The 57,671-nt window shown below is 38.0% G+C and carries 53 protein-coding genes; 25 read left to right on the top strand and 28 right to left on the bottom strand.

Going from position 1 to position 57,671, the window contains the following annotated elements:
* The first annotated feature begins 171 nt into the window (after nt 1-171).
* The 7 genes from J8L85_RS13845 to J8L85_RS13875 all read left to right on the top strand — a co-directional run bounded on the left by J8L85_RS13845 (nt 172) and on the right by J8L85_RS13875 (nt 8,122).
* Nucleotides 172-1,638 (top strand): circularly permuted type 2 ATP-grasp protein, encoded by a 1,467-nt coding sequence (locus J8L85_RS13845; RefSeq protein WP_211018114.1) that lies wholly within the window; start codon nt 172-174, stop codon nt 1,636-1,638.
* Between the two features lie 4 nt (nt 1,639-1,642).
* The gene (locus tag J8L85_RS13850) at nt 1,643-2,590 is read left to right on the top strand and encodes an alpha-E domain-containing protein (RefSeq protein ID WP_211018116.1); all 948 of its coding nucleotides are present in this window, start codon (nt 1,643-1,645) and stop codon (nt 2,588-2,590) included.
* 44 nt (nt 2,591-2,634) lie between these two features.
* Complete coding sequence (locus J8L85_RS13855) at nt 2,635-3,501, top strand: transglutaminase family protein (protein WP_211018118.1); 867 nt, start codon at nt 2,635-2,637, stop codon at nt 3,499-3,501.
* A 63-nt stretch (nt 3,502-3,564) separates the two neighbouring features.
* Nucleotides 3,565-4,663, top strand: a protein-coding gene (prfB, locus tag J8L85_RS13860) for a peptide chain release factor 2 (RefSeq protein ID WP_211018120.1) whose coding sequence is annotated in 2 segments (ribosomal slippage) — nt 3,565-3,630 and nt 3,632-4,663 — 1,098 coding nt in all. Because the reading frame shifts where the segments join, the coding sequence is not laid out codon by codon here.
* Between the two features lie 24 nt (nt 4,664-4,687).
* Nucleotides 4,688-5,032, top strand: a complete 345-nt coding sequence (gene arsC, locus J8L85_RS13865) for an arsenate reductase (glutaredoxin) (protein WP_211018122.1) — start codon at nt 4,688-4,690, stop codon at nt 5,030-5,032.
* A gap of 83 nt (nt 5,033-5,115) precedes the next feature.
* A complete protein-coding gene (locus tag J8L85_RS13870; RefSeq protein WP_211018123.1) occupies nt 5,116-5,622 on the top strand; it encodes a hypothetical protein in 507 nt (168 codons plus the stop codon).
* A 4-nt stretch (nt 5,623-5,626) separates the two neighbouring features.
* Nucleotides 5,627-8,122, top strand: a complete 2,496-nt coding sequence (locus tag J8L85_RS13875) for an outer membrane beta-barrel family protein (protein ID WP_211018124.1) — start codon at nt 5,627-5,629, stop codon at nt 8,120-8,122.
* Nucleotides 8,123-8,363: 241 nt separating this feature from the next.
* Here the strand turns inward: J8L85_RS13875 and J8L85_RS13880 are convergent, their stop codons facing one another.
* Nucleotides 8,364-8,540 carry a hypothetical protein gene (locus J8L85_RS13880; protein WP_211018125.1) on the bottom strand — a complete coding sequence of 59 codons (177 nt, stop codon included), beginning with the start codon at nt 8,538-8,540 and terminating at the stop codon, nt 8,364-8,366.
* A 136-nt stretch (nt 8,541-8,676) separates the two neighbouring features.
* Between J8L85_RS13880 and fumC the strand changes: the two genes are divergently transcribed.
* Nucleotides 8,677-10,074, top strand: coding sequence for a class II fumarate hydratase (gene fumC / locus J8L85_RS13885; RefSeq protein WP_211018126.1), 1,398 nt, complete (start codon nt 8,677-8,679; stop codon nt 10,072-10,074).
* An 81-nt stretch (nt 10,075-10,155) separates the two neighbouring features.
* On the opposite strand, the gene J8L85_RS13890 is transcribed toward fumC, so the two are convergent.
* The gene (locus J8L85_RS13890; protein WP_211018127.1) at nt 10,156-11,043 is read right to left on the bottom strand and encodes a hypothetical protein; all 888 of its coding nucleotides are present in this window, start codon (nt 11,041-11,043) and stop codon (nt 10,156-10,158) included.
* Between the two features lie 169 nt (nt 11,044-11,212).
* On the opposite strand from J8L85_RS13890, the gene J8L85_RS13895 reads away from it, so the two are divergent.
* A complete protein-coding gene (locus J8L85_RS13895) occupies nt 11,213-11,671 on the top strand; it encodes a GNAT family N-acetyltransferase (protein ID WP_211018129.1) in 459 nt (152 codons plus the stop codon).
* Between the two features lie 17 nt (nt 11,672-11,688).
* Nucleotides 11,689-12,504 carry an MBL fold metallo-hydrolase gene (locus J8L85_RS13900; RefSeq protein ID WP_211018131.1) on the top strand — a complete coding sequence of 272 codons (816 nt, stop codon included), beginning with the start codon at nt 11,689-11,691 and terminating at the stop codon, nt 12,502-12,504.
* Nucleotides 12,505-12,565: 61 nt separating this feature from the next.
* On the opposite strand, the gene ettA is transcribed toward J8L85_RS13900, so the two are convergent.
* The 3 genes from ettA to J8L85_RS13915 form a co-directional block, all read right to left on the bottom strand.
* Nucleotides 12,566-14,257, bottom strand: coding sequence for an energy-dependent translational throttle protein EttA (gene ettA / locus J8L85_RS13905; protein ID WP_211018133.1), 1,692 nt, complete (start codon nt 14,255-14,257; stop codon nt 12,566-12,568).
* Nucleotides 14,258-14,324: 67 nt separating this feature from the next.
* Nucleotides 14,325-14,507: a CAL67264 family membrane protein gene (locus J8L85_RS13910; RefSeq protein ID WP_072994856.1), complete on the bottom strand. Its 183-nt coding sequence runs from the start codon at nt 14,505-14,507 to the stop codon at nt 14,325-14,327.
* Between the two features lie 69 nt (nt 14,508-14,576).
* Complete coding sequence (locus J8L85_RS13915; protein WP_211018134.1) at nt 14,577-15,551, bottom strand: Gfo/Idh/MocA family oxidoreductase; 975 nt, start codon at nt 15,549-15,551, stop codon at nt 14,577-14,579.
* Nucleotides 15,552-15,625: 74 nt separating this feature from the next.
* Between J8L85_RS13915 and J8L85_RS13920 the strand changes: the two genes are divergently transcribed.
* A complete protein-coding gene (locus J8L85_RS13920) occupies nt 15,626-17,254 on the top strand; it encodes a carboxyl transferase domain-containing protein (protein WP_211018135.1) in 1,629 nt (542 codons plus the stop codon).
* A gap of 11 nt (nt 17,255-17,265) precedes the next feature.
* Here J8L85_RS13920 and J8L85_RS13925 read toward each other — a convergent pair whose 3' ends face one another.
* From J8L85_RS13925 to J8L85_RS13945, 5 genes are all read right to left on the bottom strand, one after another.
* On the bottom strand, nt 17,266-19,878 hold the full coding sequence (locus J8L85_RS13925; protein WP_211018136.1) for a carboxypeptidase-like regulatory domain-containing protein: 2,613 nt from the start codon (nt 19,876-19,878) through the stop codon (nt 17,266-17,268).
* 70 nt (nt 19,879-19,948) lie between these two features.
* Nucleotides 19,949-21,295: a M24 family metallopeptidase gene (locus J8L85_RS13930; protein ID WP_211018137.1), complete on the bottom strand. Its 1,347-nt coding sequence runs from the start codon at nt 21,293-21,295 to the stop codon at nt 19,949-19,951.
* 37 nt (nt 21,296-21,332) lie between these two features.
* Entirely contained in the window at nt 21,333-22,406 is a 1,074-nt protein-coding gene (locus J8L85_RS13935; RefSeq protein ID WP_211018138.1) for an AMP-binding protein, read from the bottom strand.
* Between the two features lies 1 nt (nt 22,407).
* Nucleotides 22,408-23,361, bottom strand: a complete 954-nt coding sequence (locus tag J8L85_RS13940; RefSeq protein ID WP_211018139.1) for a CPBP family intramembrane glutamic endopeptidase — start codon at nt 23,359-23,361, stop codon at nt 22,408-22,410.
* Nucleotides 23,352-24,404, bottom strand: coding sequence for an o-succinylbenzoate synthase (locus J8L85_RS13945; RefSeq protein ID WP_211018140.1), 1,053 nt, complete (start codon nt 24,402-24,404; stop codon nt 23,352-23,354). Before J8L85_RS13945 ends, J8L85_RS13940 begins: the two co-directional genes overlap by 10 nt.
* A gap of 45 nt (nt 24,405-24,449) precedes the next feature.
* Between J8L85_RS13945 and J8L85_RS13950 the strand changes: the two genes are divergently transcribed.
* On the top strand, nt 24,450-25,244 hold the full coding sequence (locus J8L85_RS13950) for an SDR family oxidoreductase (protein WP_211018142.1): 795 nt from the start codon (nt 24,450-24,452) through the stop codon (nt 25,242-25,244).
* A gap of 2 nt (nt 25,245-25,246) precedes the next feature.
* Here the strand turns inward: J8L85_RS13950 and J8L85_RS13955 are convergent, their stop codons facing one another.
* The 9 genes from J8L85_RS13955 to J8L85_RS13995 form a co-directional block, all read right to left on the bottom strand.
* Nucleotides 25,247-27,157 carry a histidine kinase dimerization/phosphoacceptor domain -containing protein gene (locus tag J8L85_RS13955; protein WP_247656662.1) on the bottom strand — a complete coding sequence of 637 codons (1,911 nt, stop codon included), beginning with the start codon at nt 27,155-27,157 and terminating at the stop codon, nt 25,247-25,249.
* Nucleotides 27,158-27,614: 457 nt separating this feature from the next.
* Nucleotides 27,615-28,373, bottom strand: a complete 759-nt coding sequence (locus J8L85_RS13960; RefSeq protein WP_211018146.1) for a response regulator — start codon at nt 28,371-28,373, stop codon at nt 27,615-27,617.
* A 34-nt stretch (nt 28,374-28,407) separates the two neighbouring features.
* Nucleotides 28,408-29,316 carry a 1,4-dihydroxy-2-naphthoate octaprenyltransferase gene (gene menA / locus J8L85_RS13965; RefSeq protein WP_211018148.1) on the bottom strand — a complete coding sequence of 303 codons (909 nt, stop codon included), beginning with the start codon at nt 29,314-29,316 and terminating at the stop codon, nt 28,408-28,410.
* A gap of 2 nt (nt 29,317-29,318) precedes the next feature.
* A complete protein-coding gene (locus tag J8L85_RS13970) occupies nt 29,319-29,921 on the bottom strand; it encodes an SPOR domain-containing protein (RefSeq protein WP_211018149.1) in 603 nt (200 codons plus the stop codon).
* A 183-nt stretch (nt 29,922-30,104) separates the two neighbouring features.
* Complete coding sequence (locus J8L85_RS13975) at nt 30,105-30,941, bottom strand: S1-like domain-containing RNA-binding protein (protein WP_211018151.1); 837 nt, start codon at nt 30,939-30,941, stop codon at nt 30,105-30,107.
* Between the two features lie 104 nt (nt 30,942-31,045).
* A complete protein-coding gene (locus J8L85_RS13980) occupies nt 31,046-31,384 on the bottom strand; it encodes a DUF2853 family protein (protein WP_211018153.1) in 339 nt (112 codons plus the stop codon).
* Nucleotides 31,385-31,424: 40 nt separating this feature from the next.
* Complete coding sequence (locus J8L85_RS13985; protein WP_211018155.1) at nt 31,425-33,176, bottom strand: 2-succinyl-5-enolpyruvyl-6-hydroxy-3-cyclohexene-1-carboxylate synthase; 1,752 nt, start codon at nt 33,174-33,176, stop codon at nt 31,425-31,427.
* A gap of 49 nt (nt 33,177-33,225) precedes the next feature.
* A complete protein-coding gene (locus J8L85_RS13990) occupies nt 33,226-34,335 on the bottom strand; it encodes a chorismate-binding protein (protein ID WP_348771758.1) in 1,110 nt (369 codons plus the stop codon).
* Nucleotides 34,336-34,339: 4 nt separating this feature from the next.
* Entirely contained in the window at nt 34,340-34,762 is a 423-nt protein-coding gene (locus J8L85_RS13995; RefSeq protein WP_211018158.1) for a hotdog fold thioesterase, read from the bottom strand.
* Nucleotides 34,763-34,826: 64 nt separating this feature from the next.
* On the opposite strand from J8L85_RS13995, the gene J8L85_RS14000 reads away from it, so the two are divergent.
* Nucleotides 34,827-35,474: an esterase gene (locus tag J8L85_RS14000; RefSeq protein WP_211018160.1), complete on the top strand. Its 648-nt coding sequence runs from the start codon at nt 34,827-34,829 to the stop codon at nt 35,472-35,474.
* Nucleotide 35,475: 1 nt separating this feature from the next.
* Nucleotides 35,476-36,075 (top strand): GNAT family protein, encoded by a 600-nt coding sequence (locus J8L85_RS14005; RefSeq protein ID WP_211018162.1) that lies wholly within the window; start codon nt 35,476-35,478, stop codon nt 36,073-36,075.
* Here J8L85_RS14005 and J8L85_RS14010 read toward each other — a convergent pair.
* Together J8L85_RS14010 and dnaK are read right to left on the bottom strand one after the other, a co-directional pair.
* Nucleotides 36,039-36,968 (bottom strand): hypothetical protein, encoded by a 930-nt coding sequence (locus J8L85_RS14010; protein WP_211018164.1) that lies wholly within the window; start codon nt 36,966-36,968, stop codon nt 36,039-36,041. The two genes, J8L85_RS14005 and J8L85_RS14010, sit on opposite strands and share 37 nt — an antisense overlap.
* Before the next feature lie 116 nt (nt 36,969-37,084).
* Nucleotides 37,085-38,995 (bottom strand): molecular chaperone DnaK, encoded by a 1,911-nt coding sequence (dnaK, locus tag J8L85_RS14015; RefSeq protein ID WP_211018166.1) that lies wholly within the window; start codon nt 38,993-38,995, stop codon nt 37,085-37,087.
* A 200-nt stretch (nt 38,996-39,195) separates the two neighbouring features.
* On the opposite strand from dnaK, the gene J8L85_RS14020 reads away from it, so the two are divergent.
* Genes J8L85_RS14020 through J8L85_RS14030 form a run of 3 tightly spaced genes read left to right on the top strand, consistent with a single transcriptional unit; the run spans nt 39,196 to nt 43,253 of the window.
* Entirely contained in the window at nt 39,196-40,629 is a 1,434-nt protein-coding gene (locus tag J8L85_RS14020) for an L-serine ammonia-lyase (RefSeq protein ID WP_247656664.1), read from the top strand.
* 54 nt (nt 40,630-40,683) lie between these two features.
* Nucleotides 40,684-42,603, top strand: coding sequence for a DUF294 nucleotidyltransferase-like domain-containing protein (locus J8L85_RS14025; protein ID WP_211018168.1), 1,920 nt, complete (start codon nt 40,684-40,686; stop codon nt 42,601-42,603).
* Nucleotides 42,603-43,253 (top strand): 3'-5' exonuclease, encoded by a 651-nt coding sequence (locus J8L85_RS14030; protein WP_211018171.1) that lies wholly within the window; start codon nt 42,603-42,605, stop codon nt 43,251-43,253. The genes J8L85_RS14025 and J8L85_RS14030 overlap by 1 nt, the downstream gene beginning before the upstream one ends.
* Here J8L85_RS14030 and J8L85_RS14035 read toward each other — a convergent pair whose 3' ends face one another.
* Complete coding sequence (locus tag J8L85_RS14035) at nt 43,254-44,207, bottom strand: phosphoribosylaminoimidazolesuccinocarboxamide synthase (protein ID WP_211018173.1); 954 nt, start codon at nt 44,205-44,207, stop codon at nt 43,254-43,256.
* 4 nt (nt 44,208-44,211) lie between these two features.
* Nucleotides 44,212-45,165 (bottom strand): PhoH family protein, encoded by a 954-nt coding sequence (locus J8L85_RS14040; protein WP_047245711.1) that lies wholly within the window; start codon nt 45,163-45,165, stop codon nt 44,212-44,214.
* Between the two features lie 128 nt (nt 45,166-45,293).
* Here J8L85_RS14040 and J8L85_RS14045 point away from each other — a divergent pair, with 128 nt between their 5' ends.
* On the top strand, nt 45,294-46,124 hold the full coding sequence (locus J8L85_RS14045; protein ID WP_211018175.1) for an SAM-dependent chlorinase/fluorinase: 831 nt from the start codon (nt 45,294-45,296) through the stop codon (nt 46,122-46,124).
* Between the two features lie 306 nt (nt 46,125-46,430).
* Entirely contained in the window at nt 46,431-47,549 is a 1,119-nt protein-coding gene (gene dnaN / locus J8L85_RS14050) for a DNA polymerase III subunit beta (RefSeq protein WP_211018176.1), read from the top strand.
* A gap of 132 nt (nt 47,550-47,681) precedes the next feature.
* Here the strand turns inward: dnaN and argE are convergent, their stop codons facing one another.
* The 4 genes from argE to J8L85_RS14070 all read right to left on the bottom strand — a co-directional run bounded on the left by argE (nt 47,682) and on the right by J8L85_RS14070 (nt 51,423).
* Nucleotides 47,682-48,848 (bottom strand): acetylornithine deacetylase, encoded by a 1,167-nt coding sequence (argE, locus tag J8L85_RS14055; RefSeq protein WP_211018178.1) that lies wholly within the window; start codon nt 48,846-48,848, stop codon nt 47,682-47,684.
* Between the two features lie 2 nt (nt 48,849-48,850).
* Nucleotides 48,851-50,254, bottom strand: coding sequence for an AbgT family transporter (locus J8L85_RS14060; RefSeq protein ID WP_211018179.1), 1,404 nt, complete (start codon nt 50,252-50,254; stop codon nt 48,851-48,853).
* 238 nt (nt 50,255-50,492) lie between these two features.
* The gene (locus J8L85_RS14065; protein ID WP_211018180.1) at nt 50,493-50,858 is read right to left on the bottom strand and encodes a DUF4870 domain-containing protein; all 366 of its coding nucleotides are present in this window, start codon (nt 50,856-50,858) and stop codon (nt 50,493-50,495) included.
* A gap of 124 nt (nt 50,859-50,982) precedes the next feature.
* Nucleotides 50,983-51,423: a hypothetical protein gene (locus J8L85_RS14070; protein ID WP_211018181.1), complete on the bottom strand. Its 441-nt coding sequence runs from the start codon at nt 51,421-51,423 to the stop codon at nt 50,983-50,985.
* Between the two features lie 137 nt (nt 51,424-51,560).
* On the opposite strand from J8L85_RS14070, the gene mnmE reads away from it, so the two are divergent.
* Nucleotides 51,561-52,958 carry a tRNA uridine-5-carboxymethylaminomethyl(34) synthesis GTPase MnmE gene (gene mnmE, locus J8L85_RS14075; protein WP_211018182.1) on the top strand — a complete coding sequence of 466 codons (1,398 nt, stop codon included), beginning with the start codon at nt 51,561-51,563 and terminating at the stop codon, nt 52,956-52,958.
* Nucleotides 52,959-53,404: 446 nt separating this feature from the next.
* Entirely contained in the window at nt 53,405-54,259 is an 855-nt protein-coding gene (locus J8L85_RS14080; protein WP_247656665.1) for a type II CAAX endopeptidase family protein, read from the top strand.
* Between the two features lie 138 nt (nt 54,260-54,397).
* Here J8L85_RS14080 and J8L85_RS14085 read toward each other — a convergent pair whose 3' ends face one another.
* The gene (locus J8L85_RS14085; RefSeq protein WP_211018183.1) at nt 54,398-54,607 is read right to left on the bottom strand and encodes a hypothetical protein; all 210 of its coding nucleotides are present in this window, start codon (nt 54,605-54,607) and stop codon (nt 54,398-54,400) included.
* A gap of 136 nt (nt 54,608-54,743) precedes the next feature.
* Between J8L85_RS14085 and J8L85_RS14090 the strand changes: the two genes are divergently transcribed.
* From J8L85_RS14090 to J8L85_RS14105, 4 genes are all read left to right on the top strand, one after another.
* Nucleotides 54,744-55,175, top strand: coding sequence for a hypothetical protein (locus J8L85_RS14090; RefSeq protein ID WP_211018184.1), 432 nt, complete (start codon nt 54,744-54,746; stop codon nt 55,173-55,175).
* A 156-nt stretch (nt 55,176-55,331) separates the two neighbouring features.
* A complete protein-coding gene (locus J8L85_RS14095; protein ID WP_211018186.1) occupies nt 55,332-55,805 on the top strand; it encodes a hypothetical protein in 474 nt (157 codons plus the stop codon).
* A gap of 164 nt (nt 55,806-55,969) precedes the next feature.
* Nucleotides 55,970-56,515: a hypothetical protein gene (locus tag J8L85_RS14100; protein ID WP_211018188.1), complete on the top strand. Its 546-nt coding sequence runs from the start codon at nt 55,970-55,972 to the stop codon at nt 56,513-56,515.
* A 45-nt stretch (nt 56,516-56,560) separates the two neighbouring features.
* A complete protein-coding gene (locus J8L85_RS14105) occupies nt 56,561-57,538 on the top strand; it encodes an RES domain-containing protein (RefSeq protein ID WP_211018190.1) in 978 nt (325 codons plus the stop codon).
* Nucleotides 57,539-57,671: the final 133 nt, after the last annotated feature.

The following is a 57,671-nucleotide window of genomic DNA, read 5'->3' on the forward strand; positions in this document are numbered from 1 at the left end:
TGCAAATTCTAGTTAATACATTTTATAGGAACCCTAGCAAAATCCAAAAACGAGATTTTAACAAAAAATCATTCTTTTATTATTGAAAATAAAATATTTACAAGCAATTAATATGAAAATACCATATGTTTTTAAAAGAATAAAAATTACCTTTTATGAAAACTATATTGTATGACAAACATCAAAAATCAAATTTTTTCTTCTTACCAAAAAAATTCCGATTTATATGATGAAATATATGATAGCGAAGGAAAAATAAAACCTGTTTATAAAAAATTGTTCGATATTTATGGAGGTCATTCCATTCAAGATTATGTAAATCTTAATTCAAAGGCCAAATCCTCTTTTTTTAACCAGGGCATAACGTTTCAAGTTTATGGGGAAGACAATGTACAAGAAAAGATTTTCCCTTTTGACCTTTTTCCCCGCATCATAGATTCCGATGAATGGGAAATCATAGAAAAAGGTTCGATACAAAGAAGCAAGGCCTTAAATTTATTTTTATGGGACATTTACCACGAAAAGAACATTCTTCGTGAAAATATTGTTCCCCTAGACCTTATTACTTCTTCCGCAAACTACCTCGACCAAATGAATGGCGTAAATCCTCCCGGGGGGATTTACAACCATATTTCAGGAATCGATATCATTAAACATAAAGACGGTAAATATTATGTTTTAGAGGATAATATAAGATGTCCTTCGGGCGTGAGCTATGTAATATGTAACAGAACAGCCCTTAAAAGGGCCCTTTTTGGGGTGTTCAATCATTATAAAACACACACGGTTACAAATTATGCCGAAAACCTATTGGATTTATTGGAATCGGTAAAACCTAAAGGAGTAGATGTACCTAATTGCGTAGTTATTACACCAGGTATGTTCAATTCCGCCTTTTATGAACATTCTTATTTAGCAAAGACCATGGGTGTAGAACTGGTGGAAGGCAGAGACCTTTTTGTTGAAAACGATTTCGTTTATATGAAAACAATAAAAGGGCCAGAAAAAGTAGATGTCATATATCGTCGTATCGACGATATTTTTTTAGACCCTTTAGAGTTTAGGCCAGATTCGGCTTTGGGGGTCCCTGGACTCTTCGCTGCGTATAAAAAAGGCAATGTAACCCTAGCAAATGCTCCAGGCACAGGTGTAGCGGATGATAAGGCGGTATATACGTATATGCCAGAGATCATAAAATATTATTTAGGGGAAGAACCTATTTTAAACAATGTACACACCTACCATTGCAGTAGACCGTCAGAATTGGAATATGTTTTGGAAAATATAAAAGACCTGGTCATTAAACCCGTTGACGAGGCCGGTGGTTACGGTATTTCTATTGGCGATCGTCTAACCCAAAAAGAAATAGAACAGGTTAGAAAACAAATAAAGGAGCACCCAAGAAAATATGTCGCCCAACCCATCATGTCCTTATCCGTACACCCTACCTATATAGACAAAAGCGAATCTTTTGAACAGCGCCATGTAGATTTGAGAACCTTTACCATTTTGGGAAAAGACAAAGAATTTGTACTAAAAGGTGGATTGACAAGGGTTGCTCTCGAAAAAGGAAATTTAATAGTAAACTCGTCGCAAGGAGGCGGATCCAAAGATACTTGGGTACTAAAAAAACAATAAACATATGCTAGCAAGAGTAGCCAATAATCTTTTCTGGATGGGTCGTTATATTGAGCGTTCCGAACATATAGCGCGGTATATGAACGTAAACTATTTTTCCTCGTTAGATGCCCCGAACCAAGTATCACAAAATCGCCAGTTCGTATTAAGGTCTATGTTGTTCATGGTAGGAGCTCCGGAACAAGACCCAAACAAAATATTAAAGGAAGAGGATGTTCTATTTAAAATAGGACTTGATCCGAATTTTGAGTTTTCAATTTTGAACAATGTAAAACAGGCCAGGGAAAATGCCAATAGTGCCCGAGATTTAATTTCAACAGAACTTTACGAGGCCATCAATAAATTTTACCACTTTGTTTTGAAGTACCCCAAAGAAATCTTCGTTAAAAGTGGATTGTACGATTTTACCATCAATGTTTCTGAAATGAGTGCCATTTTAAGGGGTAAAATAAGGGGAACCCTTCTGCACGATTCCATTTATGCCATTATTTTGATGGGCGTTAATATCGAAAGGGCCACCCAGGTTACCCGTATGATAAACACAAAATACAACGATGCCCTATTGACCCAAGGAAACCATGATATAATGTTCAGCAAAAGTGCGGAATGGGCCACCTTGCTAAAGTGTGCGGAGTCATATGACATGATGCGTAGATTCTATAAAAAAACACCCACCAGTATTTCTACTTTAGAGTTTTTAATCTTAAACCCGAACTGTCCAAGATCTGTAATGAACGCCCTTAACCAAGTCTACAAAAATGTGAAAATTTTAAACCCAGAAAAAAGGTACAATAAAAACTCCACCGCTTTTTTAATTGGAAGAGTACGAGCAGAATATCAATACAAATATATTGAGGAAATAGAACAAGATATTAAATCCTTTATTGAAAATATACTCAAAAGTCTTGATGATATAAGCAATAAGATAAATGAAGAGTTCTTTAATTATTAGAGATTTTAAATAATGTATTTTTACAACAATAATGAAGAAAGTTTATGTCGAAAGAATATACGGTTACCTATATAGCTGAAAATACATATGAAAATTGGGTGGATAATGCTTTTTGGCAATTTTTGATTATTCCCGAAGAGAATGAAACGCAAGATTTGGTTTCCATCGATTTTTCAAATTCCATACACGCGATAAACCAGTTTTCCATTAATGGCTATGGTTTCAATACTATAAGGCTACATAGTCGGAAAAAATTCAAACAAATATCTTTTGAAGCTACCTTTAAACTGCTAAAATCCTTTCAAGAACCAACACATTTACTATCTAGCCCAACAATGGAAGATTATTATGATTTGGCTTCCTCTATCGATTTCAAAGTAGATTTTGAAAAATATTTAAGAGCTACCCGGCTTACTTCTATCCCCCATTCAAAAGCAGATCTTTTTCAATTTGACCCAAATCTGTCCATTTATGAAAATCTGATGTCCCTGAACAATTGGGTCTACATCTACATACATTATACGACCGGGGTCACAGATGTACATACCACCCTTGATGAAATCATCGAAAAAAGACGAGGGGTATGCCAAGATTTTACACATTTATTCTGTGCAATATCAAAACAAAACGGAATACCCGCCAGGTATGTTTCTGGTTATTTAAATCATGAAAGTGGTTTTTTTGGAGATTCTCAAATGCACGCATGGGCCGAAACATATATTCCTACTTTAGGGTGGATCGGGTTTGACCCTACAAACAATATTCTTGCCAACAAAAACCATATTAAGGTTTGTCACGGAAAGGACTATGATGATTGCTCCCCTCTTAAAGGAGTTATATACACTCAGGGATCCAATAAAACTTCGCATTCCGTAACGGTAGTAGGCCAACAAAAGGCAGTACAACAATAAAACAGATATCACAATTCCTATTTGGTAAAAAAGAATACTATTTTTACCAGAAATTTTATCTAAATGAGTATAACAACAGACCACTACAAAGGTCTCATTGATCGCCTTGGTGCGTTAAGGAGGTATCTTTGACATTGATGCCAAACTTATAGAAATTGAGAACGAGCAAGAGAAAACCCTAGCTCCGGATTTTTGGGACAATCCCCAAGAAGCACAGGCACATATGAAATTTATTCAGTCCAAAAAAAAGTGGGTCGATGACTATAATGCGGCCAGCACTTTAGTTAATGACCTAGAGGTACTGATAGAATTTCAACAAGAAGGCGAGGTTTCTGAAGAAGAGGTAGACCTACAATATAAAAAGGCCTTGGACGCCTTAGAAAAAATGGAGTTCAAGAACATGCTCTCGGAAGAAGGCGATGAGCTACCCGCAGTTTTGCAGATTACGGCAGGTGCCGGGGGTACAGAAAGTTGTGATTGGGCAGCTATGTTGATGCGCATGTACATGATGTGGGCCGAAAAAAATGGGTATAAGGTAAAAGAGCTCAATTTTCAAGAAGGAGACGTTGCCGGTATTAAAACGGTCACCTTAGAAATAGACGGAGAGTTTGCCTTCGGATGGTTAAAAGGTGAAAATGGCGTACACCGTTTGGTACGTATCTCGCCTTTTGACAGCAATGCTAAACGGCATACCTCTTTTGTATCAGTGTATGTGTACCCATTGGTGGACGATAGTATAGAAATTGATGTAAACCCAGCGGATATAACCATTACAACTGCCAGATCAAGTGGGGCCGGTGGGCAGAATGTAAACAAAGTGGAAACAAAAGTACAATTGGTACACCACCCTACAGGAATTCAAATTTCATGTTCCGATTCCAGAAGCCAACACGATAACAGAGCTACGGCCATGAAAATGTTGAAATCCCAACTCTATGAAATAGAGTTACGAAAAAAAATGGAAGCGAGACAAGAAATTGAGTCTTCAAAAATGAAAATAGAATGGGGTTCACAGATCCGTAATTATGTAATGCACCCCTACAAACTGGTTAAAGATGTTAGAACCGGGGAAGAAACAGGTAATGTAGATGCCGTACTGGATGGCGACATAGACGCGTTCTTAAAATCTTACCTTATGATGATGGGACAAAAAGAAGAATAAACTGTTTACTTAAACTATAGAACAATGATTAAAATATACCACAACCCAAGATGTAGAAAATCTAGGGAAGGATTAGAACTACTGGAAAAGTCTGGCAAGAAATTTGAAGTTAAGAGATATCTGGAAGATATACCCTCTAAAGAAGAATTAAGGGAAGTTTTAAAATGTCTTGGAATCACTGCGGAAAATTTGGTAAGGAAAAACGAAGCGATTTGGAAAGAAAATTATAGAAACAGACTTTTATCGGATGAAGACATATTGGATGCCATGATAAAGCACCCAAAATTAATAGAGAGACCTATCGTAGTAAAAGACGGCCGGGCAGTTATTGGCAGGCCTTCCACAAACATAGAGGAACTTATCTCATAGTCTTATCGTTTTGGGGTCTCAACAATTAACAAATAATTAACCAATCATACTTAAACCATAGTATAATTTCACAATCTAACATTATGAAAAATATTTTAATATTTAGTCGTTTTAATGTTCTTGCCGTAGTAATGCTGTTATTTGCCGGCAATGAAATATATGGCCAATATGGCTACGGAGGTTATGGTTATGGAAGAGGAGGTTATGGTTATGGAAGACAAAGATCTGGTATTCCACAAGCCCAAGAGACCCGTAAAGAAGAGACCCCAAAAACAGCTGAAGAAATTGTTGATGCCGAAATGCCCTCTATTACAGAGGCGTTACAATTAAACGATTTTGAAAGCGCGGTATTAAGTTCAGTACTAAAAAAATATGTTCAGGAAAGAATCGAAGCTCAAATTTTAAAGCTTCCTCCTGAAAAAATGAGAGAAGTTTATGAAAACATAACTAAAAAGCAAGATGAAGAATTAAGGGCCGGACTGCCTGCCGATAAGTATGAAGCTTTTGTTGAACTCCAAAAAAAGGGCGTTGCAAAAGCATTGAAAGAGAAGAAAAAACAAAAAAAGAAACGAAAGAAAAACAAAAACTAAACTAATGAAAAAACTTTTCCCTTTACTCCTGCTATTACTTACTTTAAACCCAATTTTAAGTCAAAGACCAGGAGGAGGCCGGGAAAATGGCCCAACATCAATCAAAATCACCGGTACAGTACTAGACCAAGAAACAGGTGAACCTTTAGAATATGCAACCTTAGTTCTACAAGATGCACAAAATCCTCAAAAAATTACTGGAGGCATCACAGATATGGACGGTAAATTTAACGTCGAAACCACTCCAGGAAAGTATAACATAAGAATAGAATACATTTCATATAAAACTTATTCCCTTCCTAACCAAACCCTAACCAGATCAAAGGATTTAGGTGTTGTAAAATTAGCTTTGGACGTAGCTCAATTGGAAGGTGTGGAAGTTGTTGGCGAAAAGACCACGGTAGAAGTACGTTTGGATAAAAAAATATACAATATCGGTAAAGACCTTACCAACAGTGGGGCCACTATTACAGATGCCCTTAATAATGTACCTTCTGTAGATGTAGATGTAGAAGGGGCCATCAGTTTAAGGGGTAACGAGAATGTTAGAATATTGATAAACGGCAAGCCATCTGCCTTAGCAGGTTTTGGCTCTACGGATGCCCTAACACAATTACCTGCAGATGCCATAGAAAAAGTAGAGGTAATCACCAGTCCATCTGCACGTTATGATGCAGAGGGTACCGCTGGCATACTGAACATTGTCTTAAAGAAAGAAAAGACACTGGGTTTCAACGGGTCGGTAAATACTACGATCGGATACCCCGTAAATAGTGGTATTTCTGCAAACGTAAATTTAAGAACCGATAAGTTCAATATCTTCAATACCACAGGATACAGCTACAGAGACGCACCCGGTAATGCCTTTTATGACAACACCTATACTTCTGGAAGCTATGACAGGATAATAGAAGACAGGGAATATAACAGGTTAAGAAAAGGTTTCAATACCAACTTAGGCCTAGAATACTTTTTAACCGAAACATCCTCTATTACAGGTAGTGTTTTTTATAGAACATCGGATAGTGAGGATGATACGGAAAATACCAATATGAGATATATTGGTAGCGCCCTTAGTAACGAAACATACAGAACCGAAGACGAAAATGAAGACGATGAAAACTATCAGTTTTCATTAAACTATGTAAACGATTTGGACGAAGATGGTCAAAAACTGACAGTTGACCTTCAGTACTCAAAAGGAGAAGAGACCAAAGTTTCTATTATAGAGGAAAACAACACACTGCCCAATCAAAATCTAATTGTATTGGAAAATGTCTATGAAACAGAGTCGGAAGACGAGTATCTAGTACAGGCAGATTATGTACTTCCACTGGGGGATGCACAGTTTGAAGCTGGTTATAGGGGAACGTTCGAAAAAGATGCTACAAATTACCGCTTAGATTCTTTAAACCAAGGTACCGGTCTGTTTGATATCAACAAAGATTTGACCAATTTGTTCACCTATACAGAAAATGTAAATGCCCTATACACCCAATACGGTAATAAGTTCGGAAAGTTTTCTTTCTTATTAGGGTTACGATTAGAAAACACACAACTTAAAGGAGAACTGGATTCTGAATATGACACTAGTGAACTGGAAGATCAATTGGGAGTTGATGTCGATGTAAATTTCGACAAAAACTACTTGGGACTTTTCCCTACCGTTAATTTAATATTTGAATTGGCGGACAATGAAAATATATCGCTTGGTTACAATAGAAGAATCAATAGACCCAGAGGATGGTTTGTAAACCCCTTCCCTTCCCGCTCCAGTAGAACTAATATTTTTCAAGGAAATCCAGACCTAAACCCAGCGTTTTCCAATGCTTTTGACGTGGGATACCTAAAAAGGTGGGATAAGTTAACTTTCACTTCTTCTGTCTATTACCAAAGGGAAACAGATTCTTTTGAACGTGTACAAGAAGAGACAGGACAAACAACTACCGATGGTATAGAAATAATCAGATCCATACCTATAAACCTTTCTACGAACGACAGAATTGGCGTAGAGGCCGGAATGCTATACAATCCGGCCAAATGGTTGCGCTTAAACTCTAGTTTCAATTTTTTCCGTTTTTCCACCGAAGGTGATTTTAATGGTGTAGATTATGGTACGACCAACACCAGTTGGTTTGCAAGGTTTAGCTCTAAGGTCTCTTTACCTGCAAAGATAGATTGGCAGACCAATGCATTCTACAGAGGGCCTTCACAAACGGCACAGAGCGAATACAAAGGAATATTTTCGTTGAACCTGGCCTTTAGTAAAGATATTTTAAATGACAACGGGACCCTCTCTATGAACGTTAGCGATTTATTGAACTCGAGAAAGAGAAGATCCTATACCGAAACCGAATTCTTTACCTCCGACAGTGAATTCCAATGGAGGAAAAGACAAATAACCCTAGGGTTCGTATATAGGTTCAATCAACCAAAAGAGCGTAATAGAGGTAACAATAGAGGAGGAAATGAAGATATGGAGGAAGAAATAGAAGGTTAACAGTAAAAACCTCCATAAAAAAACGGGAAGCTATTAGCTTCCCGTTTTTTTTATTATATACAATTTGATTTTGGTTCTTTTCTTTCTATAAATAAAAATCTACCGCATAAACCTATAACTTATCAAAAAGTTCTTATATGAGGTAAGAAACCGTAAAGAGAGAACATAACCAATTAAAGACAAGAAGGAGGAAAATAAATTTGGTGGCAACAAAAAAGGGAAGCAATAGCTTCCCTTTTCATTATATATTATCGGCGGCGGCTCTTTTTTTGTCGCGCCTTTCTTTCAACAATTCTTTTATATTACCAAATAACCAATATGGAACTACGAATGTCAATAAAAATATCATCAACCAAAAACCAATGGTCAATATGGTTAAAAATGCTAAAAATCCTAAATATTGGTCAAATTCAAACATAATCATAAGTTTTACGCTTCAAAGATACTTTGAAATACCTAAATTTTGCAAATCAAATTTAAAAAATATTTAATTCTCAATGATCCGCAAATAATTCGCTAAACTGCTAACTTTGTTATTCTAAAAATTTATCATCATGAGTTACAGAATAGAAAAAGACACCATGGGCGAAGTTAAGGTTCCCAAAGACAAATATTGGGGTGCCCAAACAGAGCGTTCGCGAAATAACTTTAAAATTGGACCAAGGGCCTCTATGCCTTTGGATATAATATATGGTTTTGCCTATTTAAAGAAATCAGCCGCTTTTGCGAATTGCGAGTTAGGGGTCTTGAGCGAAACAAAAAGAGATTTGATCGCTACGGTATGTGATGAAATTTTACAAGGCAAACATGACGACCAATTTCCCCTTGTTATATGGCAGACCGGTTCGGGTACCCAAAGTAACATGAACGTTAACGAGGTAATTGCCAACAGGGCACATGAATTGGCGGGCAACGTTATTGGTGAGGGAGAAAAAACCATACAGCCCAATGATGATGTCAACAAATCACAATCTTCAAACGACACCTTTCCTACGGGGATGCATATTGCAGCGTACAAAAAGATTGTTGAAGTAACCATACCGGGAATCACAAAATTAAGGGATACCTTAGATAAAAAAGCGAAAGAATTTAAAAATGTAGTGAAGATCGGTAGAACCCATCTTATGGATGCTACACCTTTAACCTTGGGCCAAGAGTTTTCCGGATACGTTTCTCAACTGGACCATGGATTGGCGGCATTAAAAAACACCTTAGACCATTTAAGCGAATTGGCCTTAGGAGGCACCGCAGTAGGCACAGGATTGAATACCCCTGCCGGTTATGATGTGTTGGTCGCCAAGTACATTTCAGATTTTACCGGCCTTCCTTTTAAGACCGCCGAGAATAAATTTGAAGCACTGGCAGCACACGACGCCATTGTAGAAAGTCATGGGGCCTTAAAGCAACTTGCCGTTTCTTTGAACAAAATTGCAAACGATATTAGAATGATGGCTTCTGGTCCACGTTCAGGTATCGGTGAAATAATTATTCCCGCGAACGAACCAGGAAGCTCTATAATGCCGGGTAAAGTGAACCCTACCCAATGTGAAGCATTAACAATGGTGTGCGCACAAGTAATGGGCAACGATGTTGCTATAACCGTTGGTGGTACCCAAGGACATTATGAACTTAATGTTTTTAAACCGGTTATGGCCGCCAATATTTTACAGTCCGCACAATTATTAGGTGATGCCTGCACTAGCTTTGAAGAACACTGTGCCAATGGCATAGAGCCCAACCATGAGGTTATTAAACAACTTTTGAACAATTCTTTAATGCTGGTTACGGCACTGAATACCAAAATAGGATATTACAAAGCCGCCGAAATAGCAAATACGGCGCATAAAAACGGTACTACCCTGAAAGAAGAAGCTATTAACCTAGGTTACGTTTCTGCAGAAGATTATGACGAATGGGTAAAACCCGAAGACATGGTAGGCAGTTTAAAATAGACCTAACTAAATAATATAAAATGAAAATGGCGGTCTGTAACAGACCGCCATTTTTTATTTAATGGATAGTGTATGTGTTTATTATTTCAGGGTAAATTGAGATGTACCCAATAATTTAAGTTTATCGTCATATACATTTACCATGTATTTTCCACTTTTGAAATCACCTGCAGGCTTGTTCAAATAATCACAGATGTCCAAGCTTTTATTTTCATAGTAGAAGCTAGTTGACTTAGAATAAGTAATAGAAGCACCTTCATCGTTCGTCTTAGAGAAGCTCTCTCCCATTACATTTCCTTGAGGATCTAAAGCCTCTATATAAAATTCTCTATCACCCGCTTGTGCAATAACGTTATCGGCAATTGTAAAACAGATCTTAAATTTGTCGGTAGCCCTGGCTCTTTGTGTAGAAACCAATTTACCACTGTTACGTTCTTTTACTGCATCTACGTTGATTTTAGACAAGTTTAAAGCAGAACCTTTTTCAACTGCATCTGCCAATTGAGTGTTTTGAACAACCAATGAATCGTTGAAAACAGTTTGTTTTTCCAACTCTACATAAGTGCTATCTCTCTGCATAGCGATCATAGTGTTAGATCTTGTTAAAGAATCAACTTGTTTCAACAATTGCTCTCTTTCCGCCTTTAAGACACTTACTTGTCTTCTATATCTAGAAAGTGTAGAAATGTCGGCTTTCATTGTTTTTACAGAGTCAATATACTTCGCAATGTTATCTCTTGCAGAAACCAATTCCTCATTGGTGGCATTGCTCTCCAAAATTGCCTTGTCATACTCTGATTTTAGACTATTTAAATCCTCGACCACAAGTTCCTTTTCCTTGGTAAGAACGCTCTCTGTCTTTTTCTTATCTTGATAAAGACTAACGGTGTATATAATAGTACCTAAAAGTACCACACCTAACAAAGCGGCCAAGACCTTCAATCCATTGTTACTTTTTGTTTCAGTCATAATGTAATTTTTAATTAATCGCGTTGGTTTTAAGCTAAAATAATTGTTTGTATCAATACTATATACGCAAAGAACTAATTTTTAGATTTTTTATTGTTAATTTATTTTCTTAACGGCTTCCTCATAAACAATAATCTAATTTTATATTGTCACCAATGTAGACCCTGCCATGCAAAAAATAATTCCGTACGAACCTAAATACGCAAAAGCTTTCAGAGACTTGAACCTGTTATGGCTAAACAAATATTTTAAAGTTGAAAACAAGGACACCGAGTTGCTAAACAATTGCCAAGAGAATATAATTGACAAAGGAGGGTATATCTTTATAGCCCTATTAAATGAGATTCCCGTAGGGTGTTTCGCTCTGATAAAGAAAAACGAAACGTCGTATGAATTGGGCAAAATGGCCGTAAGCGAAAAATATCAAGGTTTAAAAATTGGGCAAAAAATGTTAGCATACGCTATTGATTTTGCCAAACAGAAAGATTGCAAAAAAATCGAATTATATTCTAGCACCAAACTAGACACCGCCCTGCACATCTATAAAAAATTCGGGTTCAAAGAAATAGAATTAGAAGAACCCCTACCCTACGCCCGAAGCGATGTTAAAATGGAATTAATAATATAAACCCTAAAACCAGTCGTATGAAAAAAATAAAATTATTTGCGCCTATCCTTATAGCGCTCTTCGTTTTTTCTTGCAAAAACGAAAAAAAATCGGATTCTAAGGTTAATGAAACAGCACAAAACCAAAATGCCGTTTCAGAACAATCGAAAGAAGAAACGAACAATACCGTATCCATAATTCCCATAGAACATGCTACCGCCGTAGTACAATGGAACGATATTACGGTTTATATTGACCCTGTGGGAGGTGCAAAAGCTTTTGAGGAACAAGAGCTACCCGATTTAATATTGATTACGGATATTCATGGAGACCACCTAAGTGTTGAGACCCTACGGGAACTAAACACTTCCAGAGCCAAAATAATTGCCCCCAAGGCCGTCGCCGATAAATTACCGGAAGAGTTTACGACACAGTTGGATATTTTGGCCAATGGAGAATCAAAAGAGCGATATGGTATTACCATAGAAGCCGTACCTATGTACAATCTGCGGGAAGAGGCCAAGAAATTTCATGAAAAAGGAAGGGGCAACGGTTATATATTGAACCTGGGCGATCAACGAATCTATTTTTCTGGCGATACGGAGGATATTCCAGAAATGCGAAGTCTAGAAAATATCGACAAAGCTTTTGTTTGCATGAACTTACCATATACTATGACCGTTGAAAATGCGGCCGAAGGAGTACTTGCCTTTAAACCAGAACAAGTATACCCCTATCATTATAGAGGTAAACCAGATGTTAGCGATGTAGCAAAGTTTAAGGAATTGGTAAATGCCGGCAATCCTGATATTGAAGTGGTACAACTAGATTGGTATCCGAACAACGAATATTAACCCATAAAAAAGCCCCTTCTGGTTACCATGAAGGGGCTTTTTGGTTTATGTCATCTGTTCGTTATCGAATCAACTTTTTATATTTAATACGTTTCGGCATTAAATCACCTCCTAGGCGTTTCTTTTTGTTCTCTTCATATTCTGAGAAAGACCCTTCAAAGAAATATACTTGAGAATCCCCTTCGAACGCAAGTATATGGGTACAGATACGATCCAAGAACCATCTGTCGTGGGAAATAACGACCGCACATCCGGCAAAGTTCTCCAAACCTTCTTCCAATGCTCGCAGCGTATTAACATCCAGATCGTTCGTTGGCTCATCTAAAAGCAATACGTTGCCCTCTTCCTTTAATGTCATTGCCAAATGCAAACGGTTACGCTCACCACCGGAAAGCATGTTCACTTTTTTATTCTGCTCGCTACCAGAGAAATTAAATCGGCTTAGATAGGCTCTAGAATTCACCTGCCTTCCCCCCATCATTATAAGCTCTTGCTCATCACTGAAGTTTTGCCAAATGGTTTTTTCCGGATCAATATTACTATGGCTTTGGTCTACGTAGGCTATTTTGGCAGTTTCACCAACAATGAACTCCCCTTTATCCGGAGTTTCTTCTCCCATGATCATTTTAAAGATAGTGGTTTTACCGGCACCGTTCGGACCGATAATACCAACTATACCCGCTTGGGGCAATTTAAAGTTAAGATCCTCGTATAGCAATTTATCCCCAAAAGCCTTACTTACACCTTTGGCCTCGATAACGTTGGTGCCCAATCGTGGTCCATTCGGTATATAGATTTCCAACTTTTCGTCCAACTGCTTTTGGTCTTGGCTCATCAACTTATCATAGTTTTTAAGACGTGCCTTTTGTTTGGTCTGTCTACCCTTGGCTCCTTGACGCACCCATTCCAACTCACGCTCCAATGTTTTTTGTCTTTTGGAGGCGGATTTGCTTTCATCGGCCATTCTTTTTGACTTCTGATCTAGCCATGACGAATAGTTTCCTTTCCAAGGTATGCCTTCTCCCCTATCCAATTCTAAAATCCAACCTGCCACATTATCCAAGAAATATCTATCGTGGGTAACCGCTATGACCGTACCCTTATATTGGGCCAAGTGATGCTCTAACCAATGTACCGACTCTGCATCTAAGTGGTTGGTAGGCTCATCCAACAATAATATTTCCGGTTCTTGCAAAAGTAGGCGACAAAGGGCTACCCTTCTTCGTTCACCTCCGGACAAAACAGCTATTTTCTTATCGGCCTCGGGGGTTCTAAGGGCATCCATGGCAATTTCTAGCTTGGTATCCAATTCCCAAGCGTTTGATGCATCTATTTTATCTTGCAAAGCAGCTTGCTTGTCCATCAACTTTTGCATCTTATCAGCATCTTCGTAAACCTCTGGCAGACCGAACATATCGTTGATCTTATTATACTCGTCCAAAATTGCAACGGTTTCCGCTACCCCTTCCTTTACGACCTCCAATACCGTTTTATCTTCATCCAACTTTGGTTCCTGTTCCAAATAACCAACATTGTAACCCGGTGAAAACACCACGTCTCCCTGAAAGTTTTTATCTACCCCAGCGATTATTTTTAACAATGTGGACTTACCCGATCCATTAAGACCCAGGATTCCGATTTTGGCACCGTAGAAAAAACTCAGGTATATATCTTTAAGTACCGGTGTGTTTGCCGTTTTAAAGGTTTTTGTAACCCCGGACATAGAAAAAATGACTTTCTTATCGTCAGACATAATAATTAAAAATTAGGTATTGTGTTTTAAAGAAAAGCGTACGACGCATGTGTTTTTTAGAAGGAAACTAAACCCTTCCCTTAAGTGCATTAAATACCCAAGCAATAGCAAAAAATCCTATACCTACCGAGGCAAATCCCCATCCTGCTACGTCATCATATCTAAATGCTCCAAGGGCTATGAGCCCCAAACCGACCAAAATCATAATAAATGTGGCCCATGCCAAAACCGTGTTCTTGTTCATTCCCATCTTATCTATAATTTTTAGCGAACTTCAAATATCGCAATTTTTAAAATGTCTTTTTAATTTTATTATGGATTATTCCTCAAAAGGAAACCTGATCTTCGTCTTTTCACGTACTTTATCCATTAAGGAAATTAGATCGAGACTGTTTTTATGACTCCATAAATTGCTCTGCAACTTACCGGCACCAAGACATTGGTGCACCTCCTCGATCTCATGGGTATACCCTTTTCCTGTTTTTGGGACCTCGACCGTTACAGTTTTCCCATCTTTAACAATGGTATAACTGGTAGCCTCATGCCACCTGGGGTTAATATAGATACTCCCTTTACTTCCCGAAATCTCACTTTTCATTTCAGAATTTGAAGTTAACCCACTATACAATAACGCATGGGCATCGGGGTAACCGAACACCATACTACACTGTTTTTCTACACCGGTAGAATGAAAATTGGCCTTGGCCATAATATCTGTAGGCATCCCCAACATTAGATAGGATAAAAAAATAGGGTAAATACCTATATCCAACAAAGATCCCCCAGCAAGATCAGGGTTCAAAATTCTTCCTCCCTCATCCCTATCCAAAGCATAAAAAGCAAAATCAGAATACAAATATCCTACTTTGCCAATTTCCCCGGCATCTACTAATTCTTTAACTTTTTTTATCGTGGGGTTAAACCTAGACCAAAGGGCTTCCATTAGAAAAACCCCATTTTCTTGCGCTACTTTTACAATAGCCGCTACTTCTTTCTTGTTTACCCCTAAAGGTTTTTCGCACAACACATTTTTGCCGGCTTTCATAGCGGCTATGGCCAATGCGGCATGACCGGTATGGGGAGTCGCTATGTAGACCACATCTACCGTATCACTTTCAAACAGTTCCTTATAACTCCCAAAAGAATGGGATGCCCCATATTCGGAAGCAAATTCCCGGGCCTTATTTAAACTTCTAGAAGCGACCGCCGTCAGCTGCCCTCCCTTCACCAATGTCAAATCTTTTGAAAACGTATGAGCTATTTTACCAGCTCCTGCGATACCCCATCTAACCATACTTTTGTTTTTAGTATTGTATTTACCCAAATTTAACTCCTTATCTTTAGCCTAGAAAAAAGAAATTGTAAAGAATGGATTTAAAATTCAATCGAAACGAAGATACCAACAAGTTATTACTGTCCACACTTAGGCAAAAATTGGCAAAAGTACAGCTAGGTGGTGGAAAAGCTAAAATAGCAAAGCAGCACGAACAAGGAAAAATGACTGCTAGAGAGCGTATTGATTATTTGCTAGACCCAAATTCAGAACAATTGGAAATAGGTGCATTTGTAGGAGAAGGAATGTACGAAGAACATGGTGGATGCCCTTCTGGAGGTGTGGTCGTAAAAATTGGGTACGTAAAAGGAAAACAATGTATCGTAGTCGCCAATGATGCTACGGTAAAAGCCGGGGCATGGTTTCCCATAACGGCCAAGAAAAATCTTAGGGCCCAAGAAATTGCCATAGAAAACAAACTACCCATTATTTATTTAGTAGATAGCGCAGGAGTTTATCTGCCGTTACAAGATGAAATTTTTCCCGATAAAGAGCATTTTGGCCGTATTTTCAGGAACAATGCCATTATGAGCAGTATGGGCATTACACAAATATCGGCCGTTATGGGAAGTTGCGTTGCCGGTGGCGCCTATTTACCTATTATGAGCGATGAAGCTTTGATCGTAGATAAAACAGGAAGTATATTTTTGGCAGGAAGCTACCTTGTAAAAGCCGCTATCGGTGAGAGTATAGACAATGAAACCCTTGGTGGCGCCACTACCCATTGCGAAATTAGCGGGGTAACCGACTATAAGTCCAAAGACGATAAAGACGCCTTGGATACCATTAAAAATATTATGGACAAAATAGGGGATTTTCCCAAGGCCGGATATAATCGTAGCGAACCTTTGGCCCCAAAAGAAAAACAAGAGGACATATATGGTATTCTGCCCAGCTCAAGAGCAGAACAGTACGATATGATGGAAATCATCAAAAGGTTAGTGGACAATTCCGAATTTGAACCTTATAAAGATGGTTATGGAAAAACCATCATCACCGGTTATGCAAGAATTGATGGCTGGGCCGTGGGCATTGTGGCAAACCAACGAAAGGTCGTGAAGACAAAAAAAGGGGAAATGCAGTTTGGAGGGGTCATATATTCGGATTCTGCCGACAAGGCCACACGCTTCATTGCCAATTGCAACCAAAAGAAAATTCCGTTGGTATTCTTACAGGATGTTACCGGTTTTATGGTCGGTAGCAAAAGTGAGCATGGCGGTATTATAAAAGACGGTGCCAAAATGGTAAATGCCGTCAGTAATTCGGTAGTGCCAAAATTTACTGTGGTTATAGGAAATAGTTACGGGGCAGGTAATTATGCCATGTGCGGAAAAGCCTATGACCCTAGACTAATAGTTGCATGGCCAAGTGCAGAACTTGCTGTAATGAGCGGTAATTCTGCGGCCAAGGTCTTATTGCAGATCGAAAAGGCTTCCCTAAAAAAGAAAGGAGAAACCATTACAGAAAAGAAAGAGACCGAACTCTACGATAAAATCAAAAAAAGGTACGATAATCAGGTTTCCCCCTATTATGCGGCATCAAGATTATGGACAGATGCCATTATAGATCCTTTGGAAACCCGTAAATGGATCTCTATGGGAATTGAAGCTGCCGACCATTCCCCTATCGAAAAACCGTTTAACATGGGAGTTTTACAGGTTTAGGATAGGTATGCTTATGGAATTTTAACGAGTTCTCTGTAAACATCCTTGATATCGGCCCTAAAGAACATTGTACGGTTCTTTTGATCTGCAGTACCATAATCGGTACTGATGGTAATTTTCAAATAGGTGGCCAACCCTGATTTGTTACCCCTATAATTGGAGTTTATTTGCCAAGATCCCTCATTACCATATATAAAGAAATCTTTACTGGTGAAGCCTCTAGAAACAAGGCTTTCTTTGGCTTCGCCATCCCTTTCGTTGGACCAATCGCTTACATAGCCATCGGAAGACACGAACTGAAAATCCAATACTGCGGAATCGTCGTTCCATTCCAATAAAATTCTTGTTTTGCGTTCATCTTCCATCAAATTGGCTAAAGAAGAGGTTATTTTCTCCTCAGGAATATCGAGCAATACTTTCACCTCAGAATTCATAACATTCTGAAGGGCTTCGGGCGGTTCAGAAAAATAACCTTCTTCTAAAAGGTTAAAACACCGACCGTACAACCCCATTCCTTTTTCCTCTTGCTTGTTAAGAACATAGGCATAGGCGAGATCTCTATATGACTCTATCGAATTTGATTTCTGCCTCAAGATTCGTTTATAAAGATCGACCGATAGTCCATACTTTTCATTCTTGTCCAAAACAAAGGCCAATGCCTTAAGGTAGTCGACATCTTTAGTAGAACGTTCTAGATTACGCTCCACTAAACCTTCGGTAAAAGTTTCACCTGCCCAAAATTCAAGAAAATAGTTAATGGCATCTATATTAAAATTAGGATTGGAGCCATATTTGGGTTCGTAGGTATTATAAACCTCTTGTGCTTGGGCAAAATTTGTGGAACTATATAGCTCTTGCAAAAAATCCGGCCAATTACGTCGTGCCTCTTCTTCCGTTATCGTTTTTGATGCCACTGTTCGGGCATTACCTATGCCCGCCCCACGCTTTTGCCCATTACTGGACGACGCACTGGCCTTAGTATTGATTATGATAACGCCACCAGCTCCTATAGAACCATACTTGGCTACCGCCGAAAGCCCCGATAAAACAGCAATACGCTTAATCTGTGATATGTCGAGGAAAGTGGGAAACCCCTCTACAATAAGACCATCAATTTCATATGCTGCAGGAATAGGATTGCTAGTACCCCCCTGTCTTAAAAAAATTTGTGTAGAACCATCTAGCTTGTCCGTGGATAACATACTTAAACCAGAAACCTTGCCCCTTAACAAATTGCCCAATGTAGTGGCACCACTGGTAAAATCCGACTCATCCATAATTTTTAAAGAAACCCCAGAAGTTTCTTTGTCAAAAATGCCGAAAGAAGTCTTTATAATCCCCTTATCTTCATTATACTGTGCCAACAGTTCTTCTTGTGTTCTTTTTCCTTTGGTCGATGCCGTAACCGTCACCTCCTCTAGGTTCACCACTTTTTCTTGCAAAGAAACATTAACGGCATATGATGTTTCCAGTACTTTTCTTTTTTCCTTTTCTAAAAAGGAATGGCTAAACTCTAGCTCATCGTTCACTTTGGCGTTTATGGTATACCTGCCCTTCTCATCGGTAAATGCAACTTCACCTGTGGTAAGATTCTGAATCTGTGCTTTGACAATGGGTTCCCCTTCTTTAAAAACAAAGCCTCCGACCTGTTTTTTGTTCTTACCCATGGTATTTAGCAGTTGTTCTTCCGAGTAATCGAGGACCAAAGTTTCATCCATGTCCGCATCATCTTCATCATCGTCCAACAACGTAGTACTTACAAAATAGGTCAGGGCATCCTTAGAATACCTTTTCCACTCCCCTTGACTCGCATACCTCCTGTAGGAAACCCCCGGAGTATCGTCACCGGCCAACATAAGACCGATCTGCGAACCATATACCTTTAAAAGCTCTACACCTATACTAAAATCGTTTTCTACTATAATATTATAAGGTTCAAGGTCTACTCCTACTTTACCTACCTTGGTTTTAAGGGTATAAAGAATGTTCTTATTGGTAATCTTTTTTTCTGGATATTTAGTGGTTCCGTCATATACATTAATCCGTATCAAAAGACTGTCGGAGGTATTCTCTAGAACATAAAAATAAAAGGCCTTTAGCTGCCTACTTTTCTTGTTCACATTAATTTTGGTCACCAATTCACCACCTAAGGCCCCATCACCTTCCCACGAACCATTTTTTAATTTACCAACATAAGAATAGCCCACAATTTTATCATTTTTGCTCCTACGTTTTCTTTTGCGGCTACTTAAAACAACTTCATTAAGGCTTACAACCTCTGGTTCTAATTTTATTTGGAGAGGTTTGGCACCTTGCCCTTGTACCTCTAAAAATGGCAACCTATAATCTTTATAGGCCAAAGAAGAAACCTTCAAAGTATCGGAAGATGATAATTTAGATGCGTCAAAAGAAAAATTAAAAGTACCGTCCTCTTCCGAAACCGTACCCAATCCTTTATTCACGAAACCTATATTTACATAAGGTAAGGGAAGACCCGTATCGGCATCTAAAACCACCCCTTTAAAAATTGTTTGTGAAAACAAGTCCTGGGACAGCAAAAAGAAACAAAACCATGCACAAACAACGAGGGTTCTTTTAAAAACAAAATTAAAATCCCTCATCATAGAAGCAGTTTTATTAATGGTTAGAATGTTTTTTTATAAAACCGTTGACCCTATACTATCGGGTATCGGTTTAATTACCTTGGTGGTCTTTCACCCTTGGTATCAGCAAAAGTTCCGTTTGCCTACCATTTACGTATCTAAAGCCGTCTTCACCATAAAAACCGGCCTCTTCCAGCATAATACGAATATCTCTTTTCCATTCTGGAATATTGATGGTAGTATTCAATTCTATGGCGTAAACGGTATTGGGGTTTAGCGGGTAGTTTTCCCCATCATCTTTCATTACACCGCCTTGCGAATCCCACATACCAATAGTAGTACCTGCAGAATGTCCGTACATTCCCAACGGATGCGTATATATTGCAGGCCTTAGTCCGGCCGCTTTTGCCTCTTTCAACGATTTTGCCAAAATTTCATTTCCCGTTCTACCCTTGATCATATTGGAAGTAAGAAAATCTTGTACCCTATTACCATCCTTAAGTCCGTTGACCAAAAAATCAGGAGCCGACCTTTCTTCTGGTCTTAACACGTAGGCCAATTCTTGACAGTCGGTATTAAGTCGCAAATAGGTAATACCGAAATCGCAATGTAACAGATCCCCCGGCAGAATGACCGTATCCTCTGGCCTTCCGGAAAAAGAATATAAATGCCCTACCAACTCTTCTTTAGAACGCTGAACGTCCACTGTAGGATGAAACCAGGTCTCTAAACCTAAATCTGTTACTTTTTGACGCATCCACCATTCAACATCGGATGTAGTGGTTACACCGGGAGTTATCACTTTTTCAGAAAAAGCCTCCGCAATGATATCGTGGGTAATATCCACCAACTGATTATAAATAACCATTTCGCGTGCTGTTCTGGTCTCTATCCACCGAACGGCCAATTGCTCTGCAGAAACAACCTTATTGCTATATTTTTTTGGAAGGTACCTCATAAACTCATCATAATCGGTCTTATCCAGGCCATCGGCTATATTATGGTCTTTAGAAAAGTTTAATCCTATTTTCTTCGGATTTCTTTCGGTTATCAATTGCATTAAGCGCTTCCATTGATCGGGCTCTTTCTCTTTATCCCAAGCAGATATAATATTCTTACCCACATTGTAACGGGCCACAGCCAGTTTTTCGATACTGTTCTTCTCTTTGTTTCTGTAAAAAAGCAAGATGGTTCTTCTACGGGCATTCAGCCATGTAGCGGGCAGCATAGTGCGTATTACCGGATCCTCGTTATATTCCCTTGAAATTACGACCCACATATCTATATCGGCCGCATCCATCAAATCTGGCAACAGATTATTAAAACGGTCATCCAATATCTCATCTACTACCGTCGCCCTTTCCCGTTCATCTAAAATATACTGGGCATTGACACTTAAACAAGACAACAAAACCAAAAGAAAAACCGCTTTTTTCATACACCTGAATATTTAATTTAAATAAGATTACTGCTTTTTAAGGTTTATCCAAAACCATTTGCAAACAATTTTTCCTTTGTACTTTCCCGTTTTTGGTTTTTGCAAACCTTCTTAGGGAATAAACTTCTTTTGGACGCTCGTATTTACCCAATTCTTTCATGGAAGAAAAATCGTAATTATGCGTCGCTTCGCCTTCAATGATCAAAACCAGTTTTTGACCCAAAACGGCATCGGGAACTCCCGTTACAAAAAAAGGCTTTTGAATATATAGTCCTAACTTTTTTTCTATAGTTTCCGGATGTAATTTGACCCCTCCAGAATTGATAACATTATCATACCTTCCCAACCACCTAAATTGCGTATCCGAAATAAGATCAACCACATCGTTCGTAACAATTGTTTCTTTCGAAACCTTTGGAGCCCGGATTACCAAACAACCTCTTTTGTCCTGTGATAGGCATATCTCTGGCAATGCTTGAAAAAATTCATTGACATTATCCTCTTTATAACGGTTCAGGCGCCTTACCGCTATGTGGGTAATGGTCTCGGTCATACCATAGGTTTCAAAAACACCTGTATTTATGTTATCTAGCCTTTTAATAAGTTCTTGCGAAACAGCCGCCCCACCAACGATAAGTGTTTTTATTGCTGATAATTTATTGATGGATTTTTCGACCTGAAGCGGGATCATGGCACAAAAATCAAAAGTCTTGTCCAATTTCCCTAAAGGGTCCGAACCGGGTGGTACCATATAAATATTAAGCCCTAGTACCATGGCCCTGACCAACATCATTTTTCCGGCTATATAATCGCACGGCAAACAAAGTAAAGCGGTATCACCCTGTTTAATTTTAAAATAAGCACCCGTAGCAAGAGCACTATTGACCATATGTTCTTTTAAGAGTGTTATTACTTTAGGTACTCCTGTAGAACCAGAAGTTTGCACATTAAGACGTTCACTACCGTCTATCCAATTTAAAAGAAAATCACCAATACTTTTTTGATACTCTTCACCTTCTTTGATAAAACTATAGGCTATTTCGGTTAAATCGCCCACAGAAACCTTTTTACCATCGATGCGAAATTCTGGGTGTACAGATGCAACAAACATGCTATTGATCGTTAACGCCATTTAAATAGGCCTCTTTTGACAAAACTTTTCCTGTTAACCTCTCTTTCCAATTAGTCCATTTATATTTTTTAGAAAAGAAAAATAGCAATAATGGAAAGACAACGAATACAGGAACCAAGACATCCCATCCTAGCACTGGGTCTGAAACATCGGTATAGAGAGAGTTTGTTTGAAAAGCCGTCCAATCGGCGGTTACCAATAAAGCGGCCGTTAAGTTATTGGCTGCGTGAAAGCCCAAAGCCAATTCCAGGCCTTCATCCATCAACGTGAGTATTCCAAGAAAAAAACCGGTACCCACATAAAAGATCAAGATACCATAGCCTAGTTTTTGAACCTCTGGATTAAAAATATGCATCATACCAAAAAGAACGGAAGTAAAAACCAGTGGAAACCATCTGTTTTTAGTCAAAATACCCAAGCCCTGCATCATATATCCCCTCATAAAATATTCTTCCATACTTGTTTGGATAGGAATCATAAGAATCGCTACCACTGCCAATGTTAGAAATGGCACCAGATTAAATTGAAAAACATAATCATCGGGAGATAGAAAAATATCTATAAAAATGAATATTATCGAGATAACGGCCCATAAAGAAAAGGAGAAGGCAATTCGACCCCAATCTACCTTTTTTCTGGAGGTGGTCAACGATCTTATGGATTGTTTGTGTACGAATTTCACATAAAGAAACAAAAAGACGAGTCCTATAGCGAAGGTCAACAACATAAAAAACAAAAAAGTATTGGAACCTAAAACTTCTGACATTGCCCCCATATCACCACTGGCCATAACCGACATGGCGTCACCTTTCATTATTAAGGCCACTAATAACGGGATGGCACCAAAAACCTGCCATGCACCAAAAACAATGAAGACACCCAGAACATACCTCCAACTATCACTTAAACCTTTGTACGCCTGCTCTATATACATAAACTATCTATTAAATTTTTATTCCACTCTTTAGAGCTATTGTAATACAGCCCCCCATTATTCACCTCTAAAGGGCTGTCAAAATTGTTCGTGAACAACGACCCCGTTCCCAGGCCCTGAGGCATCTTATTGCCAAGTGTGGCCGTCCATTGCGCTATGGCGTTTAAACCTATATTGCTTTCTAGGGCACTCGTAATCCACCATCCTGTACCATATTTTTCAGCCAAAGCTATCCACTCCCCACTTCCTTTAAAACCACCGACCAGACTAGGTTTTAAAATAATATACTGTGGTTTAATCGTTAGTAGCAATTCCTCCTTTTTAGTTACATCTACCACACCAATTAATTCCTCGTCCAAAGCAATAGGCAACGGCGTTTCTTCACATAATCGTTGCATTGCCGTCCAATTTCCTTGTTTTATGGGTTGTTCGATAGAATGTAAATCAAATTCCGCCAAAGCCTTTAATTTATCCAATGCCTCGTCATGCTTAAAGGCCCCATTGGCATCTACCCTTAATTCGATTTCACTTTTCGAAAACTCTTTTCTGATCGCTTCCAAAAGCTTTAGCTCATCGTTAAAATTAATGGCCCCTATTTTCATTTTTATACAAGAAAAGCCTTGATCGATCTTCTCCCTTATCTGAGACCTCATAAAATCGTAGCTCCCCATCCAAATAAGTCCGTTAATAGAAATTGGTTCTTTTGAGGTTAAAAAAGGGGAAGAAAAAAGCTGAAAAGGGTCTTGGGCACTTAAAGACAAAAATGCTTGTTCCAATCCAAATTGTATACTCGGAAAATCTCTTAATTGGGGAAGTAGGGCCTCTAACCCCAAATCAATATTCTTCACTACCCAATTACATTTTTCTTCGTAGCCGGGAACATCATCATAACTAAGCCCCCGAAAAAGACCACACTCACCTATTCCGAAACGATTGTTCTCCCTTAAAATAACAAACCATGTTTCCTTAGTCCTTAACACGCCTCTAGAGGTGCCACTGGGTCTTTTAAAATTGAGTAAGTACTTTTTAAAAGTTACATTCATAAAATAATTCAAATTTAGCTATATTTTGATACTCAATAAACAATTATGAAAAGTATAAAAGATAAAATAATCTGGATCACCGGAGCCTCTTCGGGCATCGGTGAAGAACTATCTTATCAATTAAATGAACAAGGATGCAAATTAATTATATCCGCAAGAAGGGAAAAAGAACTGAACAGGGTTAAAAACAATTGCACAACCCCTGAAAGTGTTTCGGTTCTTCCATTAGATCTTGGCAATTTTGAAGAGCTTGCGAGGATGCCGAAAAAAGCCGTTTCTTTCTATGGTAAAATAGATATTCTTATCAATAATGGGGGGATTAGCCAACGATCTCTCATTGCAGATACCAAATTTGAAGTTTACCAACAAATGATGAATATTAATTATCTGGGTACGATAAAGTTAACCATGCAAACATTGCCTTATTTCACAAAGCAAAAAAGCGGTCATTTTGTCACGGTTACCAGCCTAATGGGTAAATTTTCGTCGCCTTACCGTTCTGGATACTGTGGCGCCAAACATGCCCTTCACGGCTTCTTTGATTCCCTTAGAATGGAGCATGAAAAAGACGGTATAGATGTTACCCTTATCTGCCCCGGTTTTATTCAGACCAACATCGCAAAAAATGCCCTTACGGGTGACGGCAGTTTACAAAAAAAAGAAGACGATGCAACTAAAAACGGAATAACGGCACACCAATGTGCCAAAGAAATTATAAGAGCTTTTGAAAAGAAAAAATTCGAAGCATATATAGGCGGCAAAGAAAAATACGGCGTTTATTTAAAACGTTTTTTTCCAAAGCTACTTCATAAAACCGTTCTTAAAAGTAGCGTAAGATAACCTTATTTAAAATTGAACCAGAAACGCACACCCTCAGTGGTCCTGTCTGTGTTTAATGTGGTCTGCAATTGATTTGCCAATCTATTCATAAGCCTTATACCCATAGAGGAATTGGCTCTCTCCTCTGTATCCTCTGGCAGGCCTACACCGTTATCGGTATACTCGAAGAAGCCTTCTTGACCAGCTGTTTTTCTTAAATGAATATAAATTTTTCCATTCTCCTCATCATGTGGAAATGCGTATTTAAAAGAGTTGGAAACCAATTCATTAAGAATAAGCCCAAAGGGTATTGCCCTATCTATATCCAGCTCAACACCTTCGGCGTCTATGGTAATATTAATATTATGCCCTCCTTTTTTATAAACAGACTGTACACTATTGATCAAACTTTCTATATACCCCTGCATTTCTATAACCGACAGATCATCGTTCTGATACAATTTTTGATGGATCAGTGCCATGGCCTTTACCCTACTCTTTCCTTCCTCTAAAGCCACTATAGCAGCTTTACTTCTGGTATTTTTTGTTTGCAGACTCAATAAACTTGAAACCATCTGCAAATTATTTTTAACCCTGTGGTGAATCTCTTTTAACAACGAGTCTTTCTCTATGAGCGAATTCTCGATAAAATGTTTCTGCTCTGCGATCAAGCGTTGGTTCTTAATACTTTTTAAATATGCATATACCAACCCTGCAAAACCTAACAAGGTAAATATCAAAGAAATAAACACCAGACTGATCCTTTCATCCATCTCACTGATCTCGTTTCTAGATTTTTCAAGATCGGCTTTCTGTTCTTCCATCATTTTACGGGAATATTCCAAATCTTGGCTTAGAACGGACTCTAGTTGTTGACTTTTAATATTGGTTGCGTTTACATCGAGGGAATCTCGAATTCTATTATTACGTTTTAAGTACATAATAGCACTCTTGTAATCTCCGGTACGATCATAATAAGCGGCGTATAATCTGTTTTTCTTCAATACATTCTCTATTCGTATTGGTGTAAGGTCATCGCTTAAATAATCTGTTGCCTTATCAAAGTCGTTAAGCTGCAGGTAACACTCAGCTATTTCCAAAGTATTCTCTACTAGATCCGTAGAAAATTTTCCCGAGTTATATTTTTTTATTGTTTCAATGCTTTCCTCCAGGTAAGGAACAGCTTCCTCATATTCTTTCAACTGAACATGGCATTTACCAATATTACCCAATACCACCCCTTTTAGATAGTTGGCTTCGACGATCTCATTTTTGGTCTTTACCTTGATAACATCGCTAAAATAAACATCTATCAGTGCCTTTGCCTTGTTAAAATAACTTAAGGCCGTAGGTGTAGATTTATCGAGTCTTAAATAATTACCTATGTTGTTGTTATATATAGCCTGCCCCAAGAAATCACCTTCTTCGATATTCTTTTTTTCTTCGGTCATATAATCCGTCATCGCCTTTCTGTGCTGACCAAGGCTAGAATAAATATCATAAAAGGAAATATTGTTTGTTATGCCTATTTCACGTTTGTATCTTCTAACTTCAATTTGTTTGTCGTACAACTCAAGTTTAGCATAATTGGAATCCATTAAGTCAAGCACCAAAGTCTTGACCTTCATTTTAAAATCATCTATTCTATCATACAGTTCTTTGGCTATGGCCAAACTTTTTTCATAGTCCCCTAGATCATAATAAATTTGGGACTGCATTAACTGATAGTCTATAATGGACGTGGAGTCATTCTCTTTCTCTGCCGTATTTAGATAAATATTGACCGAATCCAACCAATCGTATGCAGGATTCAAAGTATATCGATTGCTATTTCCAAAGAAAAATTCGGAACGGGTTTTGGAGTCGGGTAAATTTTGAAATTCCTGAAAATGATTTTCGAGTAAGGAATCAACTTCCTGCCCCTGTATCTTCATAGAAGATATAAGGAAACAAATCACCCCCAAAACTATTAACCCTAAGTGCTTTTTCATATCATAACAAACACAGTAACAAACTTAATCGTTATACTTGGCTTAGTTAAATTTTTGTTGTGAACTGCATCAGCAACATTGCCTATAACAAATAAAATTGCGCGTAAGCTTTAAAATTGCATTCTTAAATACACGTGACCATCAAAATTATAACATGAAGCAGTATAGTATTAAAACTATTTGGCTAATGAATACCCCACAAACATGAGTTTATTTGGCAACCCTATGTTACATTACAGCAAAAATATTGCTTCGTATTTCTAATCAAAGCAATTTGTTGTGTAACCACTCTTTTTTGTTGTGAAGTGCAATGCAACAGAAAAAATACCCTTTTTATCGATTTTTTCGTGCATTTCGTCGATATTTCTGTCTTGTCGGAAATTCCCGACAAAACGAGGTATCATGAATTCATTGCAGAAATAATAAACTCCTTAAAGTCTTTGGATATCGGAATCAAAGTATCGTTGATCATGATATCCTTAGAGTTAATGGCGTCTATATGATCTACATTAACAATGTAAGACTTATGTGCCCTGTAGAACTTGTTCTTTGGAAGTTTTTCCAAATAATCTTTTAAGGGAGACCTTACCAAGAATTTCTTATCAACGGTATTTACCTCTAAATAAACGTTATCGGCTTTTATAAATTGAATATCACCAAACTGGATTCGGTAATACAAATGTTGTTTTTTAACAAAAATAGAATCTTTAAGAATAGAGTTGGACATAGGTCCGTCTTCGTTTACATCTCCATTGTTTGCCGATCCACCTGATTGTTTACCGTAGATAAAATTCGACAATGCAATCTCTATAGACGTGTACAGGTCTTGCTGTTCAAATGGTTTTACCAAATAGCCATTCGGTTTTACGGTTTTGGCATTTTCAACGGTAGCCCTATCGGAGTTCGAGGTCACAAAAATAAACGGGATGTCGTAGTTGTCCCTTATATGCTTTCCTAAATCAATTCCCGTTTTATCGGATGCCAATATAATATCTATCAACACAAGATCTACTTGCTGATTTTTTAGCACCTCAACGGCCTGTTCGTATACAATTACATTATCTACAATCTCATAACCAATCTCCTCTAACATGGATTGCATGTCATCGGCTATGATCACATTATCCTCAACAATAAGTATTTTAATAGGTTGTTCCAAAATAGTTAGCGGTTTAGTGGTTTAACGTCCAAAACTACAAAAAATTGTGATAACTAAAATAAAAGAGCAACGCCATAAAAAAGGTGCTTAATGCCAACTTTTTTAGTTCTGGATCCAGTAAAACCGGATCGTTTGTTCTTTTTACTTTTAGCAAATGTATAAAAACGGGTATAAAAGCGATTAAGCAAATAAAATTTTTCCAATTATCGTAGGTAAACGCAATGTACCCAAACATACAAATAAATGAGGATACCAAAATTACGTAATGATATTTCTTTCCTTTCTCAAAGCCCATTTTAACAACAAGGGTATTTTTACCCGACTGCTTATCCGATATATGATCTCTAAGATTGTTAAGGTTCAAAACCCCAACACTAAGCAGCCCTACACTAACCGCCGGTAATATAGAACCTATAGGAACTTCTTTTATAAAAAGAAACATACTTCCCAATACACTGACCAGGCCAAAAAACACAAATACGAATATATCTCCCAAACCATTATACCCATAAGCAGATTCACCCACAGTATATTTTATGGCGGCCCATATACTTAATCCCCCAAGAACTAAAAACAAGATGGCCCAAGGCAACTCATTATTATCGAATGAAAAATAAAGTAAGGCAAACACCAGTAACAGGTCTACCAATACATTAATGATTATACCTTTTTTTAAGGATTTACGGGAAAGAAGACCACTCTGCAAGGCTCTTTTAGGTCCAACTCTATTCTCATTATCGGTGCCCTTAACACCATCTCCATAATCATTGGCAAAGTTAGAGGTAATTTGAAATGCAACGGTCGTAAGAATTGCCAGCAAAAACACGGTATTGTTTATAGCACCGTAATACCCTGCCAATGCGGCCCCAACAATTATGCCCGATACGGATAAAGGTAATGTTCTGAGTCTGGCAGCGCTAACCCAAGCCTTTAATTTTAACACTATTAATAAGGGTCTTCTATTTGAATTCTTTTTCCTCCTTTATAAGAAGCCACAAACGCATCTTCAAAACCAATTTGAACCAATTGCTTTCTAAAAGACTGAGCTTCTTCTAAAGTTTCAAAATTACCCAAGGAATAAGAATAAAAAGGATTTGTCTTTACAAACAAGGTATTGGTAAGTGCTTCAGAAGCAAGAGTTACATTGTTATCCACAAAAGATTTGACTTGTACGGAATAGATTTTTTCTTTTTCCAAAAATTCTTTGGCCAAGTAAAATTCCTTTACCAAACTTAATTCTTCGTTCTGGGCCTTAAGATTATTTATTCTGGATTTAATGGCGTCTAAACTATCAATTGAAACCAACAAGGTATTATTCTGCTTATCGTAAGAGTTAGAGCTGCTCAAACCCGCCGTAAAAGAGGTTAAAGCCAACCCCCCAATTAAGAAAAAAGCAGTAATACCGGCAAAAATATTTCTTTGCAACTTACTTTTTTTCAGCTCTTTGTTCTTAAACTTGATCTGATCAAGAAGACGTTCGTTAATAATTTGAGCTTTATCTATGTCTTTATGCAACTCTAGTAAATCACTTTCTTCAATAAAGGGCATATAAAATATATTTTAGGCAATACTGTATGTTAAAGATAATTTAAAAAGGGGTTATAATTGTTATAACTACCCTTATTGTACACAAAAATAGGATTAACGACAAACATAACAAATAATATAGATCCTATTTGTTCAATAAAAATTTGAAAATCAAATATTTAAGAATTTTCTGACATTCAAAATTTATTCGTCGATCAGACTGACCCCATCATCTTCCAACTTAATTTTTCTTTCTTTGTATAGGGTACCAAGTCCTTTCTTAAAAGTTTTTTTACTCATCTGAAGCATATCCCTTATTTCATCGGGATCGGATTTATCGTGCAATGCCAAAAACCCCCCATTTTCTTTGATCACACTATAAATTTTGTTCGCTGCCGGTTCTAAGACCCTGCTTCCTAAAGGCTGTAGAGAAATATCTATTTTATTATCCTTTCTTATTTTCTTTACACAACCGGGAATAACGTCCCCTATATTTATCGTCTTGAACACTTCGTTAAAATAGACCAGTCCCTTATGTTTTTCGTTTACGATAACTTCCCATCCTAAATCTGTTTGCCTTGTCACCACCAGATCCACTTCGTCCCATTCTTTTATTTGAAGGTTCTCGTTACTCAAAAACTTATCCAATTTATTGGAGGCTACCAATCTTCCCGACTTTTGATCAAGGTAACAGTGCACCACGTACCATTGGCCTTGCTTCATTTTATTGCGCTGCTCCCTAAAAGGAACCAAAAGGTGCTTCTCAAGGCCCCAATCCATAAACGCTCCATATTCATTTACTTCCGCCACTTGTAAAAGACGAAATTCACCTATCATAATATCTGGATCAATAGTGGTGGCTATTGGTCTTTCATCGTAATCCAAATAACAGAACACCTCTATTTTCTCCCCTATTTCATAGGTTGTAGGCACGTACTTGTTTGGCAATAAAATATCATTGCCTTCTTCGTCTCCTAAAAAAAGACCTACGCTGGTATCTCTTAGTATGGTTAAATTATTTTTTTTTCCTATCTCTATCATGCTACAAAATTACATTATTATAACGGGAGTGCAATTCTTATAAATTCAAATAAAAAAAGCCGCTTCAAAAGAAGCGGCCGATAAAAACTTTTAGAATATCCCTCTTAATAGATGGAAGCTTTGTTGAAATGCTTGCACAACATATAGTAAACTACCGCTCTGTGCTTGTTCTTGTTAGAAGAACCATATTTATCCATAACGCTTTTTATAGCATCCATTAATTCAGGACCATCTTTAAGGCCTAATTTTTTAATAAGATAATTGTTCTTAACAGTTTCCAACTCTTTTTCATCTCCTCCGGACACTTTAGAAGCGTCAAGGTTATATATAGAAGGGCCTAAACCTATTGTTACCTTTGTTAGCAAATCCATATCTGCGCTTTCACCAAACTTGTCTTTGATATCCGCTGCATATTTCTCGATTAAATCATCTCTTTTACTCATAATTATTAGTGTCTTTTTAAATAAATAGTTAATATGTCATCTAAGATATGAAATGAAAATAATCCGTCAAAATTTTATTGTTTATAAGTCGCGGTGTTTGTATCTCTAAAAGTTTTGGCCTGGTCGAGGCTTTATAAAAAACCGACAGTTCTTTTAATAGCGAATCCTCATCGGACGACACCGAGTATGCTATATTGTACATATCGCAGAGCGATGATGCATTAAGATCATGTTTGGTCTCAAAAAACCGCTCAAAATTGTCGGTATCCTCTTTACCGGGCAAGATTCTAAAAATACCTCCACCATTATTATTGATCAAGATTATCCTAAAATCATTTCTTATATAGTTGTTCCACAAGGCATTGCTATCATAGAAAAAACTAAGATCCCCAGTAATTAACAAGGTAGGACTTTGTTGATGTACCGCAGCACCGATAGCCGTAGATGTACTACCATCTATACCACTTGTACCCCTATTGCAAAAAACTTTTAGTGAAGGATCGAGGTCAAAGAGCTGTGTATATCTAATGGTTGAACTATTCGCCAAATGCAATTGGTAATTTGTCGGTATTTTTTTTAGGATACGATCAAAAACCAAAAAATCGGAAAATGGAATTTTATTTAAATACGATTTCCTTTTCGCTTCATAGTTCTTTTTCACCTTGTCCCAAAAGGAGAAATAATCTGAATTCGTTGCCTTACCATCTGGGTATAACAAGGGTAAAAAAGTATTCGGAGGTACATTGAAATGCTTTTCCAAACAAAAAAAGGTATTATTGGCCCTTGTATTTCCAACATGCCAATGATGTTCTGGAGCGTAATCCCTTAGAAAGGCCTTTATCTTTTTAGATACGATCAAGCCTCCCATCGTCACTAAAATATCTGGTTGCAAGTTTTTAAAGTATGCTTCCCTATCCTTTTTTAGTTCAATAGGAGCCAAAATAGAATCTATACTATTAAAAAAGTTAGGATGGTGAAGATTGGAGGTCGTTTCTGTAAATACCAGAACAGATGGATCGTTGGCCAGTTTTTTCAGCATTTCCGATTCGATCATATTGGGAGCTTTGCCCCCTACAAGCACCATTTTCTTCTTAGCTTGTTGCCATTGTTTTAAAAGGTCTTTCGATATCACCTTCTCTACTTTTGCTTTCTGCACCGGCTCTATATGCGGAATCAAACCTGTACCTTCCTGCACATTGTACAATGGTTCTTCTAACGGAACATTGATATGGACCGGAAGTTTTTTTTGTATGGCACTGTTAATTACCCTGTTCAGTTGCTTATCGTTATAGGCCTGTACTTCTTGTTGCAAGGTGTCTAGGTCTTTATACCGAAGCAACGCTGGATCATACTTGTTTATAGTACTTGTAGCGTGGCTTACATCTTGTTTTAAATTGGCAGCGTCACCTATATGATTTTTAAAAACATCATCTTGTCGGATGGTCTGGCCATCACCAATGTCTATTTTATACGATGGCCTATCTGCAGATATAACCACCAAGGGGACTTCACTATAATAAGCTTCCGCTACGGCAGGGTAATAATTTAACAGTGCACTGCCCGAGGTACAAACTACCGCCACTGGCTCCTTTAACTGTCTGGCCATACCCAAGGCAAAAAAAGCGGCACAACGCTCATCTACGATACTAAAACAATTGAAATATGGGTGCTCGGTAAAAGATATGGTCAAGGGAGCGTTCCTAGATCCAGGAGAAATAACAATGTTGCTTAATCCTTTGGCCTTACAATGCTCTATTAGACTCTGAGCTGTGGGTATTGTTGAGTATTTCATTGTATACAAAAATACGACCTATGAACCTCTTTACCCAAAAGAGGAAGTATTAAGTCATAACCGCCTTCAGCATTGTCAAGCTTTTATTCTCTGTCTCTTCCCACTCGTTTTCCGCATCCGAATCAAAGGTAATACCACCGCCCACGTACACTATTGCCTTGTTATCAACTATTTGCATACATCTTAAGTTTACATAAAGCTCTGAACAGGTTGTTATAGATCTATAGGCACTGTTTTCTTTATTGCGGTTATTGGTGTTTCGCGATCGTTCATTTTTAAAATTAAGCTCTCCCAAGAACCCGGTATAATAAGACCTTGTATAGCTTTCGTTCTGTAGAATAAACTCTTTTGCTTCTGCTTTCGGAAATCCACATACGGCCGGTGTTGGATGCAGTGCCGTTATCAATTCCCCTATTTTATTTCTCTCGTACTCTCCAGAAATTTTGGTTCTTAGGTGCCACAGATGTCCGGCTCTAACGGTTTCCAACTCGCCGACTTCCATTTTTAGGCTTTTTTCTTTTAGTACACTTTCTATAAACTCTGTGACCAATCGCTGTTCATGTAGTTCTTTCTCTTCCCAAATAGGCTTATTATCTATTCCGTTTATCAACTTTGTTCCTGCCAACGACATGGTAGTAAAAGCGGTTCCCCTGGTTTTTAGCAAAATTTCAGGTGTTGCTCCCAACCAAGTACCGATTCTAGGATGGTACCACACATAGCACAATGCATTTTCGTAGAGCTGAACGAGTTCTTTAAAAATAGCTATGGCCGATTTTATAATGGATACTTCTTTTTTTCTTGACAAGACCACCTTTCTATACTCACCGGATTCAATGCCCGCTACCGCCCTTTTCACCATATTTTTGTATTCCGATTTCTCTATTCCATCTATCGGATTCGAAAAGCTTACATGATCTTTCGAGGTCTCTTTTAAGGCAAGGGGCTCGGTCACATAATTATCAGGATAAAGCAATATAGACGGGGCTTTATCATCAAAAGGGGCAAATACGAAACCACTTTCCTTAAAGTCTTTTATGGTGTGGATTTTGTCGTCGTTCTGAAAAAGACCGTTTAATACCGCTGTCTTTGGTTTTCTGTACAAAACAAATGGCAGTTGCTCCCTTAAATGTCTTTCTGCTTGCTTAAAAATAGTTGGCACTATCTTATTTTTTAGGTAATGCAATCGTAGTCAACTTACAAACCGAGATCAGCTGCTGCTCTTCATTGGTAATTTTAATATCCCATACTTGGGTCGTTCTTCCTTTATGGATAAAAGTGGCCTTTGCAAATACAAATCCCTCTTTGATACTTTTTACATGATTCGCAGAAATTTCTATTCCCCTTACAAAATACTCCTCGGCATTTAAGAATATATAAGAGGCCATACTGCCCACACTCTCGGCCAAAGCTACCATTGCCCCACCATGTAATACCCCATCGGGTTGATGCACCTTGGGCGTTACGGGCATTTTAGCGATCAGAAAATCTTCTCCAACGTCCACATATTCAATCTCCAAAGTTTCCATCATCGTGTTCTTCGAAGAGTTATTACAGACCCGAAGAATCTTATCTTTGTACTCGCTCATATTTTTTTATGTAAAATTAAGGAATAGAATATCAAAAAACATTAATAGAACAGATAGATTTACTATGAACATTTCGGTAAAACAGGTTGGTTACCACCATACAAATTCTTATGAAACCCTAAATAAAATAGGCCCGAACACCAAAAATGTTTGGCTAGTGTTTCATGGTATAGGATTTCTTAGTAAATTTTTTCTCAGGTATTTTGATGAACTAAAGCCCGATGAAAATTACATAATTGCACCACAGGCACCATCTAAATATTACCTCAACAACAAATATCGGCATGTGGGTGCCAGTTGGTTGACCAAGGTAGATACCCAACAAGAAATGGCCAATGTTATGGCGTATATAAATGCCGTATTAAAAAACGAAAACATACCTGCAGATTGTAATTTGATCGTACTTGGGTTTTCTCAAGGCGTTTCTATTGCGACTAGGTTCGTTGCTAAAAATAATATGGTCTGTAAAAAGTTAATTCTTTATGCCGGGGCCATCCCCAACGAACTTACAAAAGAGGATTTTCAGCACTTAATAACCCATAATACGGAGATTGTAACGGTTGTCGGAACCGAAGACGAATATATAAACTCTGAAAGGCTAAAGACCGAATCGTTAAAAATAGATTCACTTTTTCAAGGTAGCGCAAAACAAATTACCTTTGAAGGAGGCCATGAGATAAAAAAGGAAATAATCAACTCTTTTGCAGACTGATATGGATATTGTTTTAGAAAATGAAAGAGTTAAACTAACACCTTTAACACTTAAGAACTACCATTTACTATTGTCGATCGCTGCTCAAAAAGATCTGGTACAATTTTCCCCTTCCGATATCGAAACCCCACAAGCATTAAAAAATTATGTGGCCATTGCATTAGAGCAAAAAGAACAAGGCTCCGGTATCCCTTTTATCATTTATGACAAGAAAAAAGAGGAATACGCCGGTAGTACCCGATACATGAACATTCATCGGAAAAACAAAGTGGCCCATATCGGTTCTACTTGGATCGGCCATCAATTTCACGGAACGGGTTTAAACACCCATATGAAATTTTTAATGCTGGACTATGCCTTTAACCAGTTAAATTTTGAAAAAATAGAATTCAGGGTCGATGAAAGAAATGTCAAGTCTAGAAAAGCGGTCGAAAAACTGGGCTGTACCCTCGAAGGTATTTTACGAAAAGATGTGTACCTGTTAAACGGGTTTAAAAGGAACACTTGCTGTTATGGTCTATTAAAAGAAGAATGGCAAACAATTAAAAAAACGGATTTTGAAGGTTACTCCTCCTCTTTTTTCTCCGACTCCGCTTTATAATAAGTAATTTTTCTAGTGGTGTAGGCGTTATCGGGTTTTATGATTTTTTTGATCCAATTACCACCCTCTTCCCCATCGAACTGATATATATATTCTTTCTTTTCTGTTGAATTTCCGTCTGCTATGATTTCAGATTCCAACATCCCGTTTTTATCATAATTATAGGTGGTACGTACGGTGGGCACAAATTTTTTCTCTGTTACGTTATAATCAAATTCCTGTCGCTCTAAAAGCAGTTCGTTGACATCAAAAACCTCTTCAATGGCCTTATTTGGCTCTCCTTTCAAAAATTCTTTAGTTAAAACTATTTTTTGAACGGCACCGTTCTTTTTTCGGTTCGACGTTCTGATAGATTTTAACGGGACCTCGTTCAACAAATACGTAACCGTATACTCCCCCTTATATTTTTTATACTCTACCAAGGTTTCATCGGTACCTTCATTATTGGTCCTGATCATTCTTACCAGGTCCCCCTTATCGTCATAATGGTAGATGTAATTATCTAGAAACTCCTTATCATAGGAGATTATTTTTTCAATTACTTTTCGATTAGAAGTAGTGTCCAATTCAAAAAAATGGGCAATGGAAGTACTGGGATCAAACTTATTGTCCCTGTAGGTTTCGGACCTTTTCTCCAACAACTCCCCGTTCGCATATTTATATAGCACCACATCATAATCAGAATCACTATATCTGGTAACCGATTTGGTCAATAACCCTTTTTTGTTAAAATTATATTCCTCTTTACCATATTTAGTACTTACCAAACAAGTTTTAACACTGTCCTTAAGGTCAAAATCTTTTACGGTAAAAACCTTCACCTCTTGAGCATAGCAACAAAGAGAAGAAATGAACAATGTAAATAAAATGATGTTTAGGTAGTTTTTCGCCATATAACAAAATTACTCCAATTTCTTTCCTGTAGAAATTATAATTGTCTAAAAAATAATAAGGAGCAGTAAAACTGCTCCTTATATTATATCGAAATCGAAAAATGTTGTTCTTACTATTACTTCACTTCTTCGAAATCTACGTCTTCAACGTTATCACCTTCTTCGGTCGTACCTGATCCGCTAGCAGCATCTGCTCCAGGGGCGGCACCACCTTGTTGTGCTTCGGCCTGTGCTTTGTACATTTCTTCGGAAGCAACTTTCCAAGCTTCGTTTATTTTATCCAAAGCTGGTGTAATTACTGCCAAATCTTTTGATTCATACGCTTTTTTCAATTCGGCCAAAGCTTCTTCTATCGGTTTTTTCTTGTCATCCGATAACTTATCGCCAAATTCTGACAATTGTTTTTCAGTTTGAAAGATCATACCGTCGGCCTCGTTCAACTTATCTGCAGTTTCCTTGGCTTTTCTATCACTCTCGGCATTGGCTTCTGCCTCGGCTTTCATTTTCTTGATCTCTTCCTCTGTCAATCCAGATGAAGCTTCAATACGAATATCCTGTGATTTTCCTGTAGCCTTGTCGGTTGCAGATACCTTGATGATACCGTTGGCATCAATATCAAAAGTAACTTCAATTTGAGGTGTTCCTCTTGGTGCAGGTGGAATACCGTCTAAGTGGAACCTTCCTATTGTCTTGTTATCAGCGGCCATTGGTCTTTCTCCTTGCAACACATGAATTTCAACCGATGGTTGGTTATCTGCCGCCGTAGAGAATACTTGCGATTTTTTAGTAGGTATAGTGGTGTTCGCCTCGATCAACTTGGTCATTACACCTCCCATGGTTTCAATACCTAATGAAAGTGGTGTAACATCCAACAACAATACATCTTTAACGTCACCTGTTAACACACCTCCTTGAATTGCGGCACCGATAGCAACAACCTCATCGGGGTTCACACCTTTAGATGGTTTTTTGCCAAAGAATTTTTCAACCGCTTCCTGTACAGCAGGAATCCTTGTTGAACCACCCACTAAGATAATCTCATCGATATCGCTCTTAGATAATCCAGCAGACTTCAATGCACTCTCACAAGGAGCTATGGTTCTTTTTACCAAATCAGCTATCAACTGTTCAAATTTAGATCTGGTCAATGTTCTTACCAAGTGTTTTGGTCCAGAAGCGGTAGCCGTTACATATGGTAAGTTAATTTCTGTTTGTGCAGAAGAAGACAATTCTATTTTTGCTTTTTCGGCCGCTTCACGTAAACGTTGCAATGCCATAGGATCTTTTCTTAGATCCATATCTTCTTCAGTTTTAAACTCGTCCGCCAACCAATCAATTATTTTTTGGTCAACATCATCACCACCAAGGTGTGTATCACCATCGGTAGACAATACCTCAAAGACACCGTCGCCCAACTCTAGTATGGACACATCGTGCGTACCACCACCGAAGTCGAATACCACAATCTTTTGATCGGTATCTTTTTTATCAAGACCGTACGCCAAAGATGCGGCGGTAGGTTCATTGATAATACGTTCTACGGTCAAACCTGCGATTTCACCAGCTTCTTTTGTAGCTTGTCTTTGTGCATCGTTAAAATATGCCGGTACTGTAATAACGGCACGTGATACATCTTGCCCCAAATAATCCTCTGCGGTCTTCTTCATTTTTTGAAGAACCATGGCTGAAAGTTCCTGTGGGGTATACAAACGGCCTTCGATATCTACTCTTGGCGTATCGTTATCACCTTTTACAACTTTGTAAGGTACCCTTTCGGCTTCTTTACTGGATTCTGAATATTTGTTCCCCATAAACCTTTTTATGGAGTAAATGGTTTTATGAGGGTTGGTCACCGCCTGTCTTTTGGCCGGGTCTCCAACTTTGATCTCACCTCCATCAACAAAGGCAATAACCGACGGTGTGGTTCTTTTCCCTTCCGCATTTGGTATTACCACTGGCTCGTTACCTTCCATTACGGAAACACACGAGTTGGTAGTACCCAAATCTATTCCTATAATTTTACTCATTCTATATGTTTTAAAATATTAGTCTTTTATTTAAATCAAAATGTAAATGACAAACAATATGCCAAGGGACAAAAACTGACATGATGTCATTCACAGTACTCAAAATAAAGTTGGGCCAAATAGCCATATCCACTACAAAAGCATAAAAAAATAAGCAAGCTCAAACTAACTTTGTATTTTAGTAAACAGATTTTACATAAATGTCACAAAGAGAGAGCATCAGCATTTTTGATATGCTAAAAATTGGCGTAGGCCCCTCAAGTTCACATACTTTGGGGCCATGGCGCGCTGCCGAAAGATGGATATACGAGCTAAAAAAAGACAACATATTCGACGAGGTCGTACGAATAAAAGCCCATGTGTACGGTTCTTTGTCGTTAACGGGTAAAGGCCATGCTACGGATTATGCCATAATGTTAGGCCTTTTGGGGACAGACCCAGAATATGTTCCTATCGAAAATATCCATTCGATGGTAGAAAAGGTAAAAGAATCTAAATTATTGGATTTTGGCGGGACAAATTCAATTACGTTCGAACCGGATAATGATATTGTTTTTCACAAAAAGTTTCTCCCCTTTCATGCCAACGGGTTAAAGTTTGAAGCCTTATTGAATTCTGGAAAGAAAAAATCGAAAACATACTATTCCATCGGAGGTGGTTTTGTGGTGGTCGAAGAAAGAAAAAACGCAAAGAAAAAAGATGCCGCCTTCAATACCTTTCCTTTTCCCATACAGGATGGAAAAGAATTGCTAGAGTGCTGCTCAAAACATTCGAAACCGATATCGGAAATTGTTTTGGAGAACGAACGCTCGCTCAGAAGCGATGCCGAAATAGACTTTCAGATCAAACGTATTTGGAACACCATGTTAGAATGTATGTACATAGGCTGCCATACAGAAGGTAAACTTCCCGGAGGATTGGACGTTAAACGCAGGGCCTATGAAATGCATTTAAAACTAAAAGGCAATGTTCCGTACAACAATCCAGAAGAATGGTTGCAGAGTATACGGCAGACCGAGGTTAAATTTCGCCAAATATTGCAGTGGGTAAGTTGTTTTGCCTTAAGTGTCAACGAGGTCAACGCATCGTTGGGAAGGGTTGTTACGGCACCTACCAACGGAAGTGCCGGTGTAATACCTGCCGTACTTATGTACTATATGGTCATCGAAAACCATGCTGGAAATTTTGAACACATCAAACAATTTCTTTTAGTCGCGGGCGAAATAGGAAGTATCTTTAAAAAGGGAGCCACCATATCGGCCGCCATGGGCGGTTGCCAAGCCGAAATAGGCGTTTCTTCGGCCATGGCGGCCGGAGCGCTGACAGAGTTGTTGGGCGGTTCTCCAGAACAGGTACTCATGGCTGCGGAAATAGCCATGGAACATCACTTGGGCCTTACCTGCGACCCCATAGGAGGCCTAGTACAGGTGCCTTGCATAGAACGCAACTCTATGGGCGCCATAAAAGCTATCAATGCCGCCGAGCTAGCACTCGGCTCGGATCCCTCGGAGGCAAAGGTACCATTGGACAAGGTTGTACAGACCATGTGGGAAACCGCTAAGGACATGAGCTCTAAATACAAAGAAACATCCGAAGGAGGACTCGCCGTAGGTGTCTTCTTAAGTGATTGTTAAGCAACCACTTAAAAAAAACAAAACGGCCTATATAGAAACAAGTACCATGAAACAATGAAAAACCTTATATCGGAACGTATTGCGGATTTTCTAAAAAACTATCCTCCCTTTAATTTAATGGACGACAAATTATTGGACACCCTGTCGCAAGAAGTCTCCATAGTCTATAAAGAAAAGAACAGTGTTGTTTTTTCTATGGACGAAAATCCCCACCCCAACTTTTATGTCGTTCATAAAGGAGCCATTGAACTGAGCAATACAAAAACCAATGTTATTGCCGATTTTTGTGATGAAGGAGATATTTTTGGTTTGCGGCCCCTTATTGCCAAAGAGAACTATAGATTGGAAGCCAAGGCATATGAGGAATCTATTCTGTATGCAATTCCTATAGCTTCTTTTAAACCTATTACAGATTCGAATCCGGATATCTCCAATTTCTTAACGGAAAGTTTTGCTTCCAACACAAGAAACCCCTACAATAAAAAAGCTAAGATAACCCCACAAGAATCACCCTATAATATCGACACCGGAAAAGATATTATACTAACCGATTTTCAACCTGTAAGATATTCGAAAAGAATTGTCTCCTGCGGGCCGCGATACTCGATACAAAAGGCGGCGCAACAAATGACAAAAAACCGTATCGGTTCTATTTTAATATGTGAAAAAGACCTCCCCATAGGCATTATTACCGACAAAGACCTAAGAAACAAGGTAGTTACCGGCAACCACTCAATTACCTCGAGCGTAAAGACCATAATGTCGTCCCCGGTAGTTACCTATCCTAAAAAAATGACCATTACCCAAGCACAAATGGCCATGATGAAAAATGACATAAGCCATTTGATACTTACCGAAGACGGCACCGTTAACACTCCTGCCGTAGGGATACTCTCTAAAAACGATGTAATGGTATCATTGGGCGACAACCCTGCGGTAATCGTAAAAGCCATTAAAAGAGCCCGAAAAATAAAGCAGATCAAAGAGCTTAGAAAAAGTATTATGGTTCTTTTAAAGGGATATTTGGAGCAGAATATACCTATGGCCCTAATTTCAAAGATAATTTCCGAATTAAACGACACCTGCATAAAACAGGTGATCCATATATCTTTACAAAAAATGAAAACCCCACCGCCCGTCAAATTTGCATGGTTGGCACTGGGGAGCCAAGGACGGGGCGAACAATTGTTGCACACAGACCAAGACAACGCATTGGTTTTTGATGATGTACCCGAAGACCTGTTGCCCGAAACGACCGATTATTTTTTAAACTTATCAAAAAAAGTTACCAAAGGACTTAATAAAATAGGTTACGAATACTGCCCTGCGGACATGATGGCAAGCAACCCTAAATGGTGCCTTAGCCTGAAAGAATGGAAAAACAAGATTTCTTATTGGATCATAAACCCCGGCCCCAATCAAGTTTTAATGTCGTCCATTTTTTTTGATTATAGTTTGGCCTATGGCGAAAGAAGTTTGCTGGACCAAATGTCCGACCATATATTTAAAAGTGTAAAAAAGTACCCTATTTTCTTGGTACATATTGCGAATGGGGCTCTTCAAAATCCCTCCCCTACAGGTTTTTTCAGACAGTTTCTTGTAGAACAAGATGGGCAGCACAAAGACTTTTTCGATTTAAAAAGCAGGGCCCTGAGACCCCTTATAGATGCCGCAAGGGTTCTCATATTATCACATTCCATTAAGGGTATCAGTAACACTTGGGAGCGTTACGAAAAACTGGCAGAACTAGAACCCAACAACCAAGATCTATATTTGGCGTGCTCGTACGCAACCAAAGCGTTGCTTAAATTTAGGACCAAACAGGGTATACTGCACAACGATTCTGGTAGGTATATAGAACTGGAAGCTTTGACAAAAGAAGAAAAAATGAAATTAAAAAGAACTTTTAAGGCCGTTAAGGAAATACAAGATGTGATATCTATACGGTTTAAAGTTTCCAATATTTTAGGCTGATGAGTTTTTTTTCCACATCTTCGAACCATCCCTCTTTTTGGCTTGACTATGCCAACCTTTTCAAACAAAAGAAAAGCAAGAATTTTGAGGAACTTGTTTTTGTTGTGCTCGATACGGAAACAACCGGTTTTGATAAATTTCAAGACCGAATTCTCTCTATAGGGGCCCTAAAAATACAAAACAACATTATTCAGGTACATGAAGTTCTTGACATTTATATACGACAAGAAAAATTCAACAAAGAAACGGTTGCCGTACACGGCATATTAAAAAACAGCAAGCGAAAGCGTGTAGAAGAAACCGTGGCCATACAGCAATTTTTAGAGTATGTGGGCGATGCCATTATTGTGGCCCACCACGCTAGTTTCGATATAGGTATGATTAATATGGCCTTGAAGAGAATGGGACTCCCAAAACTTAAGAATATAGTTTTGGACACCGGCACCCTCTATAAGAAAACATTGATCAAATCATATTTGGTTCAGCCCCAGCAGCATTACACCTTAGATGATTTAGCGGATAAATTTGCCATATCAAAAAAAGACAGGCATACCGCGCTGGGAGATGCCTATATAACCGCTGTCGCCTTTTTAAAATTACTCACCAAAATAAAGGAGAAAAAAGAACTCACCCTTAAAAACCTCAGATAGCTAAGACGTTTTAAGGTACTTTAGAATATTATTTTCTATGCGTTCTAAAATATGGTCGGTGTCCGACTTTATAAAGTCTTCTCCAATAATATTCTCATAGAGCTCTATATATCTTTGCGAAACGGTTGCAATATATTCATCTGGCATTTCTGGTACGGTCTGTCCTTCCAATCCTTGAAAACCATTTGAAATCAACCACTGGCGTACAAATTCTTTCGACAACTGCTTTTGTGCCTCTCCCCTATCTTGTCTTTCTTGATAGCCATCGGCATAGAAATAACGTGATGAGTCCGGCGTGTGGATCTCATCTATCAAAACAATTTTACCCTCCTTTGTTTTTCCAAACTCGTATTTGGTATCCACCAAGATCAAACCTCTTTGAGCGGCAATCTCCGTTCCTCTTTTAAAAAGAGCTTTTGTGTATTCTTCCAATACGGCATAGTCGCTTTCAGAAACAATACCTCGTTTTAAGATTTCTTCTTTAGAAATATCCTCATCATGGTCTCCCATTTCCGCTTTTGTTGCCGGGGTAATAATGGGCTCTGGAAATTTGTCGTTTTCCTTCATCCCCTCCGGCATGGGCACACCACATAACATTCGCTTGCCCGCTTTGTACTCTCTGCCCGCATGTCCGCTCATATACCCCCTTATCACCATTTCTACCTTAAACGGCTCACAGGCATGGCCAATGGCTACGTTTGGGTCTGGGGTCGCGATCAACCAATTGGGTACTATATCGGCCGTAGCCTCCATCATTTTTGTCGCAATTTGATTCAAGATCTGTCCTTTATAGGGAATTCCCTTGGGCATGACCACATCAAAAGCGGAGAGCCTATCTGTAGCTATCATGATCAATATATCGTCTTCTATGGTATAAACCTCCCTTACTTTACCTTTGTAAACACTTTTCTGGCCCGGAAAGTTGAAATTGGTATCAAAAATGGTGTTGGACATTCTTTTAATTTTGGTGTTCTATTGTTTTATATGCGTCGATTACTTTTTTCACTAATTTATGGCGGATCACGTCTTTGTCATCCAAGTATATAACCTCGATACCTTCTACATTCTGAAGTATCAGCAAAGCCTCTTTTAAACCAGAAATGGTTCTTCTTGGCAAATCTATCTGACCAGGGTCTCCCGTAACCAAAAACTTGGCATTTCTTCCCATACGGGTAAGAAACATTTTCATTTGGGCATGTGTGGTATTTTGGGCCTCGTCCAGTATTACAAAGGCATTGTCCAAGGTTCTACCCCTCATAAAGGCCATTGGCGCAATCTGAATGGTTCCGTTCTCTATATAATGTGCCAACTTTTCGGTAGGGATCATATCTCTTAGGGCATCGTACAACGGTTGCATGTAGGGATCTAATTTTTCTTTAAGGTCACCTGGCAAAAAACCTAGGTTCTCCCCTGCTTCTACGGCCGGTCTTGTGAGAATTATTTTCCTTACCTGCTTTTCCTTTAATGCCTTGACCGCCAAAGCCACGCCCGTATAGGTTTTTCCGGTACCCGCAGGCCCTATGGCAAAAACCATATCGTTTTTTCTGGCCGCATCCACCAAACGCCTTTGGTTCGCCGTTTGCGCCTTTATAAGTCTACCGTTGACCCCATGTACCAAGGTATCACTACTTTTTTCTGAAGATTGGTACCCTCCCGAGGCGTCGCTTGTAAGAACCCGTTCAATGCTGTTTTCGTCCAACTTATTGTATTTAATGAAATGCTCCGTTAGCATATCAAAACGTTTATCGAACTCCTCTAACTGATCTTCGTCTCCGTAAGCCTTGATCTTATTACCACGAGCAACGATCTTAAGCTTGGGAAAATACTTTTTCAAAAGATTGATGTTCTCGTTTTGCTGTCCAAAAAATTCTCTCGGACTAACATCTGTAAGTTCTAAAATAATTTCGTTCAAATAGTGGGATTTTGAAGATTTTAATTCCCCAAGATTAATTTCGCTTGGCTATTTTTTTGCTTAATTTTGTAAATCAAATTTAAGTAAAAATTAAGTTTGTTTAATCAAAAACATATCAACATTGCTGTATGGCAATTATCACCCTTACTACCGATTTTGGATTAAAGGACCACTTTGTGGGTGTATTAAAAGGCTCTATCTATAGTCAACTTCCAGATGTTCAAATTGTTGACATTTCACATGATATAGCACCTTTCAACATTCATGAATGTGCCTACATTTTAAAGAATTCCTATAACAGCTTTCCAAAGGGCACGATCCATATCGTAGGGGTAGACTCAGAAGCTACACAAGAAAACAAACATGTAGTTGCTTTGGTCAACGGTCATTATTTTATTAGTGCCAATACAGGGGTGATCGGTCTAATTACCTCTGAAATTAAACCTGAAAAGGTTGTTGAAATCAATATTCCAGACCCTATACACGGGTCGTTCCCCGTATTGAGTGTTTTTATACAAGTTGCCTGCCATATTGCCCGTGGCGGTACTTTAGAGGTAGTAGGAAAACCATTTTCAGAACTAAAAAACCTTAGGGAATTCTCGCCCCGAATTGTTGAAGACGGCAAAAAAATCGTGGGCAGTGTTATCTATATAGACAATTATGGCAATGTTGTTACCAGCATTCAAAAAAAGCTGTTCGAAACCCATAGAAAGGGTCGAGAATTTGAATTATTGGTCAGAAATCATAAGATCAAGCAAATACATACTGCCTATAGCGATATCATAGATTACTCTGTTGATAAAAACAGAAGAAAGGGTGATGGCGACCTACTTGCATTGTTCAACTCTTCCGAGTATATAGAATTGGCCATCTATAAAAGTAATTTGGCCACCGTAGGTGGTGCATCCACTCTTTTGGGGCTCGATTACAGAGATACCATTATCATTGATTTTTATTGACGATGTTGGTTCAAAAACAGTATTAGATAGAGCACCTACCCCAATCAATAAGCGTTAAACTTTCAATTTTCGTTATTGTTATGATAGTTAATAACTCTTGCCACTAGGGCACCTTCTTACTTTTTAACCTTGATATTATGGCGCTTTTACCCATAAATTCAAGACCTTTGACTGTTAATAAGTTTGTTTCCTATAAATAACCATTTCAAATATCTTTGTTTGACGGTTTAAGGTACATTTAGAACAGTACCTTTAAAAGAAATAAGAAACGGCTTATCCCATTTATAATAAACCAAAGAACAACTAATGAAATTTATTGTCTCGAGCACGTATTTATTAAAGCAACTTCAAATATTAGGGGGAGTTATAAACAATAGTAACACCTTACCTATTTTAGACAATTTTCTTTTTGACCTTAATAAGGATAAACTAACAGTATCCGCTTCGGATCTAGAGACAACGATGAGTTCTGTTCTCAAGGTGGACTCCGATAACGAAGGCACCATTGCGGTACCTGCCAGGTTACTGCTAGACACCTTAAAAACTTTTCCGGAACAGCCACTTACCTTTATTGTAGCTGACAATAATACCGTTGAGATAAGCTCTAATCACGGTAAGTACGCATTGGCCTATGCCGATGGGGCCGAATTTCCGAAGGCGGTGGAACTTTCAAGTCCAAGTTCTACCACTATACTTGGCGATATACTTGCCACAGCGATCAACAAAACCATTTTCGCGGCGGGCAACGACGACCTAAGACCGGTAATGAGCGGAGTGTTCTTTCAGTTTTCTCCCGAGAATCTAACATTTGTAGCCACAGACGCCCATAAATTGGTTAAATACCAAAGAGAAGATGTAACCGCCTCTGAGGTTGCCGAATTTATTATGCCAAAGAAGCCATTAACATTGCTTAAAGGAATTTTGGCCGGTAGCGAATCAGATGTTCTTATCGAATACAATGAGAGCAATGCAAAATTCACTTTTGACGATACCGAACTGATCTGTAGATTAATAGACGGCAAGTATCCGAATTACGAAGCGGTAATCCCAAAAGAGAACCCCAATAAATTGACCATTGCCAGAAATCAATTTTTAAGTTCTGTAAAAAGGGTTTCCATATTTTCGAACAAGACCACACACCAGATTCGTTTAAAGATCGCGGGTGCGGAGCTCAATATTTCTGCAGAAGATATAGATTACTCCAACAAAGCGGAGGAACGTCTTACCTGTTCATATCAAGGGGACGATATGCAAATAGGTTTTAACTCAAGGTTTTTGACAGAAATGCTCAACAATCTAGGTTCTGACGAAGTTTCCCTAGAAATGAGTTTACCCAATAGAGCTGGTATACTTACCCCTATAGATGGTTTGGACGAGGGTGAAAACGTAACAATGTTGGTAATGCCGGTTATGCTGAACAACTAAAATTAAATCACGACATAAAAAAGAGTCCGTTTAACATAGTTTAAACGGACTCTTTTTGGTTTTATACTTTTGGCTTTTGTTCTATGTTCAAAAATAATGGCTTTACAACATAGTATGTTTGATCGCGGTTATTCAGGAAAAATCTTCAGCAGCCAATTCCCCTATTAATTTTTCCATCATTTCTACCCCTTTTTCCAACTGCTCTATAGTTATAAATTCATCTGCCCTATGCGCTTGTTCAATAGAACCCGGGCCACAGATAGCGGCATTAAAACCTTCATTGGCAAACTGGCCGGCTTCTGCGGCGTAAGAAACGGTATCTAATTTAGCATTGCCCGATATCTTTTTGATCAAACCAACAATATCATCATCGGCCTTGGTATCTAAATGGGGTACCGGTGGGTGATGCTCAACATTTTTTATCTCAAAACCTGGAAATATTTTCCGGTTCTTCTCTTCACGTTCTCTGCAAAATGCTTCAAACTCGGCCACAATACTGCTAATATCATCCTTTGGAATGGTACGTAAATCCCAATAAAAACTTGCTTTGTCCGCAATAACATTGGCGGCTATGCCCCCTTTTACCAAACCAATATGAATACTCGAATGTGGTGGATGAAAACGGTCGTCCAATTGTTTGTCCGCTATTAACCGGTCCATCTTTTGTTCCAACCAAAGAATCAGATGCATAGCTTCGTGAATGGCACTGATTTCTTGTTTAATGCGACTGCTATGCCCTGCAGAGCCATTTACATACGTTTCTAGAATATAAATACCTTTTTGCCCGACAATAGGTTCCATTAAAGAAGGCTCCCCAATAATGGCATATTTGGGAGTTTCGGTATAATAGGTATTTATATCGCGTGCCAATTCTGGAGCCGCCAAACACCCCACTTCTTCATCATAGGAAAAAGCAAAATAAATCGGTTTCTTTAAATCGGCCTTGATCATTTGTGGTAAAGCAGCCAAACAGCAAGCTAAAAAGCCCTTCATATCGCAAGAACCTCTTCCGTATAATTTTCCATCACCTTTATCCGTAAGTACAAAAGGGTCCGTAGACCATTCTTGCCCTTCTACCGGAACCACATCCGTATGTCCGGACAAAATAACACCACCATCGACAGCAGGTCCTATTCTACAGTGCAACGATGCCTTAGTACCTTCTTCATTGGGCACCAATTTTGTTTCGACGCCATGCGACTCAATATATTCTTTGATCCAATGAATGATACTTAAATTACTCTCACCCCCTAATACAGGAAACGCAACTAGTTTTTCTAGAATACTCTCAACGGTCATATTTAACTATAATTTGTTGCTACTGCGACAATCAATACTAAAAAAGAAATTAGCAGCAGACATATTAGTACTGGAAATATAAAACGGATCCATCTATCGATGGGCACGCGACACATACTTAACATTGCGATCAAACCACCTAAAGTCGGGTTGACCAAGTTTGACAGCCCATCCCCTATCTGAAAAGCCAATATGGTTATTTGTCGCGATAAACCCAACGACTCTCCCAATGGCAGCATTACGGGCAACGTAGCCAATGCCTGCCCACTTCCCGATGGTATAAAAAAGTTGATTACCGACTGAGAAACCGCCATGCCAATGGCACTAACATACAATGGCAGCCCTTCTAAAACCAATGATAACTGATAAGAAATAGTATCACCTATATTTCCCATTTCCATTAGCACTTTTATAGAAGTCGCAAAACCTACCATAAAAGCACCCGGTGCGGCCAAACTTACCGATTTAAGAACCGTTTCGCTCAAGGTCGTAGCACTCATTCGAGACACTATACCGCATAACAATGCTATTATCAAGAATACCGCCGACAGTTCGTTAATAAACCAGTGCCAATTAAAAACCCCGTATAAAATGAATAAGAGCCCCACAATAAAAACAGAAATTACCATCTTGTTATTGGTGGTCAAATTGTATTCTTGAATAGGTTTTGACAATGCCAATTCTGACACATTAAGGCCTTTGGCAAGACTCTTACTCGGGTCTAACAGAATCTTTTTAAGGTACCTTACATTATAGTAGGCCATAATACCCAGGGCAGAAAAGCAAAGTATGCTTCTTAACAATGCCCCAGAAAACATTGGCAATTCTGAAATTTTGTGCCCCGTACCCACAGTATACGGGTTGATCGGCGAAAGCCCAAAACCAATGGTCATTGCCCCGACCGAAATACCAGCTGCCAAAATTAAATCTCCCCCTAAAGCAAGACTTAACACCGCTGCAATTGGCACCATTGCAATATTATTCTCATACCCCACGGTAACACCTAGAATACCATAAATAAAAGTCATGATAACAACTATAAGGTACTTGTTTTTAAGTCCTAATTTTTTCACGAGTGTACCCACAGTATTCTCAACGGCCTTAGACTTTTCCATTACCCCGAACATGATACCCCCGGCCAAAACAATAAAAATAATCTCTACAGCTGCCTTAAAGCCCAATGGCATAGCCCTAAACATATCGAAAAAACCAACAGGTGTAGAAGGTATGGTCTTATATGAATTGGGCACTACGGCATTTCTACCATCTACCATTACCCGCTCATATGCGCCCGCCGGCAAAATATAGGTCAATATGGTTACCAGAACGATGATACAGAACAACACTGTGATCGCATGTGGAATTTGTTTAAAAAAAGATAGAAATTTAGAACTCGATTTAGTCATGAATTTTATTAGGCCCAGTAATTTTTTGTAAAAAAATCACCAGAATTGCTAAAGCACGGTCAAGTAGTAAACCCAACACTCAAATATAAATATATACGACCAAATACATTTTTTTATTTCTTCAAAACTTTACGCTATTTTTTAAGAAAAATGCAATACACAGATAAAAGGGCAATCAAAAAAAAGCAAAAGAGCCGCCAAATATGGCAGCTCTTCATCTCAAATTTTATATGGTAAATTATATAAATTTAATGGTACCAAAGTAACTGGGCGACTCTCCGTTACTTGCCCTAAAAGCATTTACTGCAGGCATTACGATAGATAAAACACCTGCAAATATCAATAGTAAAATTCCTAACCCAAACAATAGAATACCCGGTATGCCTATGATCAAATAGACGATTAAACTTAATTGAAAGTTTATTATAGATCTACCATGCTCGTTCATATCCATAACAGAATCTTTGGTCGTTAACCAAATCACAAGTGGCACTACGAGCCCTCCAAATCCTGTTACAAAATCTAAATATTGAGACAAATGTGTAATGACCAAAAGATTTCGGTCTTCACGTACTGCGGCTGTGTTTTTATTTACTAGTTCCATTTTTTGATTGATTTAATGATGTTACCTATAAGACGCACAAAAAAGGAAAATGTTACAGTATACAGAACAAAAAACCCTGTAAGACGCTATCTTACAGGGTTTTTACCTATTAAAACATAAAAGCTTATAATTTTCGCTGTAACTTTACCAGCTTTTCTTTTTTCTTGGTAATACCTACTTTTAACTTACTTATCTTCTTTTCGGTTTTTTCAATATCATTTGGAGACAATTTACCTTTAATTTTATCTACCTCCATTTTGTCGCTGATCTTCGTCAACTTTTTTTCATCCTTATCAATACCCTTCTTCACCGAGCTAATCTTCTTGTTGAGTTTTTCGTACTTCTTATTCGCTTTTTCTATTTTTTTTTGGGCTTTCTTTTCCGCTTTTGCCTCTTTTTCGGCTGCTTCTACTTTCTTCTTTATTTCTTCAGCTTCTATCTTGGCCTGTTCGGCCTCTGAAATCATTTCTTTTTGAATCACGCTCTCTTCTTCTTGCTCTTGCGCGAACGAACAGGTCGTTACTCCAATAAGAAATACTAAAAACGGCAATAAACGCATTTTCATAATAATAAATTTTATAGTTAATGGATCGCGAAGTTAGTTATTTTTGATATCCTGATCATAGATGGGTTTCTATTTTTTGAAGCCCTGTACAAAAGAAACATCTACATGTTTTTGCCTATTTTTGCAAAAACTTTCAAATGGTTCCTAACGACACTATTATTGCATTGGCAACACCTGCTGGCCCTGGGGCAATTGCAGTAATTAGGCTATCGGGTACAGATGCCATATCTATTAGCGATCTGTTGTTCAGATCTGTCAGGGGCAAGAATTTACAAAAACAAAAATCGCATACCGTTCATTTAGGTCATATAGTCGAGGGAGAAAAGGTATTGGACGAGGTATTGGCCACCGTCTTTAAGGGCCCTAATTCATATACAGGAGAAAACGTAGTAGAAATCTCTTGCCATGGATCACCCTACATTCAGCAACAGATCATTCAATTGTTTCTAAGAAACGGCTGTCGTATGGCCGATGCCGGCGAATTTACACTCAGGGCATTCTTAAATGGCAAAATGGATTTGAGCCAGGCCGAGGCCGTTGCCGATCTTATTGCCAGTGATAATGCCGCAAGCCACCAGATAGCAATGCAGCAAATGCGGGGTGGATTTAGCAACGAGATTAAAAAATTAAGGGAAGAGCTATTGAACTTTGCCTCTTTGATCGAGCTTGAACTTGATTTTTCGGAAGAAGATGTGGAGTTTGCCGACCGCACCCAGTTCAACCAATTACTGGAAAGAATACAGAAAGTACTAAAAGGACTCATTGATTCTTTTGCCGTAGGAAACGTGATTAAAAACGGTATACCCGTGGCCATCGTAGGCGAACCCAATGTGGGAAAATCTACCTTGCTCAATGCATTTTTAAACGAAGAACGGGCCCTAGTATCCGATATTGCGGGTACCACTCGCGATACCATAGAAGACGAAATCTCTATAGGGGGCATCGGATTTCGGTTTATAGATACTGCCGGCATACGCGAAACCGAAGATGTTGTTGAAGGCATGGGCATTAAACGGACCTTTGAAAAGATAGAACAGGCCCAAGTGGTCTTGTTTCTTGTTGATGGGCCTAAAATTTTAAGCGATGCGACCAAACTAAACAACATCGCTATCGACTTTGAGAAAATTAAGAACAAAAATCCTCAAAAGCCTCTACTATTATTGGTGAATAAGTCGGATACCCTTTCTGAAGAAGACAAAAACAAGCTTAACGCCCAATTGCAGACCGTTGACTATATTTCGGCCAAAACAGGCGAAGGTGTAGAGACCCTACAAAAAAAGTTATTGGAATTTGTTAATACCGGAAGGCTGGGCAAAAATGAGACCATCATAACCAATACGAGGCATTATGATGCCCTTATTCAAGCCTTGGAGGCGATAGAAAAAGTACAATTCGGCATTACCGAAGAGCTATCTAGCGACCTTATGGCGATCGATGTACGAGAAGCCCTTTACCACCTTGGTGAGATTACGGGGCAAGTAACCAACGACGAGTTGCTGGGCAATATATTCGCAAATTTCTGCATCGGGAAGTAATAAGGTCAAACAACATCTTATTAAAGCCTAATAAAAAGATGCTTATAAGATTTTGGTTTCTTTTTATTGGATGAGAAGTGTTGTTTATAGACATGCGGGCCTACGCTACATCACATCTTTTAAGGGCTGATCATGGCGACCGCTTTCTTGCCACCCACTTGCTAAAAAAAGGTATCGGTTTAAAGTATACCCAAGAACTATTACACCGCTCAAAGTCCTAAAAAACAATGATCCAACCCCGTGTTGCACAAAAAGATGTATTACAGGTATAAAGTACGTTGAACATTGCCGTAAAAAAATAACGACACCCGCTAAGCGAGAACAAAATGTCTCGATAGCCCGGCCCAAAAAAGGATAAAAGTGTAAATTAGGGGTGATATAACAAGTTAGGCGCAATGTAACAAAACCTCCTTTCCTTCGTCTTCTATTAAACTAATCAAATAAAGATGTTGGAAAAATCCTCCGAACGTAAAAAAACTTGGAAAACTATTCTAATTTTCCTAGCAATTGTAACAATTATTAGTACACCTTTTCATTATGCGATTGTTAATTTATATCCTTCACGAATATACGTTGGCGCACTTATGTGGTGTCCAGCATTAGCTGCAATTATCACAATGAAATTAAAAGGAAGATCAATTTCTTCCTTAAATTGGAATTGGTCAAACTGGAAATATATTCGCTTGTCTTATTTTATTCCTTCATTATATGCTTTAATTACTTATTTACTTATCTGGATTTTGGGATTTGGAGGTTTAGCTAATAAAGAAGCAATTACAGATTGGGCAAAAGAACTTGGATTGGTTGGAATAGGAACATTAAACCCAACGTCAATAATAATCATAGCTGTTATCTTGTTAGGAACTGTTGGAGTAATAAGGGCAGCAGCAACGGTTTTAGGAGAGGAAATAGGGTGGCGAGGATTTTTAATCTATGAATTAAGAAAGGTTCTTTCTTTTACCGGTGTTTCACTTTTTGCCGGATTTATTTGGGCATTCTGGCATTGGCCAATATTGCTGTATTACAGCAAAAATGTTACTTTGGAATTTATAACTTTTTTCGTTTTTGTAATTTCTATGTCATTTATTATGACTTACTATACTTTTAAATCTAAAAGTTTATGGCCAGCAGTAATATTTCATTCAGTAAGCAATGTTTTTATTCAGAAAATATTCCCTCCTTTAACATCAAAAATTGAAGGAACAGAACATTGGCTTGGTGAAAATGGAATAATGTTTGCGATTGTGACTTGTGTTTTTGGAATATACTTTTGGAGAAAAGCAATAAAAGAAAAGTTGTAAAAAAAACACAGCGCCTAACAACGTGTATAATTCATTGCTGGTTATAGCCTACTTACGAAAGTCCTCGCGGACTTTCTATATGTGTTTTATTTGCTAATTTTAGTGCTTAAACACGCAACGATCTCATACACAAATCCGTTAGCCACAATTAGAAACAGGCTCTTTTGCAGCCATTGAGTTTTCTAAAATGCTTATTGCTTGATTCAGTTCCGATATCATTTCAAGGTCTGCTTCTGTATCGGGTATAGGTCTATCGCCTCTCGTATTTCTTACAATTAAAGAATTATCAATAAAACTTCGTTCAGCCTTTTCTCTCATTTCTTTTAGTATTCTTATTGTTCTTTCCATAATAAAATTAACTGTGGCTAACACAAAATATAGTGAATAGCCGATTAAACATTTGTTTTTAAAGCCGAAATTTAGTGGTGTCGGCTACTCACCATATTCAAACCGTTGTGCATAATATCGACAAACAAAACGCTGAATGAAAAAAACTACAATCTTAATTGCAATATTTCTTCTAATCGGAATTAAAATCAATGCGCAGGAATTGACTTGCTCGGATTTTAAAAATGGAAATTTCTATGTTCCAGCGGATAATGAAACAATTCTGCCTTATAAAATAATTCGAAATGGAAATCAACAAACTGAAATAGTTGAAGACCCAGAAAATATTCTTGGAACGGATTATAATAAAACTGCTTACGAGATAATTGAATGGATTGATGACTGTACTTATCGACTCAAGTATGACGAATCAAAAATGGAATTGACCGAATATCAAAAATTCTTGAATGACAATAACGGAGTTTTAAATGAATTGGTAAAAATAGAAGGAAAATGTTTCTATTTTAAATCAACATTAAGTGTTAATGGAGAAACACAACAAATGACTGGGAAAATATGCAAAGAATAAAATACTATGCACAACACCGTGTATAATTAATGGCTAGTTAGAGCCTACTTACGAAAATCCTCGCGGATTTTCTATTCGGTTTTTATTTGCTAAATTAAGTGCTTAAACACGCCACAAATCATACACAAACACGTTGCCATTAATTTTAACCAACGAATGAATAAAACAATAATTTTTCTACTGCTGACTATTCTGACTTCTAGTTGCACGGACATAAATCAAACTGAAAATACGATTGCACGTATTGAAAGTCTGCAAGCGGAAAATGACAGCCTGAAAACAATTTTAGCGGACATAAATAACAAATACGTATTTGATAGTATCTCTTTAAGAGACATTCCGAATTATAAAAATACTTACAAGATGAATACGGATGTTCAAGGCGAAATTGTTTTTGTTGGTTATAATCGAAATAAAAAAACCAATGTGATTATAGTTGACAGTATTTCATACAATCCAAAAGTTCTATATAATCCAGACACTCTGAAAATGAAAAAAGGTGGATTTCAATACAAAAAGAAAATCGATGCCGACAGAGTTTATATGAAAATGCTAGTCGAAACTAAAAATGATTATGGAAAAGAATACGAAGGAATATCAAGTAGCGCAATTCAAGCGAAAAAAAACTAATGGCAACAATGTATAACCGCAATTACGGCGGATTCGACTACGTCCAAATCCACTCGGAATTGCTAAAGTCTGTGCAAAACCAAAAATTAACGCATATTAACCCGTAACTGACGGTTATACGAGACCGTTGTAGCACATTATGACCAAACAACAAAATTAAAAAAATGAATGAAATTGAATTACTAAAAGAACTAATAGAGGCAAAAAGAATAGCGCACGACCTACAGTTAAGAATTGACATTTGGACCAATGATGCTGAAAGAATTCGTTTTGTTCAAGAATTGGAAAATATAAGTGCTCAAGTTGAGAACTTGGAAGCCCAAATAGTAGAAGTCGAGGACAAACGATATAGCAGAGAAGCGAAAGCAAGTATGATTGACCAATTGGAACGCTATATAACTGAAATTAATAAAGCAAATCCACGTTTAAATCTTTCTCGAAATCAAGGACTAATAATTGAAAACGAATTGTTTTCTGGAATTGTAAGAGATATAAATTACTTAGTCACTGACCGAGTTTTCGGAATTCATATTCCAGCATATTTAAAGTATACAACAAACCCAGACGATTCTGTTAGTATTCCAGAATTAACAGATTTTTTACGCAATGAAATTAATATTTTAAGAGAAATTGAATCGCCAAATTATCTAATACTTTGGCAATATAAAGACCAATTAATTGACCGTATAAGAGCACAATTCATTGAATAAAAAGTATTCCTCAAATCATTATAGCTAAATAGACAAAATAAAAGAATGGGAGATGATTTTAAAGAATTTCCGACCTTTTCCCAAGCAAAAAAATTCGTAGAGAAATTAAATAAAGCGGAATGGCCGGAATTTGAAGAAAGTGATAATGTAGACAATTACATTTCAAAAGTTGAGAAAATTCTTTTTCAAGACTTTGAAATTTTACCTGATATTCTAAAAAGATTTAAACCTAAAGAATTCCCACTTCCAATATTCAGAGCTCGTGAATTAAAGGACTTTAAGAATATTAATTTATTTTCGGAACATAGTTATCCGCCTGCAAATTTTGTTGGCTTTAATAGATGTAATTTTCCAAAAAGCCCAGTTTTCTATTGCTCAGATAATCCATTGACTGCACTAACCGAAGTAATACGAAACGGAAATCACAAAGAAAGAAAATTTTGCGTATCTAAATGGGAAATAATAGATATAGAACAAGAGTTTGTATTTCAGACTTTCTTGCACAGTGAGTTAGATAATGAAAATGTTTTTGCGTTTTTAAAACAGGCTGAATTAGAACAATTAGACCAACCATTTGATAATAAATTAGGAGAAGACAAAAAAGCAGGACTTGCTGAACTGATTAAATTTCTACACAATTCTTTTATCAAAGACAATAATTATTCTTTATCAGCAAGTTTGGCTCATAGAACACTCAATGCGAAACATAATTTAGCAACTGACATATTGATGTACCCAAGTGTTCAAACAAAATATAAAGGTGTGAATATGGCAATTCATCCAAATTTTGTTGATAATATGATGAGAGTACAAAGGTTTTACATTATTGAAATTGAAAACTACAGTATTGATTCAGGAAAATTCGAAATAACTATTTCAAAATATGCTGATATAGTAAAGAATAGAATTTATTGGAGAGATATAAAACCAGAAGATGAATTGTACCGAAAATACTTAATTAAGGATTTTAAACATATAATGGAACAAGGTTTTACTTGGAAGTTCAACGAAATAAAAAAATAACGTGCTACAACAATGGCTATAAGTAATTGCTTATTCTCGCCTACTTCTGAAAATCCTTGCGGATTTTCAATTTGGTGTGTAATTGCAAAGTTAAGTGCTAACCCACGCAACTACTCATAGCCGAGACCGTTGT

The sequence above is a fragment of the Maribacter sp. MMG018 genome, assembly GCF_018100785.1.
GTDB lineage: Bacteria > Bacteroidota > Bacteroidia > Flavobacteriales > Flavobacteriaceae > Maribacter.

What these genes read in the sequence shown, in the direction of transcription:
- mnmE (WP_211018182.1), top strand. Translation starts at nt 51,561, where the DNA reads ATGGTTCCTAACGACACTATTATTGCATTGGCAACACCTGCTGGCCCT.
- J8L85_RS14020 (WP_247656664.1), top strand. Translation starts at nt 39,196, where the DNA reads ATGTCACAAAGAGAGAGCATCAGCATTTTTGATATGCTAAAAATTGGC.
- J8L85_RS14070 (WP_211018181.1), bottom strand. Translation starts at nt 51,423, where the DNA reads ATGAAAATGCGTTTATTGCCGTTTTTAGTATTTCTTATTGGAGTAACG.
- ettA (WP_211018133.1), bottom strand. Translation starts at nt 14,257, where the DNA reads ATGTCTGACGATAAGAAAGTCATTTTTTCTATGTCCGGGGTTACAAAA.
- J8L85_RS14090 (WP_211018184.1), top strand. Translation starts at nt 54,744, where the DNA reads ATGAAAAAAACTACAATCTTAATTGCAATATTTCTTCTAATCGGAATT.
- J8L85_RS13895 (WP_211018129.1), top strand. Translation starts at nt 11,213, where the DNA reads ATGCAAAAAATAATTCCGTACGAACCTAAATACGCAAAAGCTTTCAGA.
- J8L85_RS13955 (WP_247656662.1), bottom strand. Translation starts at nt 27,157, where the DNA reads ATGAAGATACAGGGGCAGGAAGTTGATTCCTTACTCGAAAATCATTTT.
- J8L85_RS13980 (WP_211018153.1), bottom strand. Translation starts at nt 31,384, where the DNA reads ATGAGTAAAAGAGATGATTTAATCGAGAAATATGCAGCGGATATCAAA.
- J8L85_RS13950 (WP_211018142.1), top strand. Translation starts at nt 24,450, where the DNA reads ATGAAAAGTATAAAAGATAAAATAATCTGGATCACCGGAGCCTCTTCG.
- J8L85_RS14105 (WP_211018190.1), top strand. Translation starts at nt 56,561, where the DNA reads ATGGGAGATGATTTTAAAGAATTTCCGACCTTTTCCCAAGCAAAAAAA.
- J8L85_RS13910 (WP_072994856.1), bottom strand. Translation starts at nt 14,507, where the DNA reads ATGGGAATGAACAAGAACACGGTTTTGGCATGGGCCACATTTATTATG.
- J8L85_RS13930 (WP_211018137.1), bottom strand. Translation starts at nt 21,295, where the DNA reads ATGAAAAAAGCGGTTTTTCTTTTGGTTTTGTTGTCTTGTTTAAGTGTC.
- J8L85_RS13925 (WP_211018136.1), bottom strand. Translation starts at nt 19,878, where the DNA reads ATGATGAGGGATTTTAATTTTGTTTTTAAAAGAACCCTCGTTGTTTGT.
- J8L85_RS13875 (WP_211018124.1), top strand. Translation starts at nt 5,627, where the DNA reads ATGAAAAAACTTTTCCCTTTACTCCTGCTATTACTTACTTTAAACCCA.
- J8L85_RS13940 (WP_211018139.1), bottom strand. Translation starts at nt 23,361, where the DNA reads ATGTATATAGAGCAGGCGTACAAAGGTTTAAGTGATAGTTGGAGGTAT.
- J8L85_RS13845 (WP_211018114.1), top strand. Translation starts at nt 172, where the DNA reads ATGACAAACATCAAAAATCAAATTTTTTCTTCTTACCAAAAAAATTCC.
- J8L85_RS13975 (WP_211018151.1), bottom strand. Translation starts at nt 30,941, where the DNA reads ATGATAGAGATAGGAAAAAAAAATAATTTAACCATACTAAGAGATACC.
- J8L85_RS13995 (WP_211018158.1), bottom strand. Translation starts at nt 34,762, where the DNA reads ATGAGCGAGTACAAAGATAAGATTCTTCGGGTCTGTAATAACTCTTCG.
- J8L85_RS13920 (WP_211018135.1), top strand. Translation starts at nt 15,626, where the DNA reads ATGGATTTAAAATTCAATCGAAACGAAGATACCAACAAGTTATTACTG.
- J8L85_RS14000 (WP_211018160.1), top strand. Translation starts at nt 34,827, where the DNA reads ATGAACATTTCGGTAAAACAGGTTGGTTACCACCATACAAATTCTTAT.
- J8L85_RS14065 (WP_211018180.1), bottom strand. Translation starts at nt 50,858, where the DNA reads ATGGAACTAGTAAATAAAAACACAGCCGCAGTACGTGAAGACCGAAAT.
- J8L85_RS13900 (WP_211018131.1), top strand. Translation starts at nt 11,689, where the DNA reads ATGAAAAAAATAAAATTATTTGCGCCTATCCTTATAGCGCTCTTCGTT.
- dnaK (WP_211018166.1), bottom strand. Translation starts at nt 38,995, where the DNA reads ATGAGTAAAATTATAGGAATAGATTTGGGTACTACCAACTCGTGTGTT.
- J8L85_RS13935 (WP_211018138.1), bottom strand. Translation starts at nt 22,406, where the DNA reads ATGTTTGTTGCATCTGTACACCCAGAATTTCGCATCGATGGTAAAAAG.
- J8L85_RS14005 (WP_211018162.1), top strand. Translation starts at nt 35,476, where the DNA reads ATGGATATTGTTTTAGAAAATGAAAGAGTTAAACTAACACCTTTAACA.
- J8L85_RS14060 (WP_211018179.1), bottom strand. Translation starts at nt 50,254, where the DNA reads ATGACTAAATCGAGTTCTAAATTTCTATCTTTTTTTAAACAAATTCCA.
- J8L85_RS13915 (WP_211018134.1), bottom strand. Translation starts at nt 15,551, where the DNA reads ATGGTTAGATGGGGTATCGCAGGAGCTGGTAAAATAGCTCATACGTTT.
- argE (WP_211018178.1), bottom strand. Translation starts at nt 48,848, where the DNA reads ATGACCGTTGAGAGTATTCTAGAAAAACTAGTTGCGTTTCCTGTATTA.
- J8L85_RS14010 (WP_211018164.1), bottom strand. Translation starts at nt 36,968, where the DNA reads ATGGCGAAAAACTACCTAAACATCATTTTATTTACATTGTTCATTTCT.
- J8L85_RS13870 (WP_211018123.1), top strand. Translation starts at nt 5,116, where the DNA reads ATGAAAAATATTTTAATATTTAGTCGTTTTAATGTTCTTGCCGTAGTA.
- J8L85_RS14030 (WP_211018171.1), top strand. Translation starts at nt 42,603, where the DNA reads ATGAGTTTTTTTTCCACATCTTCGAACCATCCCTCTTTTTGGCTTGAC.
- J8L85_RS14095 (WP_211018186.1), top strand. Translation starts at nt 55,332, where the DNA reads ATGAATAAAACAATAATTTTTCTACTGCTGACTATTCTGACTTCTAGT.
- J8L85_RS13880 (WP_211018125.1), bottom strand. Translation starts at nt 8,540, where the DNA reads ATGTTTGAATTTGACCAATATTTAGGATTTTTAGCATTTTTAACCATA.
- arsC (WP_211018122.1), top strand. Translation starts at nt 4,688, where the DNA reads ATGATTAAAATATACCACAACCCAAGATGTAGAAAATCTAGGGAAGGA.
- J8L85_RS14035 (WP_211018173.1), bottom strand. Translation starts at nt 44,207, where the DNA reads ATGTCCAACACCATTTTTGATACCAATTTCAACTTTCCGGGCCAGAAA.
- J8L85_RS13890 (WP_211018127.1), bottom strand. Translation starts at nt 11,043, where the DNA reads ATGACTGAAACAAAAAGTAACAATGGATTGAAGGTCTTGGCCGCTTTG.
- J8L85_RS13945 (WP_211018140.1), bottom strand. Translation starts at nt 24,404, where the DNA reads ATGAATGTAACTTTTAAAAAGTACTTACTCAATTTTAAAAGACCCAGT.
- dnaN (WP_211018176.1), top strand. Translation starts at nt 46,431, where the DNA reads ATGAAATTTATTGTCTCGAGCACGTATTTATTAAAGCAACTTCAAATA.
- J8L85_RS14080 (WP_247656665.1), top strand. Translation starts at nt 53,405, where the DNA reads ATGTTGGAAAAATCCTCCGAACGTAAAAAAACTTGGAAAACTATTCTA.
- J8L85_RS13970 (WP_211018149.1), bottom strand. Translation starts at nt 29,921, where the DNA reads ATGCCCTTTATTGAAGAAAGTGATTTACTAGAGTTGCATAAAGACATA.
- J8L85_RS14045 (WP_211018175.1), top strand. Translation starts at nt 45,294, where the DNA reads ATGGCAATTATCACCCTTACTACCGATTTTGGATTAAAGGACCACTTT.
- J8L85_RS14085 (WP_211018183.1), bottom strand. Translation starts at nt 54,607, where the DNA reads ATGGAAAGAACAATAAGAATACTAAAAGAAATGAGAGAAAAGGCTGAA.
- J8L85_RS13850 (WP_211018116.1), top strand. Translation starts at nt 1,643, where the DNA reads ATGCTAGCAAGAGTAGCCAATAATCTTTTCTGGATGGGTCGTTATATT.
- J8L85_RS13985 (WP_211018155.1), bottom strand. Translation starts at nt 33,176, where the DNA reads ATGAAATACTCAACAATACCCACAGCTCAGAGTCTAATAGAGCATTGT.
- J8L85_RS14025 (WP_211018168.1), top strand. Translation starts at nt 40,684, where the DNA reads ATGAAAAACCTTATATCGGAACGTATTGCGGATTTTCTAAAAAACTAT.
- J8L85_RS13855 (WP_211018118.1), top strand. Translation starts at nt 2,635, where the DNA reads ATGTCGAAAGAATATACGGTTACCTATATAGCTGAAAATACATATGAA.
- fumC (WP_211018126.1), top strand. Translation starts at nt 8,677, where the DNA reads ATGAGTTACAGAATAGAAAAAGACACCATGGGCGAAGTTAAGGTTCCC.
- J8L85_RS14100 (WP_211018188.1), top strand. Translation starts at nt 55,970, where the DNA reads ATGAATGAAATTGAATTACTAAAAGAACTAATAGAGGCAAAAAGAATA.